This is a genomic window from Pelistega europaea, assembly GCF_013133775.1.
In the GTDB taxonomy this organism is placed as follows: Bacteria; Pseudomonadota; Gammaproteobacteria; order Burkholderiales; family Burkholderiaceae_B; genus Taylorella; species Taylorella europaea.
On sequence record NZ_JABGBO010000005.1, the window covers coordinates 1 to 57671 of the forward strand.

Genomic DNA, 57671 nt, shown 5'->3' on the forward strand with positions numbered 1-57671 from the left:
GAAGAGTGGTTAACTGTTTATAATACGCAAAGACCCCATGATGCACTAAAAGGTTTAACACCCCTAATGTACAAACAAATGCATTCCGTTTCTACTTCTTAGTTGTACTAAAAATGGGATGGGTACAGTATAAACCTGATTAAAATTATTGTATAAATCTTTCTCTGAGAAAAACATTATCGTAAACCTCGTCGTATAATTTCTTGTTGAACTTTTTTAAGATGTGCACGATACTCAGGCGAAATCTCTTTGCCCTCTTTAACATACATTTTCCAACCATCGGTACCTGTCTCCACCTTTTTGCCTTTTGATGAATTTAATTCTTTAGGTAACGGTTGTAAGTTCATTGGGTCATTGATAAAGGCTTCTTGAACCTCTTTAGGTAAGCGGTCAAATCCCGTAATCTTATCAAACCCATTTTTTGGCAAAATATGGTCAACAGATGCACTAGCACCATCTGGAAAATCTTTGCGAACCTCATCGAATGGATCAAGGTACTGTACTTTGCCTGTGGTTTTATCAACCCAACCACCCTCAATAAATTTCTTTTCAATATCACCATAGGTATTTACAAAGTCACAACAATTTGCGTTGTGTACCCAGACACCTAAATGACCGATATGGTAAGTGCTGAAATCCTCTACTTTGATGTTATAGACCGTTTCCAATTTACCTGTGCTGTACTGGTCTAATACGGTTAAATAGGGGAGTCCTTCTCTATTAAGTAGCACCATTCCTTTTTCTAGTAGGCTCGCCTTGCGCCAGCCTATGTATAACCATCCGTAGCATAGGCTTCTATTACACCTAACAAAGCATGAACAGTAAAGTTAAAAAACTTGGTTCACTGCTTACACATAAGCATCACTTCTTATCTATCGGTGAGCTAGGTTGTAAATCTATTAGGCGTCCGCCACGTCCAAAGAATCTTAGGATTCTATTCTTAAGTTTCTTGTATTCCCTCTCTCTCCATGCCAAACCAGCTTCCATTTTTGCTTTCCATCTATCTATCCATACCTGTTGTGGTTGATGAAAATCAAACTCTTTCATAAAGTCATAAGGGTCTTCATAGGATTCTAAAGGTTTCACCTCAATAAGTTCTTTGGGTGCAATAGGGCTATCTATTCCAAGGTCGAAACCGTGAATGGCAGCAATTTTGGCATAGATCAGTACAGGTATACATAGATAAAAATCAAAATGAACATTCATGTCTTGTTTTGCTCTTGTTGATAACCTATACTCCAACATTTCCTCTAATATTCTTTTCATTTCTTCTGTATCTTGGTTGGCTAATGCCAGAAAAAACCTAAAGTCAGGTTCTCTGTGGGCTATGTTTTTTGGTCTTTTGGTGTCACTAAGAAACCGTAAACTGCGCTCTTTTAGGTATCCCCAATCTCCTGATAATGCCAATAATGCCGAGCGATTTAAATAGGGATATATATCATTTCCCTTATAAGTCTGTTGATCTAAGCTTCCTGAAATAATATCCTGTTGTGATATTAAAAACTCTTTTACTTCTGGACTATCAGAAAGTAAATGCAAAAAGTACATCGAACTATAGCCCGAATAGCCCCAATCGGGTTTTTTCTCCGATAAGATTTGCAACTTAGCTGCCACATAAGCATGTTGCTTAAAGGCTTGAACATCCCCATGAACCACCAAATCGACTGAGGCTTGTCCTTCGTACATCCAGCTAAGAATCATCATACAAGCAAAAGGATCACCCACACCACTATCAATAATTCTTAGTGTGCTAGCAATCTCCTCAGAATCACCATCATTAGAATTAAGTTCCTTTGCATACCCTTTACAAAAATCTACCGACTCCTGATAACTGCGTTCTGCAACACTTCCTAAATAGACTTTATACTTTTCCATTACAAGGTTTTTTCTACGTCTTGACATATGTATATCCTTAAAAAATTACTTTGACTGTATTTGATTTGGAATTTTGACTGGAATAATTTTTACAGTCTTATCTGATTTATCCACGGCAACAACTATAGTTTTAATCGGTGAGCCTGCTTTCCGAGCTAAATCAAAGGCTCGTCTAACTTCACCATCCCTAGGCAACTGTTTCTCCACAGCTGTTATCCAGTCCTCAGATAATTGGTTAGTAAACTTATCATTAAGTTTCGCTCCTTTAGTACTCACCTGTAACGCCCCATTTTTTAATTGTTTACTATCCACAATAACAATAGAGCCATCTTTGGCTTGCCACACATGGTCAAAGCCATTATTTGCTCTATACTTACCGCCTTTAAGTACTTTATACCCTGAGCGTTCCGCTAGACTATTAAATAACTGTTCTGTCTTACTTCCCGTCAAATCCCCCGAAGAAACAATATCATCAATTAATTTCTTCTCCATCTCACTGGTTGGCTTTAATACGTAAGCTGAGGATTTGATTTTTCCAGCATTGATAAATCCCTTTTCTGTCGCCTCTACAATACTATTTGTATCATTCACAAGCTCCCGTATTGTTGACCAATTTTTTACTCGGTAAACTTGGTGCGTACCTATCTGGATACTCTTGCTAATTCCTTTGCTCAAGGCAGTTGTACTTGCCTTTGTAATACCCGCACCTCCTGTTAGCATTGAAGCTGCTTCAGTCACAAGTTTTCCTACTTCTCTGCCTGCATTAAAGGAACCTCCTGCACCCGCTCGCTCATACTCCTGTCGGAAATGTTCTAAACGAGCGATATAGTCCTGTTTAATACCCTCCGCCACTTGACTAAACATACCATCTTGTGAAACCAGAGTGATTAGCGCATCAATAGTTTCCACTGGACTTGATACCATAGAAAAAATATCACTTACAGTATCGTATAGACTTTCAGGAACTCCAGCTAACACTCCTGCGGCAAAACTAGCATTTTGTCCTGCACTAACCATTTTCCAGTAAGCCTCAGCTTTCAGTTCACATGAGAACTTACCACCGCAATTCTTGATTTCTTCAGCAAGCATTTGTTCTTGTTTAGTAGATAGATAGTTATCTTCCACCGCCCGCTTTCCAATCTCTGCCGCACTAATAGCACTTGAGGTGCTATCGCCCACCAAGCCTCCTGCTAATCCACTCGCAAGTTGGCTCAATGCTGTGACGGTTTGTTTCTGTGCTTCGGTCAACTCATCTGGGCTATCTTTGTCATACAGTTGCTTAATAATCAGCCCTGCCGCTAACTCTCCTGTCACCGCTCCAGCTGCTCCTGCTCCTGCATGATTACCTGTGGCATAGGCTTCTATAGCGCCAAGTAAAGCATGCGCCATCAAGTTAGCTTCTTCATTGACCTGACCGCTCTGGTCGGTCGTTGCCTCTTTAATTAACTTATTCGCATAAGGGGATAGTCCTCCCACCACTGCTTGTCCTACATTACCCGTTGCAATGCCTTGTAGTACCCCCGTGACTGCCCGTACTGCCATTTGAATATCACTTCCTTGTCCATATTGGGCAATGACGGCATTAGCCTGTGCAAGCTGAGCTTGCGCTTGTGCATCATTAGGATTCTTATCTAAACTCCGTTGGGCATCTTTCTTATCCTGCTCTGCTTTATCCAAGCGAGGTTTGAGGGCAATCTCCACACTATTATTGGCTATCTCACCAATCACCTGCGCCATCTCTTGACGCTCTCTTGCCTCTGTTATATCAAAACGCTCTGTCTTGGCATTAGCGTTCTGCGTATCACGAGATAGAGCAGTAGGGACTTCTCCCTGGTTGACGGTTAGCTGAATATTATCCCCTACCGCACTTTGGGTGGTAGAGCTATCGGATTGATTCACATTACCCAGCGCACTCAGACCTGCGGCAGCACCATTGGCCATGTTCTGAGACATGTCGGTTGAAAAACCTCCCCCTATATTCTCCACCTTCACTTCGCTATAGTTATGGATATTTTCTGTGGTGAGCGTACCTGTGCTAAAGTGGTTTTTATCCGCTGTGGATTGGCTATCCACTACACCACCTTTAAGGTGGGTATTGCCCTGCACGGTAACGTCTACGCCATCTTTTCCTGCATGTAAGCCACTCTGCTCTTCAACTTGGGCGTAATTGAGCTTACCTTTATTCAGGTTTCCATTCACTGAGGCATTAGAGCCGCTACCATAAAGGACTTTTAAACGACTATCTTGTACTTGTTGACTACGGTTGATACTGTCACGAGCTCTCATTGCTATATCGGTCACTGGAAAAGAAAGCCCTCACCTGTATTAGCCGCCAAAGCAGAAGCAGAAGAAATCACGCTGCACAGTAATGTATAGGTAGAAATATTGTGCATAACACCCTCTATCGTAATACATTGAAATTATTTGCATATTTACATTTTTACTGTTTTTTTAACTTAAGTAAAGTTCTATTCATTAGTAAAAGTACTAAATTCAGAAAAATATTTCCAATTAAAATCAAACGATAGACTTTCTTTGGTTATTAACCCACTTGTAGCTTATCTACCTAGAAATGAAAAATCCTACTATTACATTAAAATGGGCAACTCCTAGGAATCAAAAATTTTTACCAATCGGTTTTGTTTCTCTGGCGAATATTTATCACTAGAACATGATTGTGCGACTAAGTATATGATTCTCTTTCGCATAAATTTTTTATTATCACTTCTTGATAATAAAAAACTCGCCGATTTGTGCATTATCAAAGATAAGAGGCATGGCGAGTGTGTTTGTTATGAGTAATTCTACAAGAAACTGTGATAGTTTGCGAGTACTGATACTTTTGAGACTATTAATCTTGACAAAACTCACCATACCAAGAGCAAGAAGTTTTTTATAATCTAACTCGGCTTTAATTAAATAGATTTCAAACTATCTCTGGGGGAAGATTTCTTACCCCAGAGATAGTATCTGCAAATAATGCTAATTTTTTAATCTATTCCAATAAGCCCTGACTACCATATCGGCGGATGTTATTTGGTACTTTTGCTCAAAAAACTTTCTAAGCAGTTTCATCCCATCTGTATGAAAAGCTCCCCAAATTTTTTGAATTGAATAATCGGTTTGTTCAAGATAATTCTTTATTTTTGTTCCATATTCATCTGGGGACTGAATAGAGAAGGTGCATATTTGGGTTCCTTTAGGTAAACGGCAATCCTTAAAATAGACACTATCTTCTAAATTAAGCATTTCTAATAATACTAGAGGAGGTTCTGGATTCTGCCAATTATCAAGCAAAGAGGCAATCGCTGGAAATGCCGTTTCATCACCACATAATAAAACTTTCCCCTGCTGTAGGTGATCCACTGACTCATTCTTCTCCCTCAAAGAAATAACATCTTGTCCTGGTTCTAAACACTCTAACCATTTTTTTGTCGGTGTAACACCATGCGTAAAAAAATCCACCTCTATATACTGCTGTTCCGTATTAACTTTTCGGTAAGTGTACGCCCTAGATAAATCCTCTCCTATTGAGAGTACCGTAATAAAAGCTGGTTTTATATTGTTGGGCAGCGCATCCTTGTAGGCCAATCGCAACCGAATAAAAGATGACGTAATCTTCTGTCTATCTAACACTATCAATTTTCGATTATTTTTCAAATCAGGTGTATTTCTTTGAAAAAAATCAGAATATATTTTGATAAAAAAAGCCATAGGCTCTTCTACACGCTTGCCAAAAGAATGAAAATAATCAATAGGTAAACCATCTACATCCTCTTGTATACTGAGCAAAAAGCCTTCATGATAAATATCTAGCAAGGTAATAGCATAAATAGTCTTAAATGGACTAATGGCTCTCACAAACAATAATAGTTCATGGTTTCCCCCATTATTCAGTCCATCAACCCATTGGCGCTTTAATTCCGAATCAAAAGTGGTATAAGTACTTACATTCATATACTCTCCTCTACTAACCCTATAAAAGTGACTTACTTAGTGGAATACACAATGGTGTTAAATGTATTGGATCCTGAATTACCTTATTTTCCAAGCCAAAAATATGTTTAATCATTGAGGATTCGATAAGTTCTTCGGGAGGTGCAACTGCCTCAATCCTCTGATTATTCACTGCAATTATCGTATCTGCATATCTGGCAGCTAAATTAAGATCATGTAACACCATGACAATAGTTTTCCCATGCTCTTGATTTAAGTTCTTTAATAAATCCAATACTTCCAGTTGATAACTCAAATCCAGATAGGTTGTCGGTTCATCCATGAAAATATAAGGCGTATTTTGTGCCAATACCATTGCAATCCAAGCTCTTTGCCTTTGCCCCCCTGATAAACTATCCAGTGTTTTTTTAGCTAATGAGTGCATCTGCGTAAGAAAAAGAGCTCGTTCCACGCAATATTCGTCCTCTTGAGTCCATTTTGAAAAGAAATGATGATAAGGATAACGCCCATACCGAACAAGTTGCTCTACCGTAATACTTTCCGTAATAGGGTGGCTTTGAGATAAAAGAGCTACTTGTAATGCAAATTCTTTGGCGGATAATTGATAAATATCCTCTCCATTGAGGTATATCTGTCCTTGAGTTGGTTTCAATAATCTAGCCATTGAACGCAATAACGTCGATTTTCCACAACCATTTTTACCAATCAGTATGGTAACACTGCCAGCCTGAATATCACATGAAACATCATCAAGAATGACGTTGCTATCATAAGAAAGAGTAAGATGATTTACTGTTATCATAATATTTGTTTAAAAACTATTTTTACGCATTTCTGCTATTAACAACCATAAAAGATATAGGCCTCCTAACCCTGCTGTTAAAACACCTACAGGAAAATGAGCCTTTACCGGCAATAATCTGGCAACAATATCTGACAATAATAATAAAATCGCTCCCACTACCGCATTGGCCAACCAAACGGTTTGATGAGTTTTTAACATTTTCCTAACAATATGAGGGGCACATAACGCAATAAAACTTATTGGACCAGCTACCAAAACAGCAAGAGCAGACAATATTGTTGCCAACAATAAACTGCTTAGCATAGTAAAACGTATTGGAACCCCCAATGTAGCTGCCACATCACCATGCAATGATAATAAGGTAAAAGATCTATTGATACAGTAAAGTCCTATTAGCACTATAGGTAACCCCAACCATATCATTCCTACATCATTCCATCCCCTACCAGACAAACTACCACTCAGCCAAGCAGCCAGTAGTAACGCATTTTCTTGTCTTAAACCTGTCAAGCCAAATTGCACAATAGATAAAGCCAAGGCATTCATTGCAATACCACAAACAATCGCTTCAAATTGGAAACTCAATTGACGACCATTGGCTACTACTACGAGTATTACCACAATTAAGGCTCCTAATAGAGCTCCGGTCGTCATCGAAATAAAAGAAGGAAAAACGATAGCAGATAACACAGCCCCAGCAGAAGCTCCTGCGTTCACACCTATAATATCTGGACTGCCCAAAGGATTTTTTGTTAATAACTGGAAGACGTTTCCTGATAAGGCCAGAGCCATCCCCACCCCTGTCGCTAAGAGTGCACGAGGAAGCCATAATTCCCAGAAAAGCCAACTAGAAACGGCATCGGCCTCTCCTTTCCATAAGTCAAAAAGTTTAAAAATTAGAATATGCTCCTTTCCTATGGTACTTGCTACAACAATAAGAATAAACAAAAGAGGTAAACTAATCACCCAAAACCTTTTTATTCTCCTGACGGGTAAGAAAAAAGTATCTCTCATCATCTTCCTTTCCTTTTGTGTAGAATACTTAAATAAAGCAAAGGAGCACCAATAAAGCCTGTCACAATACCTGTTGACAACTCAGATGGGCTAATGACAATTCTTGCAAGAGTATCTGCCAATGTTAGTAAACTTGCACCAGTAAGCATAGATGCCCACAAAAGTACACGATAATCTGCCCCCACAACCCATCGAGCTAAATATACTGCACCTAAACCAACAAATGCGATAGGGCCTACCCATGCCACTGTTAAAGCAGATAAACCAGCTGAAGTACAAATGATGAAGATTTGGATTAGGAATACATTAACCCCCACAGATCTAGCCAAATCATTACCTAACGCAATAATATTGACATACTTCCCAAGCATCCCTCCCATAATGATTAAAGCAACAAAGTAAGGAGATAATTGATAAATTTCTTCATACCGTATACCAGTAAAAGAGCCACTCGCCCAGAATTTATATTGTTCAAAAGCATTAGGACTAAGCTGTGATACTGCTTGAACATACGCATATAAACAAGCCGAGAGTGCCGCCCCTACTAATATTAAACGAGCAAAATTTAACTCTCTAGATGATGAGCCTATAACGGAAATGAAAGAAGCAACGCAGACTGCTCCTAAAAAAGCGGCAAAAAAGGGGGAGATAGGTAGTGAGGGTACAAAAATCAACGTCACAATTGCCGCAGATGCCCCTGCATTAATTCCTAATAATCCCGTATCTGCTAAAGGATTTTTGGTCAATCCTTGGACAAGTGTAGATGTCACCCCCAATGCTGCTCCACACAGTAAAGCCCCCAGAGTGCGAGGAACCCTATGATGTATAACCAATTGCTGATAATTTTCTATTGTTGAGAAAAAATATTGCCAAACATCGTGTACAGTAAGACTTTTACTTCCAAAAAGCAAACCTGTCATCACACAGATAACACACAGAAGAGATAACAACAATAGCCCTTTAACAGGAGATTTTTGTATCATAACGCCCCTCTTTTGGTTGGAACGTTTTCTATTGCCTGCAACAAAAGAGGCATAAACTTAGGTAGCCCCCACTCTAAACTCAGCAAAGAACCATAAGATGTTGCCATAATAATTTCTGGATCAGTCAATGGTATATAGGATCCCCGACGGATGGCAGGAATAGCCCTAAAAAGAGAGATTTTATCCACCTCCTCTTTAATTTTTTGGTTATAAAACCAACTGATAACAATATCAACATCAAAAAACTTGTCTGCATTTTCTAAGCCAATATTGGCTGCAAAACTCCCTGGTCTTACAGAAAATTCTTTCACAGCAGGAAACAGCTTTAAACCTAAACTCATCAACATATCTACCCTAGGGTCTCCTGCTACATAAGAGGATAAATAAGATAATCGACTACCAGCATTGAGATAGGCAAAAGAATACCGCTGTAATTGAGGATATTGTTGTCTATAAAGAAGAAATAAATTGTGAATTTTCTGCTCTAACAAAACAGCTTCCTGTACTTTTCCTAGTGCCAACCCTGACAACCTAATTTGCTCTTGCCAAGGTGTTAACCAAGGCAACTTAGGATGAGCGACCACAGGAACAAAACTGGAAAGTTGTCTAAATATATCCTCTGAAAATCCTGACTGAGGAGCCAAAATTAAGTCTGGCTTTAAAGAAATAATTTTTTCAATATCCAATTCAGGATAAACAGGAATAATTTCAGGTAATGGAGCCCCAATTTGCTTGATTTTTTCCTTAAACCAAGGGAAGTAACCCTGCTTATCCCCTCCAAACACATGAGGCTCAATAGCAATAGGAACCACCCCTAAAGACAATGCAATATCCTCAGCTCCTGCTCCTAGAGCAATCACTCGTTTGGGAGGAGCATCAATAATGGTATTTCCCAAGGCACCTTGAATACGCACAGGAAATGCAGAAGCAGCCCCTTCATGCGAGTCACAACAAGCCACACTTGAGAAAGGAAACAGGAGACCTGCACCTAACAGGCCTCCTAAAGAATGACAAAACCGCCTTCTATCCATTAGAACTCATATTGAAAAGATGCTTGAATATTACGTGGTGCCCCATATTGGTATTGAGAGAACTGACCATTGTTTGTGTAATACTTCTTATCAAAGAGGTTATTAACACTCAACATTAATGTAGAGTGTTTATTGAACTTATAGCGAGCCATAAGATTCACAACGGCATAAGGTTTATAATCTATGGTGACGTTCTGACGGGAAGGATTAGTGACTTGACGCTCAGTATGACTGAACCAATTCACCCCACCACCAATTGTTAAACCATCCAAAGATCCAGAGAACTTATAGGTTGTGAATAATTTAAAAATACGATTAGGCATTTCTAAGGAAATTCTTTTCCCATCTTGATCTGTAGCGACAAAGCTGGTGAACCCCATCTGAACGTTCCAATTGTCTGTGATAGCCCCGACAACGTCGATATCAAAACCTCTTGTTTTAGCACCATCTACAGAGCGGTTAACTGCTTGTCCACTAGGCAATCTTGCTCCTGTCGGTACTGCTAGATTATCACGACGAGTCTCAAAAGCAGCGACCGCAAAGCTAAGTCCTCCGTCAGCTAAAGTACCTTTAAACCCTAATTCGTAATTCTTTCCTATCACAGGGTCTAAATAACTACCGTTAGCATCCACCGCTGTTTGTGGTTGGAAAATATCAGTGTAACTTGTATAAACAGAGAAATTATCTGTCAATTTATAGCTTAAACCTAAATATTTAGATACCTGATTAAAACTATTTTTATAGGGCGTAAAATAAGGGCCAAAACTTGTATCGCTCACCTTATAACGAGTGAGCCTTGCTCCTACCGTTAGAGCAAGCCTATCAGACAAGGAAAACTCATTAATTCCAGAGATAGCATGCTGCGTAATTGTACCTGTTAACGCAGTAAATGCTCGTCCCTCCCACTGTGGTTCTGGAACATGGAAGTTAGAGGGACGGAAATCCCCCCAAACAGAAGGCAATGTCCCCGCTACAGGTTTGTAGTAGTTATTATCATAATGATTACGGTTGAAATTATAATTAAAACGAGCAAAATGCTGTCTTCCAAACAGCTCCCAAGGACCATTTAATTTAATGTCAAAGGTATCTTGTACCCTTTCGCCATCAATTTTCGACATAGTCGCTGTCGACAACCCTGTATTCGTCAAAGGATTAGGAGCCCCGTAAACATAAGAGTTCTTCAACGTTCTTTCACTCTTACTATGAGTATAATTAGTTTCTACCTTCCAACCATTACTAAAACGATGAAATAAAGTTGCATAAAGATTGGTAGTAGTATAGGTGTCTCCCGCCCATGATGATGCTGTATTGGTAGAACGGTCATAATCTGTTAGTGAACCATCACTATAAAAAATCGGTAAGCCCCCTGATAATACAGCATCAGATTTATTATGTTGAATATCCCCTCCAACACTTAGTAATGTATTTGGACCTAAATCCGCTTCCAGCACGCCATAAAGCATATATCGTTTATTTTTATAGCGATCAAGAAAAGACTCTCTTGTCTGGTAAGAACCTACTAAACGCCCTCTGACCGTTTTTGCTTCATTCAAACTACCTGATACATCCGCATCCAGACGATATAAATTCCACGAGCCTGCTGTTGCTTTAAGACTGCTTTGAAACTTTTCTGTGGGAGCTTTTCTTACCAGATTAATAGAAGCAGAAGGATTTCCTGGGCCGGTCATAAACCCCGTTGCCCCTCTTACTACTTCTACACGATCGAACATTGCCGAATCCATATGATTATCACCATAATTAAATCGTGTATCGTAGTAAGTAGTCACCCCATCATAAGAAACACTATTGACCACTTGACCTCTAGAAGTGATAGAAAAACGATCACTTTCATACTGCCCATAATTTAATCCCGTAGCATTGGCTACCACATCAATAACACGATTAAATTCTGGTTGATCTTGAATGCGTTGATGAGTAATCACACTAACCGATTGTGTCGTATCTTTTAACTCTTGAGGGATTCCCGTCGTGGAATATGTGACAGGAGCTAAATAGCTAGAACTCCCCTCTGTAGTAGCTGGTGACTTTGTACTTACTGTAGCCTCAATTACTTCCAATTGAGTAACTTCTGAATCACTCGACTCTTGGGCAATAACCTGACTAATAGGTAATGTTGAGGCACTCAGCAGTATTGCCGTACGTGCAAAATGATTTAAATGCAAAGGTTTCATAGACTCTCCCAAAAAAGAAAATGCAAATAATAATGATTTCTATTTCAAGTATAGTAAAATAAAAAAAAAAAAAACAAGACTACCTTTTTAGTCACTATCTCTTTTTTTAATTAACTCTTTGCATTAGACCGTGAATATCTAGGCTTTGACAGATTATGCTATACAAATAGCCATTCAATCAAAAACCATTTATAATCAAAACACTATCCATCCCCCTCATCAGGAGACAACGTGCCGACAAAGTCCTCTACTTTACCACTGAGCGTAGCGATTATTCTAGCGGCGACGGTACCGCAATTTGGCATGAATATTATCACTCCGGCACTACCACAAATAGGGACTTTTTTCGGGGTGGATATTGATACGTTACCCTTGCTCATTACCTCATATCTTGCTGGCTATGCCATTGCCGTCTTATTCGCTGGCATCATGGCTGAGCGCTATAATTTAAAGACGTTGCAGCTATGGACATCTTTTCTCTTTGCACTAAGTTCTATAGCGTGTTGCTATGCCCCTACTATGGAGATACTGCTAGGATTGCGGTTTATACAGGCATTACTAGGATGTGGGGTAACTGTCCTCGCTCGATTAATGGTCCAACGCACATATCCGAGTGAGCAACATATCGGTATTATTACCGCCCTTGCACTTGCTGTCGCCATATCTCCTGTGATTGCACCTGTAATTGGCGGAGTGTTAATTGAAAACAGTACATGGACATTACTTTTTTATGTTCTAGCCGCAATGGGAATACTAGCGGGTATACTTGTTTGGTGCTTTGTGCCTACCTTACCTGTCTCGGCACAAACTAACAAAGTCCCTATTCATTCTATTTTTCAGCAATGCTTCCAATCCATAAAAGGATCAGATTTTTCGCTGTATTTGTGGTCAATCAGTCTAGTCTCCATGTCGCAGATTGCTTTTGTCTCTGCCTCTGCGAGTGTCATGCAAAATACATTGCAAATTTCTCCAAAATTCTATGGTTTGTTGCTTGCCATTATTGCAGTCGGGTTTGTCATTGGTACACAAATCACACGCACTCAAGTCCCCAAACACGGTCTACCCTTTATTTACAAAATAGCTGGCATTGTCTCTGCACTAAGTTGTATGCTGATGGCTAGTCTCACCCTACTCTACCCTACGCACTACCTTGGTCTCATACTGCCTATGTTTGGGATAATGCTAACCGTCGGTCTCATTGTTCCTGCCAGCCAAGCAGGATTGTTAAGAATAAAAACACTCTACAGTGGCTATCTGGCCAGTCTTTTTTTCTTTAGCCAAATTATGTTGAGTACCCTATATGGCTCTATAAGCAAGCTCTTTGCTATTGAGACCGTATGGCAACTCGCCATGTTTACGGTAATACCGAGTTTGGTCTTTTGCGGCGTTATTATGTTAAATATGAAGCGGTTGAGACAGTATAATTGACCTGAAAAACCTAACCGTCTAAGCACTTAAACAATAAGACGGCAGGACTACACTGTCGCCTGACCGATACTATACCATTTAACGAATTTACAACAACGGTGCCATATACAGTGGCAAGAAAATAATTCCATCTTCTTTTTTTACATCTTTATCATGCAATACATATGGCGTCGCTATTTGTTGCTGATATTTTGTCATACACTTACGCAAAGAAGTCAAGGTATATCGTTGTCCCGATTTCACTTCGATTGGGATAATATTATGCCGGCTGGTGGTAACTGGCTTACTAATCAAAAAATCAATTTCCATTCTATTTTCAGCAGACTCTCGTGAATTGTCACTGAAAAAGTAAAGACGATGACCAGCGGCTCTTAACATCTGCGCAACAATATTCTCAACCAGCATTCCCTTGTTAACCTCTAGCTTGTCAAACATCAGTTTACGATATAACGACTCGCTTACAATGCCTCTCTCATCAAAGGCGTGGCTGATAAGTAGCCCTGTATCACCCATGTAGCACTTCACTGTTGTTCTTTTTTCATTAAGCTTTAGACCTATACTAGGGGCGGTAGAGTTATAACAACAATTGATTATTCTGGCATCACTTAACCAAAAAAATGCCTGAGAATAGTCTCGCATTCTAGCTTCACTAGATAAATCTGCCAATTTAAATTTCTTCTCATGTTTTTGAAGCTGGCTAGGAAGTTCATCAAAAATTGCTGAAACTTTAGTCTCCTGTCCATTAGCATACTTGCGAATATCATTTCGATAAAGTGTCAAAATATCTCTTTTCACTTCATCTACGCTATCAAAATCTTGTGTTTGTAGATATTTTTCAATAGCTTGAGGCATTCCTCCTATGATGAGATAGCGACGAAAATAATCCATAGCTCGTCGATGAAATACATCACCCATTTTTTCCGTTTTTAAGAATTTTTCTCGCATATAGGACATAAGATTATCTTCACCCATCGCCCACAAAAACTCCTCAAAATCCATTGGGTGCATTTCAATAGTCCTTTCTTCTGAGGGAATCATAATGTCTTTAACATTTTTTTGTATTGAAACTAATGAGCCTGTTTCTATGTAATCATATCGACGATCGGCGACAAAATGCTTAATACCAGCCCTTGCCCTAGGGCAGAACTGTATTTCATCAAAGATGATAAGAGATTTTGCCTCGGAGGAAGAAGACTCACGCGGTATAAGTTTTTTCTTGAAATACAATTCTAAGTATGAAAAGAGCGTGTCCAGATCATCAAGATATAGTTCAAAAAACTCCATTACCTGAGGACTCACCTTGCTGAAATCAATCAAAATATAAGACTCATATTCTTGGCGGGCAAACATTTCAACAATGTAGCTTTTCCCTATACGACGAGCCCCCTCGATAAGAAGAGCGACTTCTCCCTTTCTTTTCTGCTTCCAATCTAATAGTTTTTGATATATCTTGCGTTTCATTATCTTCCCCCTAAATATTCCTATCGTTATTCTTTATATTACACGTTTTCAAGATTATTTAAAAGCAAAATTTACACCTTTTCAAGATTATCAAAAATAAAAATTTACACGTTTTCGAGATTATAAAAATTAAAAATCTACACCTTTTCAAGGTTATTGATATACCCATCCTATTTTCAAGACAACTGATAAAACTTCCCAATCTGTTCCCCCTACTCCATTGCAAAGATTACGCCGCTCATCAATTAAATAATTAAAGCCTCCTTCGCACCCCTGCTCTTCCCAAACTCAAAAAAAAAAAAAAAAAAAACAATAACTTAGCGTAACTCCCTATCTCAAAAAAAGAACCCTTTATGCTAAAATCCTCCTTGTCTTTTTGAATAAAGCAAAGATTTTCCCTCATCATCATTACCCCCATCTTATAGGAAACTATCATGTCTGACATTTACAAAAGCTACGGTGTTTCATCAGGAAAAGAAGAAGTGCACGCCGCCATTAAGGTCATGAAACCAACCAGTCGTTCAGGTGCTTTTTGTCAGGCAGTCGCAATGGGTGATGACTATCATATTATCCACGCAGATGGTGCAGGGACAAAAGCCATCTTGGCTTATTTAGCCTACAAAGAAAACGGTGATGCCCGTGTTTTTGAAGATATTGCCGTAGACTCTATTGTCATGAACACCGACGATATGCTTTGCACAGGCATCACTACAGACTTTTTGGTGAGTAATACAATCGGACGCAATGCACAACGCATTCCTCAAGAAGTCCTCTCTGCCATTATGCGAGGTTATCAACAATTTGCCGATAATATGGCTGATTTTGGTATCAATATACAACTTTGTGGAGGGGAGACTGCGGATATAGGTGATTTGGTCTCAACTATTGTGGTGGACTCAACAGCTTTTGCAAAAATCCCTCAGAAAAATTTTATCGATGCCAGTACACTACGTCCCCAAAAAGAGGTGGTTATTGTCGGTTTGGCTTCTTTTGGACAATCCTCTTATGAGCAAAAAACCATTTCAGGCATTGGCTCTAATGGGTTTACAGTCGCCAGACATGAAACTTTGTGCAAAGACTATGCCCATCGCTTCCCAGAGACTTTTTCTAGTACATTGAACATTGAGCAAGTTTACAATGGTAAATATCACCTATTTGATCAGGTAAACGGACAACAAACTGTCGCAGAGCTACTACTCTCCCCTTGCCGGACATACCTTCCTATTATGAAAACCGTCTACCAAGAATTAGGAAGTCATATTCTCTCTGTTATTCATAACACAGGAGGCGGATTAACAAAGTCCATTAATTTTGGACAAAATATTCGATATATCAAAGACAACCTTTTTGATTTACCCTTTGTGTTTGAGCTTATCCAGTCCAATCAAGACATTTCCTTTAAAGAGCTATGGTCGATTTTTAACTGTGGACAGCGTTTAGAAATATATTGCGAGGCAACTTACGCTCAGACTATCATCGATGTAGCTAAACACTTTAACGTTGCAGCCCAAATTATTGGTCGCATAGAGCCTAGCGCATCCTCCAAAAATGAAGTACTCATCCAGTATAAGGGTAATGAAGTGCTGTATGCGAAATGATTACCCTACAAAGAGTAAGATATTGAGCATTCTTTAGTGCGAATACTCCTTAGCACAAAAGAATGTGCACAAAGCACAATTTTTTACTTCAAAAAATCCAATACTCTTTTACCCTACTTCAAAAGGAGTATTTTTCGCACAGCAAGTTTACTACCGCTTTCCCCTCTTTATACTCAATAAACAGAAAAAGCGGTAGAATGTAGCATTCACAATCTAACCATACCCATTTTTTCCGTAAAAGGTCATCTATGAAGTACCCTGGTAATGTTTTTATGGTTTCTGCCCCTAGCGGAGCGGGGAAATCAAGCCTTGTAAATGCTTTATTGCAGAAACACCCTAACATTCATCTATCAGTCTCCTGCACCACCCGTCCGCCTCGTCCAGGCGAGCAAGATGGTCGTGAATATCATTTTGTCACTGTTGATGAATTTGCCACTTGGCGAGATCAAAACAATCTTCTCGAATGGGCTGAGGTACATGGCAACTACTATGGCACACCACGTCCTTTTGTTGAGGAAAAGATTAAAAATGGGGAAAACATTTTGCTTGAAATCGACTGGCAAGGTGCACGTCAAGTTCGCAAGCAATTTCCTGATATTATTGACATTTTTATTCTCCCTCCCTCTATTGAGGAGCTAGAAAAACGTCTACACAATCGGGGACAGGATAGCGATGATGTCATTAAGCGACGTTTATTAGCGGCAAGTAGTGAAATTGCTCACGCAGATGAGTTCGAATATGTTATCATTAACGATTGCTTTGAAACAGCTTTAGCCCAGTTAGAGCAAATTGTCCTAACTGCTAGGTTACGTTACCCAAGTCAAGCAGTTAAAAACCATAAACTCTTTTCTGAGTTAGGCATATCATATATCTCCAAATAATTTATAGGCATATCCATGGCACGTATTACAGTTGATGATTGTTTAGAAAAAATTCCTAATCGCTTTGATTTAACTTTAGTAGCCACATATCGTGCACGCGAGTTATCTCAAGGACACCAACCACGCGTCGAAGTTAATCATGACAAACCTACGGTTTTGGCATTACGAGAAGTCGCCGAAGGAAAAACAGGTTTAGAGATGCTTCGCAAGGTGCCAACTTAATCCTGATGGAGGTGGACCATGGGCTTAAAAAACGTTTCTTCTTCATTAATTCATGCTTTACGTGAAAGCTCTCCTTTCCGACGTAAGCAGAAAGCCCCTAGTTCACCTGTGGCAACTGCACCCGAATTCAATAGCAGTGACATCCCCCCCTCTAAATCCGTTTCCCACTACAACTCCCCAGACGAACTTATCGCTCCATTGCTAGAGCAACTTAGAGCGTACTTACCTGCCCATGAAGTTAGTCAGGTACGTCAGGCGTTTTTGTTTGCAGAAAAAGCCCACACTGGTCAGATGCGTTCGAGTGGTGAACCATATATCACTCACCCTGTGGCGGTCACTGAAATCTGTGCGCATTGGAAACTTGATGCCAATGCCTTGATGGCGGCACTTTTGCATGATGTTATCGAAGATCAAGATGTCAAAAAGTCTGAGATTGCGGAGCGTTTTAATGCCGATGTCGCTGACTTAGTAGACGGATTAACCAAACTAGAGAGAATCAAGTTTGCCAGTAAAGCAGAACAACAAGCAGAAAGTTTTCGTAAGATGTTATTGGCAACGGCAAAAGATGTTCGTGTTATTCTCATTAAATTAGCCGATCGTCTACACAATATGCGCACCCTTGGAGGGGTAGATGCGGCTAAAGCACGTCGTGTTTCTAGTGAGACACTGGATATTTATGCTCAGATTGCCAATCGTTTGGGTCTTAACAATCTGGTGCGTGAGTTTGAGGATTTAGCCTTTGAGGCCTACTATCCCAACCGCTACAAAGTCTTAAAAAAAGCCCTCGAAAATGCTCATGGTAGCCGCCGTAATCTTTTTACCAAAATTACTGACAATATCCGTGCTGCATTACCTGCCTATGGCATTGAGGGGAAACTTTCGAGTCGCGAAAAGACGCTTTACAGCATTCACAAAAAGATGAAAGAACAGCACAAGTCTTTCTCTGAGGTATTGGACATTTACGGTTTTAGAATTATCGTAAATACCCTTACTGAATGCTATATTGTGCTTGGTGTGTTACACCAACTTTACCGCCCTATTCCAGGCAAGTTCAAAGACTATATTGCCTTACCCAAAATTAACGGTTATCAGTCCCTACACACAACACTCGTTGGTCCCTATGGGGCACCGATTGAATTTCAAATCCGCACCACCCACATGGATCATATTGCCGAAGAAGGTGTGGCTTCACATTGGCTCTATAAAACAGAAGACATGACGCTGAGTGATTTGCAAAAGCAGACACATCGCTGGTTACAGTCTTTACTTGATATTCAAAGCCAAACTGGAGACTCTTCTGAGTTTCTGGACAATGTCAAAGTTGACCTCTTCCCTGATGCGGTTTATGTACTCACACCCAAAGGTAAGATTATTTCTCTACCTCGTGGTGCTACTCCCGTGGACTTTGCCTACTCTATCCATACCAAAATTGGTAACCATGCCGTGTCTGCCATTATTAATGGTGAGGCAGCTCCACTTAAAACAACATTGGTGAGTGGTGACACTGTAGAAATCATCACCTCTGATAAAGCAGAGCCTAACCTTCAATGGCTTAATTTTGTGCGTACTGGTAAAGCTCGCTCAGAAATTCGCCACTATTTACGTACAGTCAACCTTGAAGAGTCAATTCGCTTTGGTGAAAAATTACTTCGCCAAGCCTTGCAAGACCTCAATATTCCTATGCCAGAGCGTGAGGATGAGCTCTGGGCCAAGATTGCTAAAGAGTCTGGTGCTAAAAATATTGATGAAATTCTTACTGATATTGGTCTAGGACGTCGTCTTGCTTCCGTTGTCGCTCGTCGCTTCCTCATTGGTTCTCCACTAATTGCGACCAGTGCCATGGATATTGATGAGATTAGTGCAGCTCATGCAAGTCAAATTCTCATTCAAGGCAATGAAGGGCAATCTGTCACTTTGTCTTCTTGCTGTTCACCCATCCCCGGTGACAACCTCATCGCTGCTGTACGCCCAGGTTATGGTTTGATTGTCCATACTGATGATTGTCCTGTTGCTCTGGCTCAGCGTGCCAAGGAACCTGAGCGCTGGGTACCGGTAGGTTGGGATAAGGATTACAACAAGCACCTCAGCACTCGCTTATTACTCACCATTGAAAATGTGAAAGGTGTTATCGGTCGTATTGCCGCTCAAATTGCAAGTGCAGATGCGAATATCGTACAGCTTAATATGCCAAATGAATTATCAGAAATTGCAAATATCCAACTTACCGTGCAAGTTGAAGATCGCAAGCATCTAGCAGCAGTGATTCGTGCTATTCGCCAAGTTCCCCAACTTCGTAAGATTACACGCATAAAAGGCAATGTATAAGGGGTATGTAAACCATGCCTGAGCTTCCTGAAGTCGAAACCACTCTGCGTGGTATTGCTCCCTACATCACACATCAAGTGGTGAGTCGAATCATTGTTCGCCAACCCCAACTACGCTGGACAATACCAGAGGATATAGCCACCCAACTACAAGGGCAAATGATTATACACTGCCAACGTCGTGCCAAATATATGCTGTTGCAGTGTCCCAAGGGCACTCTATTAATTCATTTAGGAATGTCTGGTAGCCTACGTATTTTTCGTGAACAGGCACCAAAGCCTGATAAACACGATCATGTAGATATTCTTTTCAAAAATGGTACAGTACTTCGCTATCATGATCCAAGACGCTTTGGTGCTATTTTGTGGTTTAAAAGCACTGTTTCCGCTACCTCATCTTCTCTCATCAACACCATCCCCAAAAATGATACTGATATTTCAAACAACAGTTCAAGAGCAGCAAGCACGATAACCAACGACAAAGCCATCAATGGCAAAGATGAAACGCTCTCTCATATTCCCCTGCTCGCTCATTTGGGACCAGAGCCTTTAGAACCTGAATTTACAGGGGAATATCTGTATAAAGCACTCAAAACTCAATCCAGAGCCATTAAACTTGCCATTATGGATAATACCGTTGTCGTTGGAGTAGGCAATATCTATGCCAATGAGAGTCTATTCCTTGCTGGTATCCTCCCTACTCGTACAGCTAAATCTTTGCGAAAAAAAGATTGTGAAAACCTTGTTGCCATGATCAAAAAAGTCCTTTTGCGTGCTATTGAGGTGGGAGGAAGTACACTAAGAGATTTTGTGGATAGTGAGGGTAAAAGCGGTTATTTCCAACAAGAGTACCATGTGTACGGGCGAGATGGAGAGCCCTGTAAAGTCTGCACAACCCCCATCAAAAAAACCGTGATTGGACAAAGAGGAACTTTTTTCTGTCCGAAATGTCAGAAATAAGTATCAACAAAATAACTTGAACATCACTTACACAACAAACTCTAGTTCTCTCGTCTCTGCAAAGCGAATATACCTACTATTGTGGAGAAAAAAGTAAGGATATAACTAGACACAAAAACTTCCTTTAGGACGTTTTTGGGCTTGTTATATCTGAGAACCTCTGGCTCGAAGTGGAATAAGAATGATGAAACCAGCACCTCATCGTCCTTATTGTCCTATTGCGACTAAGTGATAATGCTTACTAGTAATAGACAGCTCTCAAAGTGAGAGAACCAGTCCCACCATGGTGGGACTAGCAGAAATGCTAGCCAAACTCCTTATCCCTTAAGCTAATGAAGCTACTGCTAAAAGTCACTAACTATTAGCAATATACCAACCATCACCAGTAAACTACTGCGGGTCTTAAACAAGCTAAAATCATTGCACGCCTTTGTGCTTAAAGAAATAGGAAATAGTTCTTGTTAAGCAATAATATTTCAATTAAAATTGAAATGTTAGAATCATTATCATTTTCTAGATCATGACCGAACAACAAGCTAGTCGACTTTTTGAAAGCCTTTCCTCTCCCATTCGTTTAAAACTCTTTTTGCAGCTTACCACAGCAGGAACCAAGGGCATTGTCGCTGGAGATTTAGCGAAAACACTTGATTTGCGTCCAAATAATCTCTCTTTTCATCTGAACTCACTCAGTAAAGCGGGACTTATTTTTAGCCAAACTGAAGGAAGATTTATCCGATACTTTGCCAATTTAGACCTCATGACAGAGTTCATACAGTTTCTCACACAAAATTGTTGCAAAGAGGATAAAAACTCTATCCCTTGCTGCGCTTTTTATGCGCCTAAGGAAGAATGCTAATCTTCATCCAGCCTAACCCTTAGATTTTTATTTATACATAACAGAAGATTTATTTCTTGTTTTTATTTCAATAGAATTTGAATGATGATGAATAAAGTCACTATCTATCACAACCCACAGTGCGGCACCTCTCGAAATACACTCGCCCTCATCCGCCATGCCGGTATTGAACCAGAGGTCGTCCTATACTTAGAAACACCCCCAGATGCGATAACCTTAAATACATTGCTACAACAAATGAATGTTACCGCAAGAGACGTTCTCCGAACCAATGTCGAACCATATCAAACACTCAACCTTGCCAATCGCCATCTTAGTGATAAAGAACTTATCCAACTTATGGTTGCGCACCCTCTTCTTATTAACCGTCCTATTGTGGTAACAAATAAAGGAACAAAACTTTGTCGCCCATCCGAGACAGTATTGGAGCTACTCCCTCCTATGCCTCCTAAGGTTTTTTTTAAAGAAGACGGTGAACAGGTCTTAAATGAGTACGGACACCTCATCACCCATCAACGTTAACAGGACAACTGTTACTTGCACCAGTCACTAGACATTTTTGTCAAATAACCTTCATTAGCAACAATCAACATTATTATCAGGAATTTTAAAATGGGAATTTTTGAACGTTTTCTCAGCATTTGGGTAGCACTTGCTATCGTCACTGGCGTATTATTAGGTTGGCTCATGCCAAATGCTTTTCAATGGCTGGCAGGTTTTGAATTTGCTCATGTCAATCTGGTTGTTGCTATCCTCATCTGGCTTATGATTTATCCCATGATGATTCAAATTGACTGGAGTTCCCTCAAGCAAGTCGGACAAAAGCCCAAAGGACTGTTGCTTACCCTTGTCATCAACTGGTTAATCAAACCTTTTACCATGGCACTCGTTGCTTGGTTCTTCTTTCATTATCTGCTTAAAGATTACGTCAATTCGCAAACCGCCCAAGAATATATTGCCGGTATGATTTTATTAGGTGCTGCACCTTGCACTGCCATGGTATTTGTATGGAGTCAACTCGTTAAGGGAGATCCTAATTACACATTAGTACAGGTCTCTGTCAATGACATCATCATGCTAGTAGCCTTTACACCTATTGTTGGATTTTTATTAGGGGTTAACCAAGTCAGCATTCCCTGGGAAACACTTATTCTATCCACGGTGTTATATGTATTGCTCCCTCTGTTGGCTGGCGTTCTAACACGCACATGGCTTTTGCGCCACTATCAAACTACTACCCTTTTTGTCACTCAATTAAAACCTTTTTCGATTGCTGGCCTAATCCTCACTGTGCTCTTACTCTTTGGTCTACAAGCCCAAACCGTCATCAGCAACCCTATCCACATTATCCTTATCGCCATCCCTTTACTCATTCAAACGTATGGCATTTTCTTTTTAGGCAGAGGCCTATCAAAACTGCTAAGACTACCTCCTAACATTGCAGGCCCTGCTTGTCTGATTGGCACATCTAACTTTTTTGAGCTTGCCGTGGCGGTGGCGATTTCTCTATTTGGATTACACTCAGGCGCTGCACTGGCAACTGTGGTTGGTGTACTAGTAGAAGTGCCTGTGATGCTCTCTTTGGTTGCGTGGATTAATAAATTTGATAGTAAAGTATAATTCCTATAGATATATTCTTTTTTATTAAAAACCATACAAGCATCGCTACCTAGGAAAACAAAGCACAATAAACAAAATCCCTTGCTTACATCAGTAAACAAGGGATTCTTTCTAGCGATGGGCTGTCGACACCTCATCAGATAAGTATTTAAACTTTTGCTACGTATTGAGACACACCAGCACCAAATAACGCTCTCCCTATAGCTTGGCTGAGCATCGTTTGGCACTTTCAAACACCTAGTTATTCTCCAAAAAGCTCTTTAACTTATCCGCACGGCTTGGGTGACGCAATTTACGCAACGCTTTTGCCTCAATTTGGCGGATACGCTCACGCGTTACATCGAATTGCTTACCCACTTCTTCAAGTGTTTGGTCTGAACTCATACCAATACCGAAACGCATACGTAATACCTTGCCCTCGCGTTGCGTTAGTGAGTTAATCACTTCCTCAAACACTTCACTCATAGAGCGCTGAAGTGCTGAATCAGCAGGAGCTAATGTGTTTGCATCCTCGATAAAATCGCCTAAGTGCGAATCATCATCATCCCCAATGGGTGTCTCCATAGAAATAGGATCTTTGGCGATTTTCATGATTTTACGTACCTTCTCGACTGGCATATCCATCTTCTGAGCTAATGTCGCAGAATCTGGTTCAACCCCAGTCTCTTGGAGAATTTGACGATTAATGCGGTTCATCTTATTGATTGTCTCAATCATATGAACTGGAATACGAATCGTACGTGCTTGGTCGGCAATAGAACGTGTAATCGCCTGACGAATCCACCATGTTGCATAAGTCGAGAACTTATAGCCACGGCGATACTCAAACTTATCTACCGCTTTCATAAGACCAATATTACCCTCTTGAATCAAGTCCAGGAATTGCAATCCACGGTTGGTGTATTTCTTGGCAATCGAAATCACTAAACGCAAGTTGGCTTCAATCATCTCACGTTTGGCTTTCTTCGCCTTGGCTTCACCATTTACCATGCGTTTATTCACATCTTTCAAGTCTTGAATAGGGAGAATCACCTCTTTTTCAAGCTCAATGAATTTTTGCTGAATTTCGTGAATATCGGGAATGAAACGTTGTAGTTTCTCTGCATAAGGAGCCCCTGAAGCAATCTCTTGATTAGCCCACTCCAAGTTGGTCTCATTACCAGGGAATACTGCAATAAAGTGTGCACGAGGCATATCTACGCGATCTACGCAAACCGACAACATTTGACGCTCTAGCGAGCGCACTTGTTCAACTTGTGCACGCAATGTATCAGCCAAACGCTCAACAATCTTGGCAGTAAAACGAACCCCCATCAATTCATCATAAATCACTTGATGGGCTTTTTCATACGCCTTAGATTTATAATTACCGCTTTCGCATTCCGCTTTCATTTTCTTGAAGGCTTTTTCAACAATATCGAATTTAGCCAATGCTTGCTCATGTAGCATCTCGATTTGCTTGCTACTCATCGCACCTGATGGGCTATCATCTGACTCATCATCCATAGACACGCCAGATCCTGCGTAATCCTCACCATCCTCAGAAATCAGACCATCAACAACCTCATCAATCTGTGCTTGACCATCACGCACGCGTTGGATATGTTTAAGGATTTCTTCTACAGTGGTAGGAGAACCTGCGATTGCCATCACCATCGCTTTAAGACCATCTTCGATACGTTTGGCAATTTCAATCTCACCATCACGCGTCAACAATTCAACTGACCCCATTTCACGCATATACATACGCACAGGGTCTGTCGTGCGACCAAACTCTGAGTCCACTGTAGTTAACGCGGCTTCTGCCTCTTCTTCTACGTCATCATCACTAATAGGTGTAGTATCAGTAAGAATCAAATCTTCGGCTGCAGGTGCCTGATCATAGACTGGAATACCCATTTCACTAAAGGTACTCACAATACTATCAAGCGCATCAGCATCGACTAAATCATCAGAAAGCGAGTCGTTAATCTCAGCAAAAGTCAAATAGCCACGATCTTTACCCTGCTTAATCAGTTGTTTCATCTGCAAGCGACGAGCCTCGATTTGCTCTGGAGTACTTGCTGCACGCCCAGCCACATCGGCGCCACGACGTTTGCCGCGCCCTTTGACATCGGCAAAGTCAATATCTACACTATCATCATCAACACCGTCATCATCAAAATCTAAATCATCTGCAGGTGCTGAAGACTTAGGACGTCCAGGCGATTTCTTGCCTTTGGGTGCTTCATCAAAATCGTCTAAATCGTCAAAATCATCGAAATCGTCAAGCACCTCTTTGGCAGCTTTCTGAGTGCTCTTCTTGGTGATAGTCTTAGTGCTTTTATCCGTCTTTGTTTTTTTACTGGTCTTCTTGGTGGCAGTATCTTTAGCCATACTTTCCTCACTATTTTTAGCGATTGATGTTTCTTACTTAAAAATAAAGGGCAATCTGCTATTATACATCTTTCACAACACTAATTGTTTGCTTTCATAAGATTTTTTAAGCGCATATACAACTGACGATAACGCTGGTCACTGGCCTCATCACGAGGACTCTCTGACAATTCTTTCATCGCTTGTTTTAATAGCTCGATTTCTACTTTATTCATCATCCCCAGCCATTCTGCTTGGGGGTTTGACAACTCTTCATCATGCAAAGAATCCTTTTCTACTGACATGACAACTCGTTGAACTTCCTCGTTTTCAGCAAGATAAGGCTGTATTAACCCTAGCACGGCCGTACCCTTGGCCATACATATTGCCAAAAACTGAGCTACAAGTTCATAATGGGGGTGTTTATTCAACATTTCAAGCTGTCTTTCCGTAACACTACTTAAGACATCAGGGTGATTAATCAGCAAACGAATAATTTTAACCGCCAATGGATCTACTACACGTGTTGCTGCTAGTGCCTGATTTCGTTGAGAAAACCACGGTTTGTTAGGACGCACAACAGTCTTTTCAACCACAGGAGCCTTGCTCACCCTATGAGCAGTAGGCACTGATAGTACAGCCCCTCTAGTAGCAATACTATGACGAGCTTCTTGTGAATGTTGTTGGCTTTCAATAAAATTAGCTAGATTCTGTTTTAGCTCTTCGTGAGTTAACGATAATAGCTTGGCAATATCTTTTTCGATTTGCAAGCGTATCATCGTGTTGGTCGGAATCTGTACCAACATAGCACGGATTTCATGTAGACAAGCCGCTCTTCCCTCTGCTTCTTGCAATGCATAGTTTTCTTTAAGCTCTTCAATCAAAAAAGTCGATAAAGGCAAAGACTGCTGGACTTGTTCTCGAAAAGCATCTTGTCCAAACTCGCGTACATAGGTATCTGGGTCATGCTCCTCTGGCAAAAACAAAAATCGCATAGACACATCATCACGTAGTAAAGGCAAACAAATATTCAATGCTTTCCATGCTGCCCTGCGACCAGCCAAGTCCCCATCAAAACTAAAAACAATTTTATGGGTAATCCGCATGAGCTTAGTAATATGCTCTGAGGACGTTGCTGTACCTAGTGTTGCTACTGCATTCTCAAGACCCAACTGGGCTAAACCGACCACATCCATATAGCCTTCAACCACAAGTACAAAGCCCTCTCTATGAATACCTGTACGATTTTCAAAAAGACCGTAGAGTTCAGAGCCCTTATGGAAAATGGCTGTTTCAGGAGAGTTTAAATACTTAGGGTGGCCACTACCAATAATACGCCCACCAAAGCCAATTATTTTGCCACGAGCATTGTAGATAGGAAAGGTAATACGTTCACGAAAGCGGTCATACTTACGCAAATCTTCGCTCTCTATGACAAGCCCTGCATCTACCAAGTTAGGGTCATCATAATTCTCAAAAACTTGCTTTAACGCTTGTCGCTCATAGCCTGTCCACCCCAGCCCAAACTTCAAAGCAGTCTTACCGTCAAGCCCACGACTTTTAAGATAGTCAATCGCCACTGGAGCATTACGTAATTGCTTTTGGTAAAAATGCTGTGCACGCTCCAAACACTCATGCAATGCATCACTTTTAGTCTTTTGCGCTTTTTCATAAGCGACTTCTTGTGCAGAGCGCTGTCTTTCGGGTACTTGTAAGCCTACTCGACTTGCTAAAGTTTTCACTGCTTCAGGGAACGTCATCCCTAGGTGCTTCATCAAAAAATCAATAGCAGTACCACTTTGGCCACAACTAAAGCAATGAAAAAATTGTTTTTGGGGACTTACAGAAAAGGAAGGAGTTTTTTCGTTGTGAAAGGGACAAAGCCCAAACAGGTTTGTCCCACTTTTCTTGAGCTGTACATACTGCCCAACCACGTCTTCAACATTGACGCGGTTAAGCACGTCCTGAATAAAAGATTCAGGAATCATAAAAAATTAGTACAAGCGTGGAGGTAATTGTTGGCTACGGATACGTTTGTAGTGACGTTTAACCGCAGCAGCATGTTTACGTTTACGCTCTGTTGTTGGTTTTTCGTAGAATTCACGAGCACGTAAATCAGTTAACAAACCTGTTTTTTCAATAGTACGTTTAAAACGACGTAAAGCAGCCTCAAATGGCTCATTTTCTTTTAGACGAACGCTTGGCATTCTATAAATTCCTTTTAAAATAAAAGAGTAAGCTAAATAATAAACCTACTCGACAATAAACTTAAACACAATAACTGGCATCATGTGTGCATAATCCAATTCACACAAAAATCAATGCCCTATAAAAATTAACCGATGTTTTTAGCCTACTAAAAGAAAAATCACCTGCCTTTAAAATAAAAATAGACTAAACGACTATTTTAGCATAAAAACATACCTTTGTAAAATACAAAAGTCTTTACAAAGGTATAATACACGGTTAACCACCATCACAACGGTTAACCACCATCACAACGGTTAACCACCATCACAACGGTTAACCACCATCACAACGGTTAACCACCGCTATCATGGTTTATTCATCACTATTTTGGACACCTTTACGAATCCACGCTTCTAATTGGTGAGGTCGTAAACTATCATAATCCTCAAAGGGTTGATGAATCCAAGGATTAGTAGGGAGCTTTTCAACAAAGTAATTAGGCTCTACCTTGGAGTGACCTTTACGCCACAACACCGCCGTACGCATTTCTTCAATTTGCGGAAACTGGGCTAGTAAATGGTCATAAACTTTGCTAAAGGTTAAGCCTGTATCCACCATATCATCGACTAGCAATACACGCCCAGACAAAGTACCTCGTGTGATAGTAATAAACTTAGCAATGTCCAACTGACCTTGAACAGTACCAGCTGCTTCACGATAAGAGCTGGTCGCTAAAATACCTAATGGCACATCAAAAATACGAGATAATACATCCCCTACTCGCACACCACCACGGGCAAGACATACGATTTGATCGAATTTCCAGCCAGATTGATGCACAATCAATGCAAGACGCTCAATAAGACGATTGTAGTCAGACCAACTGACCCATACATCCGTATCAGTATTTGGAGGTAGACTCATTATTCACCTTTTAAAGGGTTATTTAACATAATAGTTTCATTACGATCAGGACCGGTTGACACCATAGCAATAGGCACTTCACAAATTTCCTGCATGCGTGCCAAGAACTTACGAGCATTTTCAGGCAACTCTTCGTATTTTGTCAAACCTTTAGTGCTTTCTGTCCAGCCTGGAAGCATCTCAATCACTGGCTCTACTCTTGCACAATCCGCCGCACCATAAGGCAATACATCAATCGCCTTACCGTCGAGTTTATAGCCCACACAAATACCGACTTCTTTGAGACCATCTAATACGTCTAACTTTGTCACGCATAGGCCACTAAGACCGCTAATCATTGCAGAGCGTTTAAGGGCTGCGGCATCAAACCAACCGCAACGGCGTGGACGACCTGTTACTGATCCAAACTCCATACCTACCTTGGCAATATGAGCACCAATATCGTTTAATAATTCGCTAGGAAACGGACCAGAACCAACACGTGTTGTATAGGCTTTAGTAATACCCAAAATATAATGTAAAGATGAAGGTCCCACACCAGCACCTGCTGCCGCCTGTCCCGCTACACAATTACTACTTGTCACAAACGGATAAGTACCATGATCAATATCTAATAAAGCACCTTGTGCGCCTTCAAATAAAAGCGATTTACCCTCTTTTTGGACTTGATAAAGCTCTCGGGCTACGTCGGCAACCATAGGTTTAATTTGTGCTGCCCATTCTTTAATCTGTGTACGCACTTCATCATAAGAAATAGTAGGTGCTTTAAGATAGTTTGCCAATACAAAATTGTGATAATCCAAGACCTCTTTAAGTTTGGCATCAAGCACATCTTCTTGGAACATATCTTGAACACGAATAGCACGGCGAGCCACCTTATCTTCATAGGCAGGACCAATACCACGACCTGTTGTACCAATCTTGGCATCACCCTTGGCGGCTTCACGAGCTTGGTCAATAGCGATATGATAAGGCAGAATTAGGGTTGCTGCCTCAGAAATACGTAGACGACTACGCACCTCAATACCAGCTGCCTCCAATTCAGCAATTTCTTTTAATAAAGCCTCAGGAGAAAGCACCACACCATTACCAATATAACAAGTGGTATGCTTGTGCATAATACCTGAAGGAATCAAACGTAGAATGGTTTTTTGACCATTAATCCATAGAGTGTGACCTGCGTTGTGACCACCCTGAAAACGCACCACACCGTGGACAGTTTCAGCTAGCCAGTCAACGATTTTACCTTTACCTTCGTCACCCCATTGGGTACCGATAACTACAACGTTTTTACTCATAGTACTTCGCTTTATAAAAGATTAAAAAATATCTCTCAACACCCACTCACCATTTTTCTCGACAAGCTCTTGTTTGAAACTAAACTCATCAACAGAAAATTGACTGTTGGGAAACTCCTGAACAACAATGTGTCCCTCGTTGCGCAATGCTTTGATACGATTCAACAGCGATTTATCTTGCCCCCAAGGAGCACGAATTGCTTTACTAGGTTGTGCTGGGGGCAAACCAGCTGCCAATTTACGCAAATCTAAACTAAAGCCTGTCGCTGCACGGGCACGGCCAAATACCGCTCCTACATTGTCATAGCGACCACCTCGTACCAAAGCCTCATGCCAACCATCTGCATATAAGGCAAAAATTACCCCAGAGTGATAGGCATAACCTGTCACATCAGCGAGGTCGATGCTGACAACACTGGCATCAAGGGATTGGATAATGGCACGTAAAGAATCTAAACCTTGTTGAACGCCTGGCAACGCTGGTAATAAAGCACTTGCACGGTCAAGCACTTCAACCCCACCATAAAGCCGAGGCAAGGCCAATAGACCTGCTTTAAGTTGGGCTGGCACCTCTGGATAGTGATCCAACAGAATAGCCAGTGATGCCTCATCTTTGTCTTTGAGATAGGTATAAATCGTCTCAGCTTCGGCAGCAAACGCAGGATAAGCGTCGATTAACGCTGCCGTAATACCAGGATGATTCAAGTCCACACGAGGACTATGCACGCCAGCAACAGATAAGCTCTCTAGTGCCAACTGAATAATCTGATAATCTGCCTCAACCCCAGCATAACCGTAAATCTCAGCACCAATTTGCATTAACTCACGCTCCGCCAGCAACCCTGCTGGACGTGCATGCAACACCGTACCACAATAACAAAGGCGAGTCACACCCTCACGATTTAATAGATGAGCATCGATACGGGTAATCTGAGGTGTCATATCGGCACGCACCCCAAGAGAGCGCCCGGAAATCTGATCAACTAATTTACAAGTTTGCAAATACAACGTGTCGCGCTGCCCTGCCAATAATGAATCCGTGTACTCCACTAGCGGAGGAGTCACCATCTCAAAACCATAGGTACGATATAAATCAAGCAAGCGACGACGCAATTCCTCTATACGTCTTGCTTCGGCTGGCAAAATATCGGACAAATAATCCGGTAATAACCAATTCTGAGTACTCATGCTAAACCAAAAATAAAAAACGGTCTAATTGCGTAAGCAAGTAGACCGTCTGCATTTCTTAACTTACAAGACATTATAGCAAAAAATGTCTGTTAGTGATTAATTCGTTGCTGGCTGTTTAAAATATTTGAAAAATTCTGAATTAGGGTCAACAACAAGCAAGTCTTCTTTAGAAGAAAAGACATTTTTATAAGCGTTCATACTCTTATAAAAGCTATAAAAATCAGGATCTTTGCTATAAGCATCTGCATAAATTTTGGCGGCTTGTGCATCCCCCTCACCGCGAATAGCTTGTGCTTTAGCATTGGCTGCTGCAAGAATCTCCTGCACACGACGATCCGCATCGGCACGAATAGTTTCACTCTCTGCTGCACCATTGGCACGTAGGCTGTTGGCTTCTTGCTTACGTTCTGCCTGCATACGGGTGTAAACAGAATCAGACACCTCTTGCGAGAACTCAATACGTTTGAGACGAACATCCACCACCTGAATACCCAACGGTTTTGCACGTGCTTCAACATTTTGAAGAATTTCTGACATAACAATATCACGCTCTTGCGATACTACAGCACGCACAGTACGTGTATTCACAGAGGCATTCAAGGCATCTCGAATTTGTGCATTAAGACGATTTTGTGCAGCCTTGACATCAGATCCAAAGGAAATATAAAACTCACGAGGATCTTGGATACGCCACTTGATATACGAATCAATAATCAGATTCTTTTTCTCTGATGTTTGGATACGCTCCGTATCACCTGATTCAATTGTCTGGATGCGTTTATCTAACAACACCACATTTTCAAGAGGAGATGGTAATTTAAAGTACAATCCTGGCTCACTAATAGTGCGTTGCCATTCTCCCAATTTAAACACCAAAGCATAGTTACGCTCCCCTACTACAAAAAGCATAGAAGAAGCCACCCATGCCAAAATCGCCAATACGACAACAATACCTGTTAAACGACTATTCATAGTTTACTCCCTCTTATTCTGCTGGACGCATACGACTAAAAGCATTACGGTCACGTGTAAGCTCACTAGGACCATAGGAAGGAGCTACTTCTCTATATGCCATACTACTTGCACTCTTAGGAGCAGTAGTTGCTGTCGCATTTCCTGCACTTTCAGTAGCAACAGGAGCAGCAACCGCCTTGGATTGAGAGCCAATGATTTTATCAATAGGAAGATAAATCATATTATTACCACTCTTAGTATCTAACAACACTTTAGAAGAGGCGCTGTAAAGCTCTTCCATAGTGGATATATACATACGCTCACGTGTGATAGCAGGTGCCTGAGCATAGGCTTTTTCAACACTCAAGAAGCGGTCTGCCTCACCCTGTGCTTGACCCACAACAGCTGCCTTATAACCCTCGGCATCCTGAATAAGTCGTGAAGCATGACCTCTCGCCTCTGGCACTACCTTACTAGCATAAGCGTTACCCTCGTTTTTCTGACGTTCATTGTCTTGCCCTGCCTTGATAGCATCTTCAAAAGCTGCCTGTACTTGCTCTGGAGGCTGTACGTTTTGAATAGCCACAGTAATCACTTCAATACCCGTGTGATAACGATCAAGAATATTTTGCATTAACTGACGAACATCAATCGCAGCTTGCGTACGGCTCTCGTAGAGAATCTTGTTCATAGATTGCTTACCCACCACCTCACGCATAGCTGTCTCTGCTGCTTGGCGCACCGCCTCATCAGGAGAGACAGTTTCAAAGAGGTAATCTGCAGCAGCCGAGCGCTGAGTCGGCTCGGTAGGCATCCCTGCTTTTAAACGATATTGCACATCGAATTGCACATCAACAATATTTTCATCCTCTGTAAGCATGAGTGACTCTGGCAACACCTTATTGCGTGCATTATCTCGATAACCGACAGAGAATGAACGCACACGCGATACATCTACCGTTTGCACTGACTGAATAGGTGATGGGATATGCCATTGAAAACCCGGCCCAACTGTACGGTAATACTTACCAAACTGAGTGACCACACCAACCTGCCCTTCACGGACAATATAAAACCCACTACTCGCCCATACTCCAGCACCGATAACCACAGCAGCAATTACACCAAGTCGGAAAAGTTTGGGCGAGGGTACGACAGGACGCTTAGGCGAACGACCATTGTTATTGTTGGGCGGACGGCGGTTTCCCCCACCAGAACCATCTCCAAATACAGATTTCAGGCGCTTAGCAAAATCCTCAAATACACGATCCAAATCAGGAGGATTATCCCCTTGAGGAGGACGTAAACCCTCTCCTTTAGGGGGCGATGAAGAGTCTTGAGGACGAGCAGAAGGGTCTTGTAAACCCTGTGAAGGACGATTATTTTGCTCTGACTGACCAGAACCCGATGGATTGCCTCGACCCCAACCTGGGTCATTTAAATTAAAAATCTTCGTAAGTCTCAACGTTAGTACTTCCTAAAATATGTGTTTTAGCCTGCGCTATCGCTTCGCGTAGACCATCTAAACCAGCACGCTCCTGTGCACTCACGAAAACACGTACAATGCGACCTGTTTCGTCTTGTTCTACTTTGGGTTCATTACCCAATAAATCAATCTTATTGTAAACGAGAATGGTAGGGATGTCTTGCGCTCCAATCTCTTGCAACACTTTATTTACTTCAATGATTTGTTCATCACGCTGCGAGCTAGAGGCATCAATCACATGTAGCAATAAATCAGCATGGACGGTCTCCTCTAAGGTCGCCTTAAATGCGGCAATCAACGTGGTAGGTAAGTCACGGATAAATCCTACCGTATCAGAGATAGTGACCTGCCCAGCCCCCTCAATCCAAATACGACGAGTAGTTGTATCCAAGGTAGCAAACAACTGGTCTGCTGCATAGGCTCCTGCACGCGTTAAAGAATTGAACAAAGTTGACTTGCCTGCATTCGTATAACCCACCAAAGAAACCGATAAGTTGCGTGAACGCTCGCGCGAACGGCGCTGTGTAGCACGTTGTTTTTCCACCTTGGCAAGACGCTCTTTCAACACCTTGACCTTATCGCCAATCATTCGCTTATCCATCTCTAGCTGAGACTCACCTGGACCACGCAAACCAATACCTCCTCGTTGACGCTCCAAGTGAGTCCATAGCCGTGTCAATCGTGTGACTAAATGCTGTAGCTGAGCTAGCTCAACCTGCAACTTACCCTCATGGCTTTTAGCACGCAAGGCAAAAATATCCAGAATCAACGTCACCCTATCCACAACACGTAGATTGAAAACACGTTCTAAATTACGCTGTTGTGCTGGACTTAAAGCTTGGTCAAAAAGAATCACCTCAGGTTGTAGCGTCTGAATCAACAACGCCACTTCATCTACCTTGCCTGAGCCAATAAAAAATTTTGCGTCTGGTCGGTCACGCTTGGCGACAACAGTTGCTAGAATCTCTGCTCCAGCACCTTTAGCAAGCATTTCAAACTCTTGGGCATGTGCTGGATAATCCAAATCCCCAAAATTTACACTAATAATAATCGCTTTCATATTTCCAGCAATCCGTCATGTTGCCATCACGTTAATTGCATCGATACCACGAATTTATTTTACACAAACAAAATGCCCGCCCACCTCACGGTGAGTAGGCATTTTGATTAAAGTGAAATACAAAACTATTCTTCTTCTGAAGGTGCTTCCAATGGGAAGTTCACCGCACGTGCAGGCACCACAGTAGAAATAGCATGTTTATAAACCATTTGAGTAACGGTATTGCGTAGCAATACAACGTATTGATCAAATGATTCAATTTGACCCTGTAATTTGATGCCGTTGACTAAATAAATAGAAACAGGCACATGTTCCTTGCGTAAGGCATTTAAGAAAGGATCTTGTAATGACTGTCCTTTAGTACTCATTGATAAAAGCTCCATATTGTAATTGTAAAGACAAGTAATAAGACTACACTTTTTAAACAAAAAGTTCAACCTTTTAATTGCATTAAGCAACATCCTTGGAAACAATTTCAGACAAAGCACGAGCTAAAATCTCGCAACTCTCCTGTGTTCCAATAGTTACTCGCAAAAATTGCTCTATTCCTGTGCGTTTAAAATGTCGCACCAATAACTTGCGTTCTCGCAGACTGGCTGCTATTTGAGCAGCATCAAGCTGGGGATGACGCATAAAAATAAAATTTGTGCTAGATGGCAATACCTCAAACCCTAACTCACGGACATGTTTGACCAAATATTCACGTGAATCAATAATCATTTGGCGTGTTTTTTTGAAATAAGCATCATCTTCAAAAGCCGCTACGGCAGCCGCCTGCGCCACACGATCAATAGGATAGGAGTTAAAACTATTTTTAACACGAATCAAGGCTTCTAAGACCTCAGCTTGAGCAAAACCCAACCCCACGCGCACACCTGCCAGCGAACGTGATTTTGACAAGGTCTGAATCACCATTAAATTAGGGTATTGATGAATAAGTTTTACTGCCGTATCTGCTCCAAAATCCACATACGCCTCATCAACCACAACAAGAATATCTGGCTGAGCTTGCAATAATTGTTCAATCTGTGGCAAACCCAGTGCAATACCTGTAGGTGCATTGGGATTCGCAAAAATAATAGCACTTACCTCGGCACTAGAAGCAGCAAGATAAGGTGCTAAATCCAATGTAAAATCCGCTGCTAACGGTACTTCCTGATATGCTATCCCATATAACTTTGCATAAACCAGGTAAAAACTATAGGTAATATTTGGGAATAATATCTTCTTGCCCTTATGACAGAATAAACCATGAAAGACATGTGCTAATACTTCATCAGAGCCATTACCCACAAATACCTGATTAGCTGCAATGTTGTAGTATTTTGCCACCGCTTCACGCACTGGTGTTGCATCAGCTTCAGGATACAGTGCAAGATGACCATGAACAGCCTTCTCCATTGCCTCTACTACTTTAGGCGAAGGATCATAAGGTGACTCGTTACTATTGAGTTTAATAAACAAGCCTTCTTTAGGTTGTTCGCCTGGGACATAAGGCTCTAATTCCCCGACAATATCACTCCAAAACTGATTCATTTAGGCATCTTTATAAGGATTAGTAGAAGATTTAAATTCAATACGCATCGGTGTACCATCCAACTTAAATGCTTTACGGAAACGCGACTCCAAATAGCGTTTGTAAGACTCGCTAATCGCATCCAATGCATTACCATGAATAATCACCAACGGAGGATTTTGTCCACCCTGATGAGCATAACGCATCTTAGGACGGAAAATCCCTTTGCGTGGAGGAGGTTGTTGTTCAACCGCTGCACGTAATTCACGAGTTAATTTAGGGGTGGAGAGTTTACGGAAAGCTGCTGCATGTGCTTCATTCACGGATTTTAATAAAGCCTTGACTCCATGCCCCTTGAGTGCGGAGATATAGTGCAACTTTGCAAACGAAAGAAAACGCATCTTACGTTCAAATTCTCGCGTAATCCAATCGCGTTTGTCTTGATCTAAGTCATCCCATTTATTAATGGCGACCACCAATGCTCTACCACTTTCTAAAATAAAACCAGCAATATGGGCGTCTTGCTCTGAAATTTCACTTTTTGCATCTAATACAAGCACCACAACATTACAGGCTTCAATCGCCTGTAGCGTCTTAATCACTGAGAATTTCTCAATGGACTCAAATACCTTACCACGTTTACGCAGACCAGCCGTATCGATAATCGTGTATTTCTTGTCACCCTGCTCAAACTCAATCTCAATAGCGTCGCGGGTTGTGCCTGGCATATCAAAAGCAATCACGCGTTGCTCACCCAAAAGCGTATTAATCAGCGTTGATTTCCCTACATTAGGACGACCAACAATGGCTAACTTAATGCGATGATCTGTAAACTCTGGCTCTTGACTGGTAGACTGCGACTGGGTCTCTTCTGCCCCCTCTTCTACCTCTGCTCTGTCTTCTGAGCCAGCCAATTCAGCCTCAAGTTGAGTTTCATCCACCTCAGGAGGGAGATTCTCTTCCTCGACCACAGGATTGACCAATGAAGACAGTGCATTTTCAATCATAGCAACTACACCATCTCCATGGGCAGAAGAAATAGGTACTGGCACACCCAGACCTAACTCATGAAAGTCAGCAGTCGCTTGGACATGGTTCATCCCCTCTGCCTTGTTTACAGCAAGAATAATTTTAGGCCCAGCACGGCGTAGCATATTGGCGATTTCATGATCATGAGCATTAACCCCAGCTCTCGCATCAACCAAGAAAATCACCACATCCGACTCAGCAATAGCTTGCTCTGTCTGACGTGCCATTTCTTTGAGAATCCCAGATTTCACCACAGGTTCAAAACCACCTGTATCAATCACTAGAAATGGATATGAGCCAACACGCCCCTCACCATAGTGACGGTCACGAGTCAGCCCAGAATAATCTGCTACCAACGCATTACGAGAGCGTGTTAGACGATTAAACAACGTAGACTTACCTACATTAGGGCGGCCTACCAATGCGACAACGGGTTTAAACTGCGTTTTCTTCACTTAACACCAAATAAAACTAACTTGCCATCACCAGTTTGGGCAATCACACCTACAGAAGTCACTAATAACGGAGATACTACTGGATCACTATCTCCTAGGGAAACACGCCCCTCTAGCTTACCTGTATTGAAATCATAAAAATGAGCATAACCCTCATAGTCTGCAACGACTACGTGATTATTAAAGACGACAGGATTCGTCAATCCACGATTTTTCAATGTCTGATCTTTCCAAACAACACTACCGTCTTGGCGAGCAAATACCTCTACTGTACCATCAATCGCAGCACCAATAACTGCATTAGCAGTACCATCTACCCCCACTGAAGTAGAGAATGGTTGACTCCAGCGACGCACCAAACCTTGGTGAGTGATTTGGTAGCACACCACGTTACCCTGATAGCTAGCAAAGCAAATATCATTACCGTACACCACTGGCTGACCAACGACATCGGTCACACTGTCCAAATCCATAGGACCTTTAGCCACTGCGGAGAACATCTCTTGCATCACTCTACCATTGGATGTATTGATTGCCACAAGACGACCAGTAGGCACTGCCACTAACACAGTCTGCGCATCCACCAACAACATACGTGTATTTGTCTTAAGTGACAAATCAGGGTTAGTGCGTACATAACTCCAACTCAAAGAACCATCAGCAACTTTATATGCTTGAACACGGAAATCATCGGCACGAACAATAACTACACCATTGCCCACCACAGGAGGGGTACGTGCAATAGTAGAAGTGCGGCTTTCCCAACGTTTTTGGCCATTGGCTTCATCTAATACAATAACAAACCCATCACGTGTGGTTACTGCAACCAAGCCCTCGCCAACACCAACACCGCCAGCCAATTCTTTGTCTAATTTAACACGCCATTCTGTGGCACCTGTAGCAGCATTAAGACGCACAACACTACCATCAGGAGTAGCAGCAAATACGGAGTTTGCCGACAATGCAGGAGCAAAGCCATAGCCTGAACCACTACCGATAGCACTTGACCATATAACCCCTGGTTGCACTGTCGCTGTATACTCTGTCAAGTCTACAGGCTCATAACGACTATCATTACTAAACATACCGCAAGCAGACAAAGACAAGACTGCTCCCACAGTCAATGCAAAGCGTTTTAATGTTTGAGCTTTCATTATTGCTCCCCTCCTAAGACAGTGATTTTCATTTCTACCAGACGCACAAAGTTTGCATCAAGACCTTTTTCGTCCAATGCTTCTTTCCATGCTTTTAATGCCGCCGCTTTATCCCCTTTTTCCAAGAAAATATCGCCTTGGCGATCCAAGAACAACGCCTTAAAGCTAGCAGGTGGGTTACCTAATTGTGCTAAAGCCTCATCATACTTGGCTTGATTCATCAAAATAGTTGCTAACTGTAATTGTGCCACAGGCACCATCTCAATTTCTTTGCTTTCGCTCACTACCCATTGTGCAGCTTGCTGAGCGGCTGCCAAGTCGCCATGTTCGACAAAGTACCTAGACGCCAACAAACTGGCACGAGCTGGATAAGCTGTCCCTTTGTAGTCCTTTTGTAAAGCTGCCAACGCCTCCTGAATACGGGTCTTATCATTTGCATCTGGACGAGCATTGTGTACCGCAGTGTTTACCGTATCATAATAAGCCAAGGCTTGACCAGATTGATAGTTTTGATACATACCCCAACCATAATAGCCCACATAGGCAAGCAACACCACAGTCAGGATACCTGTTACCCAACCACCGAACTTATCCCACCAGGCTTTCACCTGATCGATTTTTTCCTGTTCTTCTAAATCAAATGCCATAGCGTATTAAATCCTTTTTTGTAATTCAGCAACCACCGCATCTTGGCTTACAGTCACTTGTTCTAACATCATACCATTATCTGCGAGACGCAAGGGCTTAAGACTAATAGTTCCCTCTTTTACTTCTGCCTCTCCGAGAATTAATGCTACCTGTGCTCCACTAATGTCTGCTCGTTTAAACTGAGACTTAAACGATGCACTACCTGCATGAACAATAACACGCCATCCCTGATCGCGGCAAAGCTCAGCAATCTGTACCGCACGACGAGCAGCCTCATCTCCTTGATGAATAACGTAAATATCTGCTTCGCTAGGAGCAGAAACAGATTCTGCTTGCTCCATCAAAGCTAATAAGCGTTCCAATCCAATCGCAAAGCCTACTGCTGGTGTAGGTTTGCCTCCAAGCAAAGTAAATAATCCATCATAACGGCCGCCACCGCAAACAGTTGCCTGAGCCCCAAGGCTGCCAGTCACCCATTCAAATACCGTTAAGTTATAGTAGTCTAAACCACGCACTAAACGAGGGTTAATCGTATAAGGAATACCTGCTTGCTCCAAGCGCGTACAAATTTCTTGAAAATGTGCTTTAGACTCCTCACCAAGAAAATCAAATAATTTAGGTGCATTATTAGCCATCTCTTGCATGGCAGGATTCTTGGTGTCCAACACACGTAGAGGGTTGGTATACATACGACGCTTACCATCCTCATCCAGCACATCAATATGAGCCTCTAGGTGCTTAATCAAAGCCTCTCGGTGTGCCTTACGTTCTTCAACTTGACCTAGGGAGTTAAGCTCTAAATGAATATCCTTAAGACCGAGCAATTTCCATAGACGTGACAACATAATGATTTGTTCTGCATCAATATCTGGACCTGCAAAGCCTAAAGCCTCAATAGACACTTGATGGAATTGACGATAACGTCCTTTCTGAGGACGCTCATGACGAAATACCTGTCCCATAGAATAAACACGCTGTGGACGGTCATAGGTGATATTATGCTCAATCGCTGCTCGTACAACCCCAGCGGTAAACTCTGGACGCATCGTAAGTTGCTCTGCATCTTCAGACATACGGAAGGTATACATTTCCTTCTCAACAATATCTGTCACCTCGCCAATACCGCGAGCAAACAAACGAGTCTGCTCCAAAATTGGGGTTCGCATATTAAGGTAGCCATACTGTGCCAACCAGGTTCGCAAAATAGACTCTAAACGCTCCCACTGCCAGCTCTCGCCAGGTAAAATATCATTCATGCCGCGGATGGCAGTTACTTTTTCAAATTTCGTACTCATTTCTTACTATATCTTGCGGATACACCATGCACCGCATCTCATCAATTATTTTATATTTAAAATAAGCGATATGTCCTATTTATCCTTATCTTAGCCATTTTTTCCATAGCGCCGTTGCACATAATCCAAAACAATTTTCTGAAACTCTTGTGCAATCGTATCGCCTTTTAGGGTCACTGTCCGCTCCCCATCAATAAACACAGGAGCAGAAGGCACTTCACCTGTACCAGGCAGACTAATACCAATATCGGCATGACGACTTTCTCCTGGACCATTGACCACACAGCCCATCACCGCCACATTCATTGTTTCTACACCAGGATATTGTAGACGCCAAATAGGCATCTGTTCACGTAAAAAGTTTTGAATACTGTCCGCCAACTCTTGGAAAAACGTACTACTAGTGCGACCACATCCTGGACAAGAAACTACCAAAGGCGTAAAAGCACGCAAACCCATAGTCTGCAAAATTTCCTGGGCAACAATCACCTCTTTACGACGATCTCCACCAGGCTCTGGGGTCAAAGAGATACGAATCGTATCACCAATACCCTCTTGCAATAAGACAGACAATGCGGCTGTCGATGCCACAATCCCCTTGCTTCCCATTCCTGCTTCTGTCAAACCAAGATGCAGCGGATAATCGCATCGACTAGAGAGGTTACGATAAACAGAAATTAAATCTTGAACGTGGCTAACCTTACAAGAGAGGACAATCTTGTCTCCTGGTAATCCTAGCGACTCTGCTCGTTGTGCATTGGTAATTGCTGAAACTACCAATGCCTCACGCATGACCGCTTGTGCTTCCCAAGGTTGGCTACGGGCATTGTTTTCATCCATCATACGAGCCATCAAATCTTGATCTAGACTTCCCCAGTTGACTCCAATACGAACAGCTTTATCATATTTGGCAGCAACTTCAATCATCTGAGCAAAATTATCTTCACGCTTCTTGCCCCCGCCCATATTGCCAGGGTTGATACGGTATTTTGATAAAGCCTGAGCACATTCAGCATAAGTCGTTAATAACTTATGCCCGTTGTAATGAAAATCGCCCACCAAAGGGACATCAACCCCCATCTTATCAAGTTGCTCTCGAATCGCAGGCACTGCTGCTGCTGCCTCAGGAGTATTAACTGTAATACGTACCAGCTCTGAACCTGCTAACGCCAACTCCTTGACTTGAATCGCAGTCGCAATAGGGTCAGCCGTATCAGTATTCGTCATGGACTGTACAACAACAGGTGCACCACCACCTACTTGTACTTTTTTATTGCCCCATGAAACCACGACACCCCGTGTTTGATGACGTGTATTAGGTCCCACAGGATAAGGCGTTGTGCAGATACTTACAGAATCAGACATCACTATTACCAAACCATTTTTTGACGAATGCAATATCATCAAGACTAAACATGCCTTGAGAGAAAGCGATATACCCCACTACAACCAGCACAACTATGATTAATAAAATCCACAGCCATGTACCACCAGCACCAGAAGAAATTCGCTCATTTAATTGCTCATTAACATGGTGATTCATGCTGGATTTTAAGTTTTTATTAGTCGCAGGAACCACATTTCCTGTAGCTTTAGCAAGTTTCTCTAACGCAACCTCAGGGTCTGCTTGTACAGCCACTGCAAATTTCTTCACAATGCTACGCAATACAAATCCTGGAGGCACTTTATCCCACTTATGCTCTTCTACCGCAGCCAACTGTGCCACATGGTATTTAGTTGCATCACTCACCTGCTGCAAAGTCATATTCTGCTGTAAACGTGCTGCCTGCAAATACCCTCCGATAGTATCAGCATCAGGAGGAGTTAATGATGCTTTGGTTAAGTCGGGCGTCTCTAAGCTCATAGTGTCATCTCCTTGATAGGAATGGTTTTCTGCATTTGCATACGGGCACTAATCTTGGTGCGGTCTTTGACCTCGCCTGCTAGCTGTCCGCAGGCAGCATCAATATCATCACCACGCGTTTTACGTACAGTTGTCATCACCCCTGCATCTAACAAAATCTGTGCAAATTGCTTCACACGAGCAGAAGTGGAGCGCTTTAATCCAGACTCTGGGAATGGATTAAAAGGAATCAGGTTAATCTTACAACGTACTTGCTTGGTAATCTCAATCAATTCAAGCGCGTGTTTATCGGTATCATTAACATCTTCTAGCATAATATACTCAAAGGTAATGAAATCGCGAGGAGCAAACTCCAAATAGCGATTACAGGCGGCAATGAGTTCAGCAAGAGGATATTTTTTATTGAGAGGAATCAAACGGCTACGCAAATCATCATTAGGTGCATGCAAAGACACCGCCAAGGCAACAGGACAATCTTTAGCTAGCCTATCCATCATCGGCACAACACCAGAAGTTGATACCGTCACACGACGACGTGACAAACCATAAGCATTGTCATCTAACATGAGTTTCAATGCTGGCACAACCTGATCATAATTTAACAAAGGCTCTCCCATGCCCATCATCACCACATTACTGATGATACGATCACCCTCGCCTAACTCAGCATTAAGACGAGCCGCACCCTTGTCTGCCAAAATATCAGCACGAGCGTGCCAAAGCTGACCAATAATCTCAGCCGTTGTTAAATTACGATTAAACCCTTGGTGACCTGTAGAGCAAAAGCGACATGCTACTGTGCAACCAGCCTGACTAGAAATACACAAAGTACCCCTATCGTCTTCTGGGATAAAGACGGTTTCAATCGCGTTGTGATTACCGACATCAAACAACCACTTACGTGTACCATCGGCAGAAACCTTGCAGGTAATTACCTCTGGGGTAGCGACAGTACAGTGTTGCTCTAGTTCGGCACGAAAATCCTTGGCCAAATCTGTCATCTGACCAAAATCACTCACACCACGCTGATGCACCCATCGCGACAACTGTTTTGCTCGAAAAGGCTTATGCCCCCAAGCAGCAACTTGCTGCACGAGGGCATCATTACCTAAGCCTAATAAATTAAGGCGTTCTATCATTCTGTAAAGATTAATTATTTGCCAAAGAAATAAGCGATTTCAACAGCCGCTGTTTCTGGTGCATCAGAACCATGCACAGCGTTGGCATCAATGCTTTCTGCAAAATCAGCACGGATAGTACCGGGAGCCGCTTTCTTGGGATCAGTTGCACCCATCAATTCACGATTTTTGGCAATCGCATTTTCACCCTCTAGTACTTGGATAAATACTGGGCCAGAAATCATGAACTCTACCAAGTCATTAAAGAAGGGACGCTCTTTATGTACAGCATAGAAACCTTCAGCTTCTGCACGAGTTAATTGTTGTAAGCGAGCATTAACGATTTTTAAACCAGCATTTTCAAAGCGAGTAAGAATTTGACCGATAACATTCTTGGCAACTGCATCTGGTTTAATGATAGATAAAGTACGTTCGATAGCCATTTAAAAAAGCTCCTGTGAAATATAAATGGTTAAGTTTTAATTTTTGAATAAGCACACATAAACGCACACTTATCCAAGTTAATCACGCATTTTATCATACAAGTACTGATTTATCTAATTGCACTGTAAAACTTCACCATTTATCAGACCGTACCGTAAAACTTCACCATTTATCTAATTTTTTACGAGTTCACAATGTCACAGACAGAGAAATCCTTTAAAATAACACCTTTGCATACAGAATGCTTCCTCCAATACCGTGTAGTGTGCCCCCTCTTCTAAATGCATCGCAGTGGGTACCCTCCCAAATGCATTGTAGCGGACATACCCCTCCTAAAGACATCGCAGTGGGTACCCTCCCAAATGCATCACAGGAAAACAGGCAGCGTTCTTTTTACCTTTTTTATAGTTACTGAATATTTTGGTCTTTGACTTATGACTAACACAACCCAAGACAACGCTTCTCAAGACAACAATCAACTTGCCAAGAACTTTGACCCTCAAGCCATAGAGGGGCACTGGTACCAACAGTGGGAATCTCTCGGTGCATTCTCTGCTGGACAACATGTACAAACAGACTCTCCCCTATCAGGCAAACCCTACATTATTCAGTTCCCCCCTCCTAATGTGACAGGGACTTTACACATGGGACACGCCTTCAACCAAACCATTATGGACGGTTTGATTCGCTACCACCGCATGAATGGATGCGATACCGTATTTGTCCCTGGAGCAGACCACGCAGGGATTGCAACTCAGATTGTGGTTGAGCGTCAATTAGATGCCCAAAACATTTCTCGTCATGACTTAGGACGTGAAAAATTCCTTGAAAAAGTCTGGGAGTGGAAAGAATTATCAGGTGGCACCATCCACTCACAAGTACGTCGTCTTGGTAGCTCTGCAGACTGGTCTCGCGAATACTTCACTATGGATGAGCAGATGTCTGCTGGTGTTATCGAAACATTTGTTCGCCTATATGAGCAAGGTTTGATTTATCGCGGCAAGCGTCTTGTTAACTGGGATCCAGTTCTTGGTACAGCCGTATCTGACCTTGAAGTTGAAAGTATCGAAGAAGACGGCAGCCTATGGCATATTCGCTACCCACTCGTTGAACCTAGCGGTGAACTCACTCACCTCATTGTCGCTACAACTCGTCCAGAAACCATGCTAGGTGATGTGGCAGTGATGGTACACCCAGAAGATGAGCGTTATAAACATTTAATCGGTAAAAAAGTCAAACTTCCACTCGTTAATCGAGAGCTACCTATCATTGCTGATGACTATGTCGACCTAGAGTTTGGTACTGGCGTGGTAAAAGTCACTCCAGCGCATGACTTCAACGACTATGCAGTAGGTCAACGCCACGGTTTAGAGCTCATTAGCATTCTCTCTTTAGATGCTAAAATCAATGACAATGCACCTGAAGAATATCGTGGCTTAGACCGCTTTGAAGCTCGTAAAAAAATCGTAGCCGACCTAGAAGCACTTGGCCTACTAGAAAAAGTCGAACCACACAAACTCAAAGTACCACGTGGCGACCGCACTAAGACAGTTATCGAACCAATGCTTACTGATCAATGGTTTGTGGCGATGACCAAACCTGCTCCTGAGGGGACTTACAACCCAGGTAAAAGCATTACCGAAATGGCATTGGAAGTCGTTCGCAACGGCAGCGTTAGCTTTTATCCAGAAAACTGGGCCAACACTTACTACCAATGGCTAGAAAACATTCAAGACTGGTGTATTTCTCGTCAGCTTTGGTGGGGACATCAAATCCCTGCGTGGTTTAGCGAAGACGGACAAATTTTCGTTGCACGTAATGAAGCTCAAGCCTACGAAAAAGCTCGTGCAGCAGGCGTGACAGGTGATTTACGTCGCGATGAAGATGTGCTGGATACATGGTTCTCTTCTGCGCTTGTGCCTTTTACAACAATGGGCTGGCCTGAAGTCACTCCTGATTATCAACGCTATATGCCATCCAATGTCTTGGTCACTGGCTTTGATATTATTTTCTTCTGGGTAGCACGCATGATTATGATGAGCATGCACTTGACAGGTCAAATTCCTTTCAAAGTCGTATATGTGCATGGCCTTATCCTGGATGCCAACGGACAGAAAATGAGCAAATCCAAAGGCAACACACTGGATCCAGTAGACTTGATTGATGGTATTGCACTTGAACCCTTGGTTGAGAAACGCACCAAAGGTCTTATGAATCCTAAGCAAGCCAGCAAGATTGAAAAAGACACTCGCAAAGAGTTTCCTAATGGTATCAGCAGCTATGGTGCCGATGCACTTCGCTTCACCATGGCAGCTTATGCCACCTTGGGTCGCAATATGAACTTTGACCTCAAACGCTGCGAGGGCTACCGCAACTTCTGCAACAAGTTATGGAACGCCACTCGCTTTGTCATGATGAATGTCGAAGGCCACGACTTAAAAACAGGAGAGGTAGAACTTTCCTTTGTAGACCAATGGATGATTAGCCAGTATGAACGCTTTGTTGCTGAGGTACACAAAGGCTTTGCCGAATATCGTTTTGATATGATTGCCAATGCCATCTATCGTTTTGCTTGGGATGAGTATTGCGACTGGTATGTAGAGCTTGCCAAAGTACAACTACAAACAGGCAATGAAGCTCAACAACGTGGTACACGTCGCACCTTGATTAATATTCTTGAGGGAATTTTACGAGTTGCCCACCCTATCATTCCATTTATCACCGAAGAACTTTGGCAAAAAGTATCCGTCCTTGCTGGCAAACGTGACCCACAAGTGCATGGGGTATTGTTGAGCAACCAAGCCTACCCTCTCTTCAACGAAAAACTCGTTAATGAAGCAGCAGAAAACAAGGTTGCACAACTTAAACTCACCGTAGAAGCTATCCGTGCCTTGCGTGGAGAGATGAACATCTCCCCTGCCGAAAAAGTTGGCATCTATATGGTGGGTGATAAGGCTCTACTTGAACAACAAAAGCCCTACCTGATGGCATTAGGCAAAATCAACGAAGTCCAATTTGTAGACAAACTCCCAGAAATAGGCGCTCCAAGCCAAATCATCGATCATTGCGAGCTAATGCTCAATGTGAAGATTGATGTTGCAGCAGAAACAGTACGTTTAACCAAAGAAATCAAGCGTCTTGAAGGAGAAATTGCCAAGGCCAGTGGTAAGTTAAACAATGAAAACTTTGTTCAACGTGCCCCTACAGCGGTAATTGAGCAAGAGAAACAACGTTTAGCTGATTTCACGACTCTCCTAGAAAAAGTGCAAGACCAGTTAAGCAAGTTGAAATAAATAATTACCTGATTGACTTATCCCCCTACTCGCCGATATTGGATAGTATCGGCGAGTTTTTTTGATGCCCCAAAAACAAGCTGCAACTGCCTCAGTAAACCTGTCTCAATCAGCCACCGCAAATTCCAGTGCCTTGGTCTGAGCATCAAAACTCACGCCTATCTCAATAATCTGCTTCGCACTTGCTCGATATTTATCCGCATAACGCTTCTCCTGAACCTGTGCTAGAGCAGACTCCGCATCACCAGCATGGGACATCTTAAACTCAAAGATATACACATTGCCTCGTTCTATCACCACCAGGTCAACACGTCCCTTGCTAGACGCCTCTTCGGCGATGACCTCCTCACAGCAACTGGCAAAGAACATATAAAAGCTACTCGCCCAATGTCCTTCATAACGAGCAATCTCATTCTTACGGTACCAGTCGTGTGGTAAACCTGCAAACGCACTACTCACCACTTGCCGCAAGACCTCTACATCCCCTTGACGTAAAGCACGTATTAAATCCGACTGCTGCTCAGAAAGCCCCATCATATCCAAAGAAGCATACCACTGCCATAACCCTTGGTTAAACGCTAATCGTACCTCTTTATTCGGAAACTTCAACGTATACTGAATACCCATCGTCTCCTGAATCTCTTGATCAATGGTCAAATAGCCAGTCTGGAACATAACAGGAATAGGCGACAAAGTTCCTACATCCATGGACGAGAGCAAACCAATGCTACTCACCTCACGCATCATACTCAACAGAGAAAAGTGCTGCTGCTGAATAATGTTGTATAAGAAAGACGTATTACCCCCCGTACTAATCCAGTAGGACTGATATTTCTTGCCTTTATCAAGAAACAGCAGAATATCAAACGGATTATAAACAGACTCTCCCGTCCAGTTATAACCGTTGTACCACTCCCTCAATGTTCCTAAATCCACATCGACCAACTCAGGAGCAAAGACCTCTTCCAACTCTGCTTGTGTGTATCCGCACAAGGCCGAATACCGAGCATCAATGGTAATATCTTTCAGATGATTCAACCCTGAAAATAGACTCATCTGTCCAAACTTAGACACCCCGGTGAGCATCGCAAAACGAATACTGGGGGCCAAGTCCTTCAACTGCGAGTACAAAGACCGCAAAATATTCCTAATCTCTAACGCAATCTCGGCATCGTTGAGATTATCAATAATGGGTTTATCGTATTCATCAATTAAGACGACCACTTGTTTGCCGTATTTCTGGACTGTTTTATAGATTAAATCCTGAAAAACAATCCCTAGTCGTTCTGTTGCTAAATCATCAGCAACCAGCTCAACCTCCAAGGTATCTGCATTTCTTTTGAGACTATCCTCTATAGACGCTCGCAACGCCGCAAGATTGCCTCGTTCTGGCTCCCCCGCAAACGACAGACGAATCACCGGATAGGTATCCTCCCAGTCCCAATGCTGCTCGGCATATAAGCCCTCAAATAACGACTTATTGCCTGAGAATAACTCGGCAATCGTATCAATGGTCAAACTCTTACCAAAACGGCGTGGACGTGAGAGAAACACGTAACTAGACGTATTCAACAACTCTATAATCAGAGGTGTTTTATCGACATAATAATATCTATCCTCTTGACGAATCTGAGCTAAGCTCGTCAATCCGATGGGTAAAAGTTTCTTCGTCATGCGTCCATCACTCCTCGCCAATCCTGATAAGCAAACGCAGGCACATCATCTGTTGGCCATGCAATATGTCTTTAATTCTACCACACCCCCTCCTGTGAAAACCATACGAAAAACTACGTACACCATCCTCCCACCAACCTCTCACACCTCCTCGTCACACCTCCTCAACAGCCTGCCAATGCTTACGCTCCATTAAAAATAACAAATTTTTTTACATAAAAACAACACTTTCAAAATAAAAAACCAGAAAACGACTTAAATCCTTGTCAAACCTAACTGTTTTTATGCTAGGGGCGATAAAATAGAAGTATCGAAACAATTGTTTTTAAATGACATTTAGAGAGTGAGATATTCATCTTTGGCAACCACACTTTTTCAATAGCTAATATTTTTGAAAGGAAACTATTTACTTATTAAAGTGTGATAGTTGCGTTTACAGCACTTTCTCATCTGTCAACCCTCTTTCTGAGAAAACAAGTTTGAGAGAACACGCCAAAGGTTTATAAGCAAACACGAGGCAACAGACAAAAGAATTTTCTAGTAATTCTTTTCCTCAAAACGATTTTTCCTAGAAATACAAACCCTTGGGGAAACAAAGATATGAACAAAATTTATAAAGTGATTTTTAGTCGTCGTTTAGGTGCTTTTGTCGTAACGTCTGAGCTTACCAAAGCCCATAGTAAGGACAGCAATAACGTCGATGAGCGTCGTGGATTGGTAGATGGTCAGTCCCAACACGGTGCATGGCTTCGTCGTGCCCTATCGTTCCTACAAAGTCCGCGACTATCACTTCGTCCGCTTGTCGTATCTTTGGTTATGGGTATATCCGTACCTGCATGGGCGGCTGGTGGTTTTATGGTGCAAAACGGTAAACTGGTTTATTGTCCAAATATTGATACAAACACTAATACTTGTGCCGGAACCATATCAGCCGCTAATTTATCCTCTGATACAAATAATTTGTTAACTTGGAATGGCACAGGCGGTTTTTCAACGCCTAGCATTACCTTAAACAGTAAGGTTCTTGCCTATAACCAAACTTGGGCTAATGCCGTTGGCGGAAACACTGGTCTCTCTTTTGATGGCAAACCGATTACCCCTTACTATGGGGTGAATAGTGGTGCCAATGGGGGTAACTACTACGGTCAAGGGGCAAGCGGTAGTAATGCTATTGCTATCGGCTCTGATGCTTCATCGACAAATCTGAGCACGATTGCTGTCGGCTCTGGTGCTTCTTCTGTTTATGCAGGTGCAATCGCTATTGGGAACATGGCCATAGCAACGAATAATGGAAATAGTTTGAGTAAACAGGTGAAAGATAAATACGGCAACATAACACCATCAATGGTTGCGATTGGTAATGGGGCAAGAGCCCGACATATTGGGGCCATTGCCATTGGGTATAACGCTTTAGCCTCAAACCGCAACTCTATCGCCATTGGTGAAAATGCTTTAGTAACAAATGGTGTTGATGATGCCCATGGTATTGCGATAGGTGGTTCGGAGGACCCTGATACAAGAACGGTTGCTGGTAGAAACACAATTGCCATCGGTTATGGTGTTAACCTCATGAATGCTGGGCATAGTTTTGCCTTTGGCACCAATCTTCGTGTAAAAGGGGCTGGAAATATTGTCTTTAGTGCGGCTAACTCTATTAGTGACCCAACCTTGGTGGCGGGTTACTTTAATACGGTCGTTGGTGCTAAAAATGCTTTGAATGGAATCAACTATACGGCATCAGGAAATGAACATACTTACAAGGATATTGCTTACAACTTAGTTTTTGGTGCCGACAATACCATTGCAGGAACAGCTGGGGCGGATGCTCGGTCAAATACTTATGATGGCACAGCAGGAGCCTATAAAAACGCAATTGTGGGGATGAATAACAACTTGGCAGGGGACAACTATCATAATAGGCTGTTAGCCTCCGACTCTATCCTCAACACAGGTGCCCATCATAACACCCTGCTCGGCTCGAAGATTACTGTGAACAGTAATACCTACGGCAGTTATGTGTTGGGGAGTAATGTTAAGGTCACCGCCAACAACTCGGTGTATTTTGGTGATGCCTCAACCGCCTATACCAGCGGCATTTTAACAAAACCAAATGGAACTACTCCAACAACGGTTACTACCTCGACCAAAGCAGAAGATGTTGAAAAATACGGTATCACCATCGGTGAACAAGGGCAAACCAAAGCGGTGATTGGCGGTAGAAGCTATAATTTTGCCGGTCTTGGTCAAGTAAATGGCGGTGTTATCAGCGTAGGGAGAGTAGTCGGCATGACAGCCAATAACACTGTCGCAGGTGCAGGAGATACAATTGACCACTATGCTTCCATCGGTCGGATTATCCAAAACGTTGCACCGGGTTTAATCGGGGCTTCATCTACCGATGCGGTCAACGGTTCACAACTTTATGCGGTAATGACAGCGGTAGATTCTGCTATTGCCCGTGTAGCGTCCGGTGAGAGCGGACCTGTAGTCTATACGACAGACAGCGGTGATCGTTTATACAAAGAAAACAATATCTTCTATAAAACGGAAGTAACCACTTTAAACGGAATCACCTACCAACAAGCCTCCAATGGCTTATGGTACTCGTCTGATAGCTTTACTGATGGTTTATTAAACGCTGATGTTAATGTCAACTCTGGCAAAACCTTGCAACAATTAGCAGAGGGACGAACAGATAGCGTCGTCGTTCCATCTTCCTCTTTAGTGCTTTCCGCCGTCAATGCCGAAAAAGACAGCAATGACGCCACCAAAGCCGAGGCAACCACCACCCTTACAGCTTTGAAAAACCTCAAAAATGCTTTAACGGTTTTAGCAACAACAGACTTGGACAATGCAGCCAAAGAGTTATATAAAGTACAAACAACTGGTGCAACCGATGCAACATGGACTGCCTTAAGTGCCAAAAATAAAAAAACTTGGTTAGAAAAGGCCACCATCGCTAATGCCAAAGAAAAACTCACCACGCTGTTGGGTCAAACGGATGCTCGTAAATTAAGCCAAGCGGTTAACTTGCAAGACTTGCAAACCCTTGCTTATGCAGGCTTGGACTTTGCTGGCGATAGCGGTACAAACGTTCATCGTAATTTAAGCCAAACTTTAGCGATCAAAGGTGGTGAAACCACACCCAACAATTTAACCGCCCTCACCGACAAAAATATCGGTGTAGTGGCTGATGGCGCTGGTACACTCAGCATTTTACTTGCCAAAAATTTAAATAGCTTAACCAGTGTACAAACTGTCAACAACAACGCTTGGCAGAAACAGCAGGGGGATAATGATACTCTAACAGCTACACAGTCCGTTACCAAACTGGATGCCTATGGTCTTCATCTAGGTCAGGCAGGGGCAACAAATACGGAAAAAGCGTCCGTTATGCTGTTGAATCCTGAGAATTCTCTAAAAGATAAGTTAATAAATAGCATTTCCCCAATTTTTGCTACCGCCAGCAATGGCGCTTGGGGTACCGGCGGGAGCAGTATAGTTGGTGGTGCTACAAATAATGGATATATCTTTGGAAACGGTGCGCTGGGCTTATTGGTTGGTTCCTTAGCGGAAGGGTCTAAAACGGACTTTACCGGTGGTACCGGACAAGGCTATGCGGTCTTCTTGGGACTTCGCAATGGCGTAGTGGATGTTACTAAAACACCGGAAAGTAAAGGTCAGCCCATTATTTACGATTTAAGCCATGCAGAGAATGATAACAAGAAGATGTTGCCCGGCACAGCATTTAACACAACGGAATCGTCTGGTCCTATCGCCATTGGTGCGTATAACTCCATTACGGGCAATTCCGGGCTAGCCGTAGGGAGCCTCAACCGTGTTTATGGAAATGGCGGTGTCGTAGTGGGAACCACTTCAGTTGCCGATGCCTATAGCTCGGTGGGCCGCTTTGGCGTGACTATGGGCTTTAATGTTAAGAACGGTGAATGGAGCCAACAGTCCGTGGCGATTGGTGCCAATTTGCAAGCCGTAGGTAGCGGTAATATTATCTTGGGCGGTGGTACCAATAAATATTATGGCGCCAATTACTGGCAGGGAGCCGATGGTCAAGTGGAGACCATCACGGATGGTGTGTATACCACGTTAGGGAATGTATTTACAGGTAGCCTCTCGAACGCGGGTATGCGATTTTTTGGTGATCGAAATATCGTCTTAGGTGCCAAAAACCGCACGGAAGGGTTTAACCCGAATGTAGGTGGAGATGGCTATGGTGGTAATGCCGGTAACGGTAGTTATACTCGTATTGCCGATAATGCCATTACGGGGGCCAATAACAGTATTCGTGACCTTTCTTTCCGCAACAGTGTGTATGGTTCAAATAATATTGTAACCGCTGGTGTGGATAACATGATTATTGGTTCTGGCAATGATATTCAGGCAGCCTACGAGGGAACGCTAAGCTATACTGGAGGAAGTGCTTCAGGTCTTGTTAATACTGCACAAACCATTGGCAATCTATGGCGAGTAACTACAACCGGGTCGGGCGATACAATCAAAGCCAACACTAATCAGTTATTATACGGTGATAGCAACTCTATTATCGGCTCACGCAATACCATTGGTTACAATACTGGCCATAACTTTCTAGCCGGTGCAGATAACACCATCTATGAAAACTCACAATACAACTTCCTCGCAGGTTCTCGTAATATAGCTGGCTCAGACCTTGACAATTCAGCGAAGGTCAAAGAAGTGGCAAAAAAGTTAGGAATCTCTGTTAATCCAACAGATGATTTGGAGACTGTTCTAAAAGCAATTAAGGATTATCAATTATCTGTAGGTAACGGTACCACAGGACTAAACTTGCTTGCTGGCTCTTATAACATAGCTGGAAAAGGGTCAAGCAACAATGTCGTTCAAGGTAGCAATGTCATTATTCGCAACAATGTAAAAGGCTCTTATGTCTTAGGCTCTCATGTGGATGTTGCACAAAGTAACTCCGTTTACATTGGCGACTCCTCAGTAGCAACATTAAAACCTACGGCTGTTTCGGATGTTGAGAATGGCAAAACCAAATTAAAGGATTTGAAGCATGGTAATGTAACGGATTTCTCTACCCTTTCCTTTGACGAACTCAACTCCCTTATTACAGCAGGTGAAAGAGGTCAACAATCCATCACCATTAACGGTGATTTGTACAAATTTGCAGGTATAGGTGAGATTGGCAAAGGTGTTATTTCTGTTGGACGCATCGTTGTTGAAAATGGGAAAAACGTTTCCTATGGTCGTATTATTCAAAACGTAGCCCCTGGTTTAATCGGTGCTAACTCTACAGATGCTATTAATGGCTCTCAACTGTACGCTATTCGTAACTCCATCGAAGCCAAGGTTGAACAAGTTATCTCTGGCGAGCAAGGTCCCGTAGTGTACACCGATAAGGATGGCAATAGACTATTAAAGCAAGACAACGTCCTATATACCGCTGACCTAACAGATGGTTATCGTCAAGCCATTAATGGGCTTTGGTACAAAATAGGAGATTTTAATAAGAACAGTGATGGTACTTATTCACTCAAAATTTCTGACAATCCAAACGGAAAAACGCTTGCAACCTTAAACTACTCAAAAGGCTGGGTTAAGGTAAATGGTTTATGGTATCAAGAGAATCAGGTAAATTTTGACGATAAGGGGGTAGCAAGCCTCAAGGAAAACACTAGTCCTGATTCAGGATTAAACGATGCTACATTACAAGCTCAAAACCAAGAAAACTCCAAAGTATTTGACCCTAAAAATGCTATTCTCTCCTTGGTGAATGCTGCTCAGCAAGCATCAAAAGATGCTGCCATACAAAAAACAGCCACAAAAACCGCTACTGTTTTACAAAATCTCTCTACTGCATTAACCGCCGGCGAAGGAGATACTGACACAGCGAAACGCCAAAACTCTGTTGACACACTCATCGATTTAAAAGATGAACAAACCAATCAACGTTATTTCTCCCAAGCCGCAACCGTTAAGGATCTTCAGACCCTTGCAATCGCTGGTATGGATTTCAGTGGCGATGACTATAAGGCTGATGACATCAGCACCGTTGTACACCGTAATCTTTCTGAAAGACTCTCTATCAAGGGCGATGCTGCTCCAGCCGCAGGATTTGAAAGTGCGACAGGTAATATCCGCGTGATAAAAGACAGCACACAGGGAGCTAATGGATTGATTATCCAATTAGCCAAAAAACTCACCAATTTAGCCAGCGCCACATTCACAGACAGCACTGGCAATACCACAACAATTAACGGTGGTGGGGTTACCATTCAGCCTCCTACTCCATCAGGCGATGGTCAGACAGCTCCAAAACTCATTAGCATAACCTCTAATGGCATCAGTGCAGGGGATAAAGAAATTACCAATGTCGGTAGCGCGCTAGATGGTGATGGAAATATCCCAAGTGGCAAAGAGTCTAACGCAGCAAACTTAAGTGATGTCAAAACGCTTGTAAATAACAGTGCATGGAATATCAAGCAGAATACAAGTTCAAACGAAACATTAGTTGGCTCTGTGAACAATACCGACTCCGTTGTCTTTAAAGATGGTACTGGCACCACTGTTTCTGTTTCCAAAACAAAAGCTACTAGTACAGCGCCGGAATCCTATAGCGTGGTGTTTAATGTGAACAAAGGCACTATTGGCAAAAAAGAAGGTGATTCTTCTTATGAAGTCAAGACAGGCGATTCAACCAACTCCTTTATCACTTCTGGTGACTTGGTAACGGTATTGAACGAACTTCAGACCTCTATCGCGACAACAGATGCTAAAACATTTGGCCTTGCACCGACAACAGGTACCGCGGTTACCGCTGCATTAGGTAGTACGATTAGTGTTATTGGGTTCAATAATAATATTTCTACACTCTCTGACAATGGCAATTTCAAAATCAAGCTCTCCCCTACTGTTGTCTTAGGAGATGCGACCGATAATGGAAGTTTAGAAGTCAAACAAGCAGGAACTTCAGGCAGTGTCAATGGCGTTAAGATTGCCGATGGTACGATTACCTTTACAAGCCAAGAGGGAGGTTCAAGCTACCAATCTCTTGCTCTCAAACAAGTGCTAAATGGTGAGAAATTACTGACTAGCACCGCACAAAACGATCCTCGCCTCAACTTTAATGGTCATAACCTCGCTACCATGGGTGATGGTATGGGTTTCCGTGGTGATTTGAATAAAGATGGCGCTTCAAATGGTAATGGTTCTGCTTTCAACCTTGCACTCAACCAGCAGTTGAAAATTTATGGTAACTACAACGGAAACGGTCTTGATGGTTTAACAAGCGGCAATATCGCTGTGGTCTCAAATGGTACTGATACGCTTACCTTACAATTAGCGAAGGACCTTAGACAAATGCAATCGGTGGGTTTTGGAACAAATACTACGAACGCCCCCACTATTTTGATGCAGTTGCAACAACCAGCAGCCAATACAACCAGTCCAATTCTTAACCTAGTCGGTGTTGACGACACCAAGCCTCGTATCACTGGCATCATGACGGATACCATGTTATATGGCTATAAGAAAACGGGTTCCACTGGAGAAACACGATTTTTTGATCATCTCTTAAGCGATACTGAGATTCAAACTAATTTTAGTGTTGAGAATCCAAGTGACGTAACACTTGTTGAGAAAAAATTCTCCACCAAAAATAGTGATGATGTCGCCAGTATTGGAGATTTGGAAAAGTACTCTAATGAAGCCACTCGTATAGTTGATGACAACATTAACAACCTTCGATATGGTTTAAGAACACAAAATGGCAGCGAAACAACATATGCTTATACGTCATTAGGCAATACAGCGGCAGAGGATAATACTATTAATGTGACAGGCAATAATATCTCTGTCAAAGCTACTGGTAATGGCAGTGATGCAACATTGGATATTAGCCTTAATAATGACATTGTTCTTGGCAATAATGATGGAGCTGGCGCCTCTATTACCCTAAATGGTGATAATGCTAATGAACAAATCAAGCTAGATGCTAAAGAAAGTCAGATTAGTATTCAAAATAACGGCAAAGAACGCATTACCCTAGATGGGGCCAATGGAACTATTAAATTTACTGATAGCAACGGAACGACTACCAATAGCATCGGTTTAAGCACTGACAAGGTTGCTGATTTGGGTGGCAACGAAACATACCGTCTCACAACAGGTGATGCCGCTGTGGCCACTATGAACGATGGACTTAAGTTTGCAGGTAACAGTGAGGACTCAGCTGACATTATTAAGCGCAAATTAAATGAGCAGCTCCAAATCAAAGGTGGCAAGACTATCGCTGATAAGAACGAGATAGCCCAAACGCTCACTGATGCCAATACCTATGTTGATGTGGATACCAGCAATAATGCCTTGATTGTTAAGTTGGCACGTGCATTAACTGGTCTAGAAAGTGCGACATTTACAACCATCAATGAAGATGGCTCTACTGATGACAGTAAACCACAAACAACCATTAATGGTAATGGCATCACCGTAACCAAGTCCGCAGCAGATGCTAGTAA

At 42.2% G+C, this 57671-nt stretch carries 42 protein-coding genes (1 of these 42 running past the window's edge); 12 read left to right on the forward strand and 30 right to left on the reverse strand.

The genetic code is table 11. The features are described 5' to 3' along the window. Positions 1 to 102 (forward strand): integrase core domain-containing protein (locus tag HKX40_RS10885; protein WP_171588563.1); only part of this gene is annotated, 102 nt, incomplete at its 5' end. Positions 103 to 176: 74 nt separating this feature from the next. Here the strand turns inward: HKX40_RS10885 and HKX40_RS05470 are convergent. From HKX40_RS05470 to HKX40_RS05510, 9 genes are all read right to left on the reverse strand, one after another. After that, positions 177 to 770 carry a polymorphic toxin-type HINT domain-containing protein gene (locus HKX40_RS05470; protein WP_343043016.1) on the reverse strand — a complete coding sequence of 198 codons (594 nt, stop codon included), beginning with the start codon at positions 768 to 770 and terminating at the stop codon, positions 177 to 179. 91 nt (positions 771 to 861) lie between these two features. Beyond that, the gene (locus HKX40_RS05475; RefSeq protein WP_171588565.1) at positions 862 to 1902 is read right to left on the reverse strand and encodes an Imm49 family immunity protein; all 1041 of its coding nucleotides are present in this window, start codon (positions 1900 to 1902) and stop codon (positions 862 to 864) included. Positions 1903 to 1920: 18 nt separating this feature from the next. Beyond that, on the reverse strand, positions 1921 to 4161 hold the full coding sequence (locus tag HKX40_RS05480) for a VENN motif pre-toxin domain-containing protein (protein ID WP_171588566.1): 2241 nt from the start codon (positions 4159 to 4161) through the stop codon (positions 1921 to 1923). 696 nt (positions 4162 to 4857) lie between these two features. Then, the gene (locus HKX40_RS05485; RefSeq protein ID WP_171588567.1) at positions 4858 to 5832 is read right to left on the reverse strand and encodes a siderophore-interacting protein; all 975 of its coding nucleotides are present in this window, start codon (positions 5830 to 5832) and stop codon (positions 4858 to 4860) included. A gap of 19 nt (positions 5833 to 5851) precedes the next feature. Beyond that, positions 5852 to 6634 (reverse strand): ABC transporter ATP-binding protein, encoded by a 783-nt coding sequence (locus HKX40_RS05490; protein ID WP_171588568.1) that lies wholly within the window; start codon positions 6632 to 6634, stop codon positions 5852 to 5854. Between the two features lie 9 nt (positions 6635 to 6643). Continuing rightward, entirely contained in the window at positions 6644 to 7654 is a 1011-nt protein-coding gene (locus tag HKX40_RS05495) for a FecCD family ABC transporter permease (protein ID WP_171588569.1), read from the reverse strand. Further along, the gene (locus HKX40_RS05500; RefSeq protein WP_171588570.1) at positions 7651 to 8634 is read right to left on the reverse strand and encodes a FecCD family ABC transporter permease; all 984 of its coding nucleotides are present in this window, start codon (positions 8632 to 8634) and stop codon (positions 7651 to 7653) included. The genes HKX40_RS05495 and HKX40_RS05500 overlap by 4 nt, the downstream gene beginning before the upstream one ends. Continuing rightward, positions 8631 to 9665, reverse strand: a complete 1035-nt coding sequence (locus HKX40_RS05505) for an ABC transporter substrate-binding protein (protein WP_171588571.1) — start codon at positions 9663 to 9665, stop codon at positions 8631 to 8633. Before HKX40_RS05505 ends, HKX40_RS05500 begins: the two co-directional genes overlap by 4 nt. Next, positions 9665 to 11857, reverse strand: a complete 2193-nt coding sequence (locus HKX40_RS05510; RefSeq protein ID WP_171588572.1) for a TonB-dependent siderophore receptor — start codon at positions 11855 to 11857, stop codon at positions 9665 to 9667. The genes HKX40_RS05505 and HKX40_RS05510 overlap by 1 nt, the downstream gene beginning before the upstream one ends. 231 nt (positions 11858 to 12088) lie before the next feature. Between HKX40_RS05510 and HKX40_RS05515 the strand changes: the two genes are divergently transcribed. Then, positions 12089 to 13285 carry an MFS transporter gene (locus HKX40_RS05515; protein ID WP_171588573.1) on the forward strand — a complete coding sequence of 399 codons (1197 nt, stop codon included), beginning with the start codon at positions 12089 to 12091 and terminating at the stop codon, positions 13283 to 13285. Positions 13286 to 13372: 87 nt separating this feature from the next. Here the strand turns inward: HKX40_RS05515 and HKX40_RS05520 are convergent, their stop codons facing one another. Beyond that, the gene (locus tag HKX40_RS05520; protein WP_171588574.1) at positions 13373 to 14746 is read right to left on the reverse strand and encodes an ATP-binding protein; all 1374 of its coding nucleotides are present in this window, start codon (positions 14744 to 14746) and stop codon (positions 13373 to 13375) included. Between the two features lie 434 nt (positions 14747 to 15180). Between HKX40_RS05520 and HKX40_RS05525 the strand changes: the two genes are divergently transcribed. The 8 genes from HKX40_RS05525 to arsB all read left to right on the forward strand — a co-directional run bounded on the left by HKX40_RS05525 (position 15181) and on the right by arsB (position 23207). Continuing rightward, positions 15181 to 16344: an AIR synthase related protein gene (locus HKX40_RS05525; protein WP_171588575.1), complete on the forward strand. Its 1164-nt coding sequence runs from the start codon at positions 15181 to 15183 to the stop codon at positions 16342 to 16344. A 248-nt stretch (positions 16345 to 16592) separates the two neighbouring features. Beyond that, entirely contained in the window at positions 16593 to 17225 is a 633-nt protein-coding gene (gene gmk / locus HKX40_RS05530; RefSeq protein ID WP_171588576.1) for a guanylate kinase, read from the forward strand. Positions 17226 to 17240: 15 nt separating this feature from the next. Further along, complete coding sequence (gene rpoZ, locus HKX40_RS05535; RefSeq protein WP_171588577.1) at positions 17241 to 17447, forward strand: DNA-directed RNA polymerase subunit omega; 207 nt, start codon at positions 17241 to 17243, stop codon at positions 17445 to 17447. Positions 17448 to 17465: 18 nt separating this feature from the next. Next, a complete protein-coding gene (locus HKX40_RS05540; RefSeq protein WP_171588578.1) occupies positions 17466 to 19772 on the forward strand; it encodes a RelA/SpoT family protein in 2307 nt (768 codons plus the stop codon). A 14-nt stretch (positions 19773 to 19786) separates the two neighbouring features. Further along, complete coding sequence (gene mutM, locus HKX40_RS05545) at positions 19787 to 20731, forward strand: bifunctional DNA-formamidopyrimidine glycosylase/DNA-(apurinic or apyrimidinic site) lyase (protein WP_171588579.1); 945 nt, start codon at positions 19787 to 19789, stop codon at positions 20729 to 20731. Between the two features lie 520 nt (positions 20732 to 21251). After that, positions 21252 to 21587, forward strand: coding sequence for an ArsR/SmtB family transcription factor (locus tag HKX40_RS05550; RefSeq protein ID WP_171588580.1), 336 nt, complete (start codon positions 21252 to 21254; stop codon positions 21585 to 21587). A gap of 87 nt (positions 21588 to 21674) precedes the next feature. Beyond that, complete coding sequence (gene arsC / locus HKX40_RS05555; RefSeq protein WP_171588714.1) at positions 21675 to 22109, forward strand: arsenate reductase (glutaredoxin); 435 nt, start codon at positions 21675 to 21677, stop codon at positions 22107 to 22109. 90 nt (positions 22110 to 22199) lie between these two features. Next, positions 22200 to 23207 (forward strand): ACR3 family arsenite efflux transporter, encoded by a 1008-nt coding sequence (arsB, locus tag HKX40_RS05560; protein ID WP_171588581.1) that lies wholly within the window; start codon positions 22200 to 22202, stop codon positions 23205 to 23207. Between the two features lie 237 nt (positions 23208 to 23444). Here the strand turns inward: arsB and rpoD are convergent, their stop codons facing one another. From rpoD to ndk, 19 genes are all read right to left on the reverse strand, one after another. Beyond that, positions 23445 to 25583 carry an RNA polymerase sigma factor RpoD gene (gene rpoD, locus HKX40_RS05565; protein WP_171588582.1) on the reverse strand — a complete coding sequence of 713 codons (2139 nt, stop codon included), beginning with the start codon at positions 25581 to 25583 and terminating at the stop codon, positions 23445 to 23447. Positions 25584 to 25663: 80 nt separating this feature from the next. After that, positions 25664 to 27550, reverse strand: coding sequence for a DNA primase (gene dnaG, locus HKX40_RS05570; protein WP_171588583.1), 1887 nt, complete (start codon positions 27548 to 27550; stop codon positions 25664 to 25666). A gap of 6 nt (positions 27551 to 27556) precedes the next feature. Beyond that, positions 27557 to 27769, reverse strand: coding sequence for a 30S ribosomal protein S21 (rpsU, locus tag HKX40_RS05575; RefSeq protein ID WP_159990714.1), 213 nt, complete (start codon positions 27767 to 27769; stop codon positions 27557 to 27559). A 355-nt stretch (positions 27770 to 28124) separates the two neighbouring features. Next, positions 28125 to 28676 carry a phosphoribosyltransferase gene (locus HKX40_RS05580; RefSeq protein WP_171588584.1) on the reverse strand — a complete coding sequence of 184 codons (552 nt, stop codon included), beginning with the start codon at positions 28674 to 28676 and terminating at the stop codon, positions 28125 to 28127. Continuing rightward, positions 28676 to 29974 (reverse strand): adenylosuccinate synthase, encoded by a 1299-nt coding sequence (locus HKX40_RS05585; RefSeq protein WP_171588585.1) that lies wholly within the window; start codon positions 29972 to 29974, stop codon positions 28676 to 28678. Before HKX40_RS05585 ends, HKX40_RS05580 begins: the two co-directional genes overlap by 1 nt. Before the next feature lie 21 nt (positions 29975 to 29995). Then, positions 29996 to 31162 (reverse strand): ATP phosphoribosyltransferase regulatory subunit, encoded by a 1167-nt coding sequence (locus HKX40_RS05590; RefSeq protein WP_171588586.1) that lies wholly within the window; start codon positions 31160 to 31162, stop codon positions 29996 to 29998. Between the two features lie 99 nt (positions 31163 to 31261). After that, on the reverse strand, positions 31262 to 32137 hold the full coding sequence (gene hflC, locus HKX40_RS05595; protein ID WP_171588587.1) for a protease modulator HflC: 876 nt from the start codon (positions 32135 to 32137) through the stop codon (positions 31262 to 31264). A 13-nt stretch (positions 32138 to 32150) separates the two neighbouring features. After that, positions 32151 to 33584: an FtsH protease activity modulator HflK gene (gene hflK / locus HKX40_RS05600; protein ID WP_171588588.1), complete on the reverse strand. Its 1434-nt coding sequence runs from the start codon at positions 33582 to 33584 to the stop codon at positions 32151 to 32153. Further along, positions 33562 to 34665: a GTPase HflX gene (gene hflX, locus HKX40_RS05605; RefSeq protein WP_171588589.1), complete on the reverse strand. Its 1104-nt coding sequence runs from the start codon at positions 34663 to 34665 to the stop codon at positions 33562 to 33564. Before hflX ends, hflK begins: the two co-directional genes overlap by 23 nt. A 125-nt stretch (positions 34666 to 34790) precedes the next feature. Next, positions 34791 to 35033: an RNA chaperone Hfq gene (gene hfq, locus HKX40_RS05610; RefSeq protein ID WP_171588590.1), complete on the reverse strand. Its 243-nt coding sequence runs from the start codon at positions 35031 to 35033 to the stop codon at positions 34791 to 34793. Positions 35034 to 35115: 82 nt separating this feature from the next. Next, positions 35116 to 36201 (reverse strand): histidinol-phosphate transaminase, encoded by a 1086-nt coding sequence (hisC, locus tag HKX40_RS05615; RefSeq protein ID WP_171588591.1) that lies wholly within the window; start codon positions 36199 to 36201, stop codon positions 35116 to 35118. Beyond that, positions 36202 to 37665: a ribosome biogenesis GTPase Der gene (gene der / locus HKX40_RS05620; RefSeq protein WP_171588592.1), complete on the reverse strand. Its 1464-nt coding sequence runs from the start codon at positions 37663 to 37665 to the stop codon at positions 36202 to 36204. It lies immediately after the preceding gene. Further along, a complete protein-coding gene (gene bamB, locus HKX40_RS05625; protein WP_171588593.1) occupies positions 37662 to 38819 on the reverse strand; it encodes an outer membrane protein assembly factor BamB in 1158 nt (385 codons plus the stop codon). Before bamB ends, der begins: the two co-directional genes overlap by 4 nt. Beyond that, a complete protein-coding gene (locus HKX40_RS05630; protein WP_171588594.1) occupies positions 38819 to 39466 on the reverse strand; it encodes a YfgM family protein in 648 nt (215 codons plus the stop codon). The genes bamB and HKX40_RS05630 overlap by 1 nt, the downstream gene beginning before the upstream one ends. Positions 39467 to 39472: 6 nt before the next feature. Continuing rightward, positions 39473 to 40762 carry a histidine--tRNA ligase gene (hisS, locus tag HKX40_RS05635; protein ID WP_171588595.1) on the reverse strand — a complete coding sequence of 430 codons (1290 nt, stop codon included), beginning with the start codon at positions 40760 to 40762 and terminating at the stop codon, positions 39473 to 39475. A gap of 90 nt (positions 40763 to 40852) precedes the next feature. Continuing rightward, positions 40853 to 42127 (reverse strand): flavodoxin-dependent (E)-4-hydroxy-3-methylbut-2-enyl-diphosphate synthase, encoded by a 1275-nt coding sequence (ispG, locus tag HKX40_RS05640; protein WP_171588596.1) that lies wholly within the window; start codon positions 42125 to 42127, stop codon positions 40853 to 40855. Then, complete coding sequence (locus HKX40_RS05645) at positions 42120 to 42626, reverse strand: helix-turn-helix domain-containing protein (RefSeq protein WP_171588597.1); 507 nt, start codon at positions 42624 to 42626, stop codon at positions 42120 to 42122. Before HKX40_RS05645 ends, ispG begins: the two co-directional genes overlap by 8 nt. Further along, a complete protein-coding gene (rlmN, locus tag HKX40_RS05650) occupies positions 42623 to 43765 on the reverse strand; it encodes a dual-specificity RNA methyltransferase RlmN (protein WP_171588598.1) in 1143 nt (380 codons plus the stop codon). The genes HKX40_RS05645 and rlmN overlap by 4 nt, the downstream gene beginning before the upstream one ends. Positions 43766 to 43779: 14 nt before the next feature. Then, positions 43780 to 44187, reverse strand: a complete 408-nt coding sequence (gene ndk / locus HKX40_RS05655) for a nucleoside-diphosphate kinase (RefSeq protein ID WP_171588599.1) — start codon at positions 44185 to 44187, stop codon at positions 43780 to 43782. A 435-nt stretch (positions 44188 to 44622) separates the two neighbouring features. Between ndk and HKX40_RS05660 the strand changes: the two genes are divergently transcribed. Continuing rightward, positions 44623 to 47481 carry a valine--tRNA ligase gene (locus HKX40_RS05660; RefSeq protein ID WP_171588600.1) on the forward strand — a complete coding sequence of 953 codons (2859 nt, stop codon included), beginning with the start codon at positions 44623 to 44625 and terminating at the stop codon, positions 47479 to 47481. Between the two features lie 105 nt (positions 47482 to 47586). Here the strand turns inward: HKX40_RS05660 and HKX40_RS05665 are convergent, their stop codons facing one another. Further along, positions 47587 to 49155, reverse strand: a complete 1569-nt coding sequence (locus HKX40_RS05665; RefSeq protein ID WP_171588601.1) for an ATP-binding protein — start codon at positions 49153 to 49155, stop codon at positions 47587 to 47589. 600 nt (positions 49156 to 49755) lie between these two features. On the opposite strand from HKX40_RS05665, the gene HKX40_RS05670 reads away from it, so the two are divergent. After that, positions 49756 to 57671: the 5' portion of a YadA-like family protein gene (locus HKX40_RS05670; RefSeq protein ID WP_171588602.1), read on the forward strand. The gene runs 5227 nt beyond the window's last position; the window shows 7916 of its 13143 coding nt (coding positions 1–7916); its start codon is at positions 49756 to 49758; its stop codon lies off the right edge, out of view.

Coding starts and splice junctions, on each gene's coding strand:
- HKX40_RS05475 (WP_171588565.1), bottom strand. CDS start 1,902: ATGTCAAGACGTAGAAAAAACCTTGTAATGGAAAAGTATAAAGTCTAT.
- HKX40_RS05480 (WP_171588566.1), bottom strand. CDS start 4,161: ATGAGAGCTCGTGACAGTATCAACCGTAGTCAACAAGTACAAGATAGT.
- HKX40_RS05485 (WP_171588567.1), bottom strand. CDS start 5,832: ATGAATGTAAGTACTTATACCACTTTTGATTCGGAATTAAAGCGCCAA.
- HKX40_RS05490 (WP_171588568.1), bottom strand. CDS start 6,634: ATGATAACAGTAAATCATCTTACTCTTTCTTATGATAGCAACGTCATT.
- HKX40_RS05495 (WP_171588569.1), bottom strand. CDS start 7,654: ATGATGAGAGATACTTTTTTCTTACCCGTCAGGAGAATAAAAAGGTTT.
- HKX40_RS05500 (WP_171588570.1), bottom strand. CDS start 8,634: ATGATACAAAAATCTCCTGTTAAAGGGCTATTGTTGTTATCTCTTCTG.
- HKX40_RS05505 (WP_171588571.1), bottom strand. CDS start 9,665: ATGGATAGAAGGCGGTTTTGTCATTCTTTAGGAGGCCTGTTAGGTGCA.
- HKX40_RS05510 (WP_171588572.1), bottom strand. CDS start 11,857: ATGAAACCTTTGCATTTAAATCATTTTGCACGTACGGCAATACTGCTG.
- HKX40_RS05520 (WP_171588574.1), bottom strand. CDS start 14,746: ATGAAACGCAAGATATATCAAAAACTATTAGATTGGAAGCAGAAAAGA.
- HKX40_RS05525 (WP_171588575.1), top strand. CDS start 15,181: ATGTCTGACATTTACAAAAGCTACGGTGTTTCATCAGGAAAAGAAGAA.
- gmk (WP_171588576.1), top strand. CDS start 16,593: ATGAAGTACCCTGGTAATGTTTTTATGGTTTCTGCCCCTAGCGGAGCG.
- rpoZ (WP_171588577.1), top strand. CDS start 17,241: ATGGCACGTATTACAGTTGATGATTGTTTAGAAAAAATTCCTAATCGC.
- HKX40_RS05540 (WP_171588578.1), top strand. CDS start 17,466: ATGGGCTTAAAAAACGTTTCTTCTTCATTAATTCATGCTTTACGTGAA.
- mutM (WP_171588579.1), top strand. CDS start 19,787: ATGCCTGAGCTTCCTGAAGTCGAAACCACTCTGCGTGGTATTGCTCCC.
- HKX40_RS05550 (WP_171588580.1), top strand. CDS start 21,252: ATGACCGAACAACAAGCTAGTCGACTTTTTGAAAGCCTTTCCTCTCCC.
- arsC (WP_171588714.1), top strand. CDS start 21,675: ATGAATAAAGTCACTATCTATCACAACCCACAGTGCGGCACCTCTCGA.
- arsB (WP_171588581.1), top strand. CDS start 22,200: ATGGGAATTTTTGAACGTTTTCTCAGCATTTGGGTAGCACTTGCTATC.
- rpoD (WP_171588582.1), bottom strand. CDS start 25,583: ATGGCTAAAGATACTGCCACCAAGAAGACCAGTAAAAAAACAAAGACG.
- dnaG (WP_171588583.1), bottom strand. CDS start 27,550: ATGATTCCTGAATCTTTTATTCAGGACGTGCTTAACCGCGTCAATGTT.
- rpsU (WP_159990714.1), bottom strand. CDS start 27,769: ATGCCAAGCGTTCGTCTAAAAGAAAATGAGCCATTTGAGGCTGCTTTA.
- HKX40_RS05580 (WP_171588584.1), bottom strand. CDS start 28,676: ATGAGTCTACCTCCAAATACTGATACGGATGTATGGGTCAGTTGGTCT.
- HKX40_RS05585 (WP_171588585.1), bottom strand. CDS start 29,974: ATGAGTAAAAACGTTGTAGTTATCGGTACCCAATGGGGTGACGAAGGT.
- HKX40_RS05590 (WP_171588586.1), bottom strand. CDS start 31,162: ATGAGTACTCAGAATTGGTTATTACCGGATTATTTGTCCGATATTTTG.
- hflC (WP_171588587.1), bottom strand. CDS start 32,137: ATGAATAGTCGTTTAACAGGTATTGTTGTCGTATTGGCGATTTTGGCA.
- hflX (WP_171588589.1), bottom strand. CDS start 34,665: ATGAAAGCGATTATTATTAGTGTAAATTTTGGGGATTTGGATTATCCA.
- hfq (WP_171588590.1), bottom strand. CDS start 35,033: ATGAGTACTAAAGGACAGTCATTACAAGATCCTTTCTTAAATGCCTTA.
- hisC (WP_171588591.1), bottom strand. CDS start 36,201: ATGAATCAGTTTTGGAGTGATATTGTCGGGGAATTAGAGCCTTATGTC.
- bamB (WP_171588593.1), bottom strand. CDS start 38,819: ATGAAAGCTCAAACATTAAAACGCTTTGCATTGACTGTGGGAGCAGTC.
- HKX40_RS05630 (WP_171588594.1), bottom strand. CDS start 39,466: ATGGCATTTGATTTAGAAGAACAGGAAAAAATCGATCAGGTGAAAGCC.
- hisS (WP_171588595.1), bottom strand. CDS start 40,762: ATGAGTACGAAATTTGAAAAAGTAACTGCCATCCGCGGCATGAATGAT.
- ispG (WP_171588596.1), bottom strand. CDS start 42,127: ATGTCTGATTCTGTAAGTATCTGCACAACGCCTTATCCTGTGGGACCT.
- HKX40_RS05645 (WP_171588597.1), bottom strand. CDS start 42,626: ATGAGCTTAGAGACGCCCGACTTAACCAAAGCATCATTAACTCCTCCT.
- rlmN (WP_171588598.1), bottom strand. CDS start 43,765: ATGATAGAACGCCTTAATTTATTAGGCTTAGGTAATGATGCCCTCGTG.
- ndk (WP_171588599.1), bottom strand. CDS start 44,187: ATGGCTATCGAACGTACTTTATCTATCATTAAACCAGATGCAGTTGCC.
- HKX40_RS05660 (WP_171588600.1), top strand. CDS start 44,623: ATGACTAACACAACCCAAGACAACGCTTCTCAAGACAACAATCAACTT.
- HKX40_RS05665 (WP_171588601.1), bottom strand. CDS start 49,155: ATGACGAAGAAACTTTTACCCATCGGATTGACGAGCTTAGCTCAGATT.